At 72.7% G+C, this 57,079-nt stretch carries 50 protein-coding genes (1 of these 50 running past the window's edge); 19 read left to right on the plus strand and 31 right to left on the minus strand.

What is annotated here, in order from left to right; all coding sequences use genetic code 11:
• The 3 genes from ACSMX9_RS24645 to ACSMX9_RS24655 all read left to right on the plus strand — a co-directional run.
• Nucleotides 1-2,148: the 3' portion of a terpene synthase family protein gene (locus ACSMX9_RS24645; RefSeq protein ID WP_445397049.1), read on the plus strand. It extends 81 nt beyond the left edge of the window; the window shows 2,148 of its 2,229 coding nt (coding positions 82-2,229); its start codon lies beyond the left edge, outside the window; it ends in the stop codon at nt 2,146-2,148.
• A 149-nt stretch (nt 2,149-2,297) separates the two neighbouring features.
• Complete coding sequence (locus ACSMX9_RS24650) at nt 2,298-3,422, plus strand: M24 family metallopeptidase (RefSeq protein ID WP_445397051.1); 1,125 nt, start codon at nt 2,298-2,300, stop codon at nt 3,420-3,422.
• Nucleotides 3,423-3,454: 32 nt separating this feature from the next.
• Complete coding sequence (locus tag ACSMX9_RS24655) at nt 3,455-4,492, plus strand: aminoglycoside phosphotransferase family protein (protein ID WP_445397053.1); 1,038 nt, start codon at nt 3,455-3,457, stop codon at nt 4,490-4,492.
• A 54-nt stretch (nt 4,493-4,546) separates the two neighbouring features.
• On the opposite strand, the gene treZ is transcribed toward ACSMX9_RS24655, so the two are convergent.
• The gene (treZ, locus tag ACSMX9_RS24660) at nt 4,547-6,292 is read right to left on the minus strand and encodes a malto-oligosyltrehalose trehalohydrolase (RefSeq protein ID WP_445397055.1); all 1,746 of its coding nucleotides are present in this window, start codon (nt 6,290-6,292) and stop codon (nt 4,547-4,549) included.
• Between the two features lie 325 nt (nt 6,293-6,617).
• Between treZ and ACSMX9_RS24665 the strand changes: the two genes are divergently transcribed.
• Complete coding sequence (locus ACSMX9_RS24665; protein ID WP_445403089.1) at nt 6,618-7,148, plus strand: FHA domain-containing protein; 531 nt, start codon at nt 6,618-6,620, stop codon at nt 7,146-7,148.
• Nucleotides 7,149-7,161: 13 nt separating this feature from the next.
• Here ACSMX9_RS24665 and ACSMX9_RS24670 read toward each other — a convergent pair whose 3' ends face one another.
• The 3 genes from ACSMX9_RS24670 to glgX form a co-directional block, all read right to left on the minus strand.
• Nucleotides 7,162-8,406, minus strand: a complete 1,245-nt coding sequence (locus ACSMX9_RS24670) for a M14 family zinc carboxypeptidase (RefSeq protein ID WP_445397057.1) — start codon at nt 8,404-8,406, stop codon at nt 7,162-7,164.
• Nucleotides 8,407-8,553: 147 nt separating this feature from the next.
• Complete coding sequence (gene treY, locus ACSMX9_RS24675) at nt 8,554-10,968, minus strand: malto-oligosyltrehalose synthase (protein ID WP_445397059.1); 2,415 nt, start codon at nt 10,966-10,968, stop codon at nt 8,554-8,556.
• 63 nt (nt 10,969-11,031) lie between these two features.
• The gene (gene glgX / locus ACSMX9_RS24680) at nt 11,032-13,182 is read right to left on the minus strand and encodes a glycogen debranching protein GlgX (RefSeq protein WP_445397061.1); all 2,151 of its coding nucleotides are present in this window, start codon (nt 13,180-13,182) and stop codon (nt 11,032-11,034) included.
• A 193-nt stretch (nt 13,183-13,375) separates the two neighbouring features.
• Between glgX and ACSMX9_RS24685 the strand changes: the two genes are divergently transcribed.
• The 4 genes from ACSMX9_RS24685 to ACSMX9_RS24700 all read left to right on the plus strand — a co-directional run bounded on the left by ACSMX9_RS24685 (nt 13,376) and on the right by ACSMX9_RS24700 (nt 17,794).
• Nucleotides 13,376-14,227 carry a Tat pathway signal sequence domain protein gene (locus tag ACSMX9_RS24685; RefSeq protein ID WP_445397063.1) on the plus strand — a complete coding sequence of 284 codons (852 nt, stop codon included), beginning with the start codon at nt 13,376-13,378 and terminating at the stop codon, nt 14,225-14,227.
• Nucleotides 14,228-14,269: 42 nt separating this feature from the next.
• On the plus strand, nt 14,270-15,571 hold the full coding sequence (locus ACSMX9_RS24690; RefSeq protein ID WP_445397065.1) for a copper amine oxidase: 1,302 nt from the start codon (nt 14,270-14,272) through the stop codon (nt 15,569-15,571).
• 84 nt (nt 15,572-15,655) lie between these two features.
• Nucleotides 15,656-16,936 carry an SAV2148 family HEPN domain-containing protein gene (locus tag ACSMX9_RS24695; RefSeq protein WP_445397067.1) on the plus strand — a complete coding sequence of 427 codons (1,281 nt, stop codon included), beginning with the start codon at nt 15,656-15,658 and terminating at the stop codon, nt 16,934-16,936.
• Between the two features lie 114 nt (nt 16,937-17,050).
• Nucleotides 17,051-17,794 carry a 3'-5' exonuclease gene (locus ACSMX9_RS24700; RefSeq protein ID WP_445397069.1) on the plus strand — a complete coding sequence of 248 codons (744 nt, stop codon included), beginning with the start codon at nt 17,051-17,053 and terminating at the stop codon, nt 17,792-17,794.
• Nucleotides 17,795-17,813: 19 nt separating this feature from the next.
• Here ACSMX9_RS24700 and ACSMX9_RS24705 read toward each other — a convergent pair whose 3' ends face one another.
• The gene (locus ACSMX9_RS24705) at nt 17,814-18,680 is read right to left on the minus strand and encodes a phosphotransferase enzyme family protein (protein ID WP_445397071.1); all 867 of its coding nucleotides are present in this window, start codon (nt 18,678-18,680) and stop codon (nt 17,814-17,816) included.
• Nucleotides 18,681-18,874: 194 nt separating this feature from the next.
• On the opposite strand from ACSMX9_RS24705, the gene mgt reads away from it, so the two are divergent.
• Nucleotides 18,875-20,077, plus strand: a complete 1,203-nt coding sequence (gene mgt / locus ACSMX9_RS24710; RefSeq protein WP_445397073.1) for a macrolide-inactivating glycosyltransferase — start codon at nt 18,875-18,877, stop codon at nt 20,075-20,077.
• Between the two features lie 25 nt (nt 20,078-20,102).
• On the opposite strand, the gene ACSMX9_RS24715 is transcribed toward mgt, so the two are convergent.
• Complete coding sequence (locus tag ACSMX9_RS24715; RefSeq protein ID WP_445403090.1) at nt 20,103-21,071, minus strand: endonuclease/exonuclease/phosphatase family protein; 969 nt, start codon at nt 21,069-21,071, stop codon at nt 20,103-20,105.
• A 164-nt stretch (nt 21,072-21,235) separates the two neighbouring features.
• The gene (locus ACSMX9_RS24720) at nt 21,236-23,530 is read right to left on the minus strand and encodes an MMPL family transporter (RefSeq protein ID WP_445397075.1); all 2,295 of its coding nucleotides are present in this window, start codon (nt 23,528-23,530) and stop codon (nt 21,236-21,238) included.
• A 294-nt stretch (nt 23,531-23,824) separates the two neighbouring features.
• Between ACSMX9_RS24720 and ACSMX9_RS24725 the strand changes: the two genes are divergently transcribed.
• Together ACSMX9_RS24725 and ACSMX9_RS24730 are read left to right on the plus strand one after the other, a co-directional pair.
• Nucleotides 23,825-24,385 carry a DUF1697 domain-containing protein gene (locus ACSMX9_RS24725; protein WP_445397077.1) on the plus strand — a complete coding sequence of 187 codons (561 nt, stop codon included), beginning with the start codon at nt 23,825-23,827 and terminating at the stop codon, nt 24,383-24,385.
• On the plus strand, nt 24,378-24,791 hold the full coding sequence (locus ACSMX9_RS24730) for a nuclear transport factor 2 family protein (protein ID WP_445397079.1): 414 nt from the start codon (nt 24,378-24,380) through the stop codon (nt 24,789-24,791). Before ACSMX9_RS24725 ends, ACSMX9_RS24730 begins: the two co-directional genes overlap by 8 nt.
• Here ACSMX9_RS24730 and ACSMX9_RS24735 read toward each other — a convergent pair.
• The 11 genes from ACSMX9_RS24735 to ACSMX9_RS24785 form a co-directional block, all read right to left on the minus strand.
• Nucleotides 24,746-25,567: a methyltransferase domain-containing protein gene (locus tag ACSMX9_RS24735; protein ID WP_445397081.1), complete on the minus strand. Its 822-nt coding sequence runs from the start codon at nt 25,565-25,567 to the stop codon at nt 24,746-24,748. The genes ACSMX9_RS24730 and ACSMX9_RS24735 overlap by 46 nt on opposite strands.
• A 1-nt stretch (nt 25,568) precedes the next feature.
• On the minus strand, nt 25,569-26,336 hold the full coding sequence (locus ACSMX9_RS24740; RefSeq protein ID WP_445397083.1) for an SDR family oxidoreductase: 768 nt from the start codon (nt 26,334-26,336) through the stop codon (nt 25,569-25,571).
• The gene (locus ACSMX9_RS24745; protein ID WP_445397085.1) at nt 26,333-27,211 is read right to left on the minus strand and encodes a TauD/TfdA family dioxygenase; all 879 of its coding nucleotides are present in this window, start codon (nt 27,209-27,211) and stop codon (nt 26,333-26,335) included. Before ACSMX9_RS24745 ends, ACSMX9_RS24740 begins: the two co-directional genes overlap by 4 nt.
• Before the next feature lie 78 nt (nt 27,212-27,289).
• Nucleotides 27,290-28,564: an aspartate aminotransferase family protein gene (locus ACSMX9_RS24750; RefSeq protein WP_445397087.1), complete on the minus strand. Its 1,275-nt coding sequence runs from the start codon at nt 28,562-28,564 to the stop codon at nt 27,290-27,292.
• 75 nt (nt 28,565-28,639) lie between these two features.
• Nucleotides 28,640-32,869 carry an amino acid adenylation domain-containing protein gene (locus ACSMX9_RS24755; RefSeq protein ID WP_445397089.1) on the minus strand — a complete coding sequence of 1,410 codons (4,230 nt, stop codon included), beginning with the start codon at nt 32,867-32,869 and terminating at the stop codon, nt 28,640-28,642.
• Nucleotides 32,866-33,459, minus strand: a complete 594-nt coding sequence (locus ACSMX9_RS24760) for a DUF6309 family protein (protein WP_445397091.1) — start codon at nt 33,457-33,459, stop codon at nt 32,866-32,868. The genes ACSMX9_RS24755 and ACSMX9_RS24760 overlap by 4 nt, the downstream gene beginning before the upstream one ends.
• Before the next feature lie 12 nt (nt 33,460-33,471).
• Nucleotides 33,472-34,434 (minus strand): phytanoyl-CoA dioxygenase family protein, encoded by a 963-nt coding sequence (locus ACSMX9_RS24765; protein ID WP_445397093.1) that lies wholly within the window; start codon nt 34,432-34,434, stop codon nt 33,472-33,474.
• A 436-nt stretch (nt 34,435-34,870) separates the two neighbouring features.
• Nucleotides 34,871-35,071, minus strand: coding sequence for a hypothetical protein (locus tag ACSMX9_RS24770; protein ID WP_445397095.1), 201 nt, complete (start codon nt 35,069-35,071; stop codon nt 34,871-34,873).
• Nucleotides 35,072-35,586: 515 nt separating this feature from the next.
• Nucleotides 35,587-36,318, minus strand: a complete 732-nt coding sequence (locus ACSMX9_RS24775) for a hypothetical protein (protein WP_445397097.1) — start codon at nt 36,316-36,318, stop codon at nt 35,587-35,589.
• Nucleotides 36,315-36,758: a hypothetical protein gene (locus ACSMX9_RS24780; RefSeq protein WP_445397098.1), complete on the minus strand. Its 444-nt coding sequence runs from the start codon at nt 36,756-36,758 to the stop codon at nt 36,315-36,317. Before ACSMX9_RS24780 ends, ACSMX9_RS24775 begins: the two co-directional genes overlap by 4 nt.
• Nucleotides 36,759-36,835: 77 nt before the next feature.
• Nucleotides 36,836-37,072, minus strand: coding sequence for a hypothetical protein (locus ACSMX9_RS24785; protein ID WP_445397099.1), 237 nt, complete (start codon nt 37,070-37,072; stop codon nt 36,836-36,838).
• 165 nt (nt 37,073-37,237) lie between these two features.
• Here ACSMX9_RS24785 and ACSMX9_RS24790 point away from each other — a divergent pair, with 165 nt between their 5' ends.
• The 7 genes from ACSMX9_RS24790 (at nt 37,238) to ACSMX9_RS24820 (ending at nt 42,933) form a co-directional block, all read left to right on the plus strand.
• Entirely contained in the window at nt 37,238-38,191 is a 954-nt protein-coding gene (locus ACSMX9_RS24790) for a helix-turn-helix domain-containing protein (RefSeq protein ID WP_445397101.1), read from the plus strand.
• Between the two features lie 5 nt (nt 38,192-38,196).
• Complete coding sequence (locus tag ACSMX9_RS24795) at nt 38,197-38,394, plus strand: DUF397 domain-containing protein (protein ID WP_445403091.1); 198 nt, start codon at nt 38,197-38,199, stop codon at nt 38,392-38,394.
• 85 nt (nt 38,395-38,479) lie between these two features.
• Entirely contained in the window at nt 38,480-38,692 is a 213-nt protein-coding gene (locus ACSMX9_RS24800; RefSeq protein WP_445397103.1) for a DUF397 domain-containing protein, read from the plus strand.
• A gap of 283 nt (nt 38,693-38,975) precedes the next feature.
• Nucleotides 38,976-39,404: a hypothetical protein gene (locus tag ACSMX9_RS24805; protein WP_445397105.1), complete on the plus strand. Its 429-nt coding sequence runs from the start codon at nt 38,976-38,978 to the stop codon at nt 39,402-39,404.
• Nucleotides 39,405-39,453: 49 nt separating this feature from the next.
• On the plus strand, nt 39,454-41,805 hold the full coding sequence (locus ACSMX9_RS24810) for a hypothetical protein (RefSeq protein WP_445397107.1): 2,352 nt from the start codon (nt 39,454-39,456) through the stop codon (nt 41,803-41,805).
• A 37-nt stretch (nt 41,806-41,842) separates the two neighbouring features.
• The gene (locus ACSMX9_RS24815) at nt 41,843-42,505 is read left to right on the plus strand and encodes a hypothetical protein (RefSeq protein WP_445397109.1); all 663 of its coding nucleotides are present in this window, start codon (nt 41,843-41,845) and stop codon (nt 42,503-42,505) included.
• Between the two features lie 74 nt (nt 42,506-42,579).
• Complete coding sequence (locus tag ACSMX9_RS24820) at nt 42,580-42,933, plus strand: VOC family protein (RefSeq protein WP_445397111.1); 354 nt, start codon at nt 42,580-42,582, stop codon at nt 42,931-42,933.
• Between the two features lie 141 nt (nt 42,934-43,074).
• On the opposite strand, the gene kdpB is transcribed toward ACSMX9_RS24820, so the two are convergent.
• Complete coding sequence (kdpB, locus tag ACSMX9_RS24825; protein WP_445397113.1) at nt 43,075-45,225, minus strand: potassium-transporting ATPase subunit KdpB; 2,151 nt, start codon at nt 45,223-45,225, stop codon at nt 43,075-43,077.
• A 522-nt stretch (nt 45,226-45,747) separates the two neighbouring features.
• Between kdpB and ACSMX9_RS24830 the strand changes: the two genes are divergently transcribed.
• Nucleotides 45,748-46,389, plus strand: coding sequence for a nucleotidyltransferase domain-containing protein (locus tag ACSMX9_RS24830; protein ID WP_445397115.1), 642 nt, complete (start codon nt 45,748-45,750; stop codon nt 46,387-46,389).
• Nucleotides 46,390-46,410: 21 nt separating this feature from the next.
• Here ACSMX9_RS24830 and ACSMX9_RS24835 read toward each other — a convergent pair whose 3' ends face one another.
• The 12 genes from ACSMX9_RS24835 to ACSMX9_RS24890 form a co-directional block, all read right to left on the minus strand.
• On the minus strand, nt 46,411-47,139 hold the full coding sequence (locus tag ACSMX9_RS24835) for an SDR family oxidoreductase (RefSeq protein WP_445397117.1): 729 nt from the start codon (nt 47,137-47,139) through the stop codon (nt 46,411-46,413).
• 35 nt (nt 47,140-47,174) lie between these two features.
• Nucleotides 47,175-47,942 carry a sirohydrochlorin chelatase gene (locus tag ACSMX9_RS24840; protein ID WP_445397119.1) on the minus strand — a complete coding sequence of 256 codons (768 nt, stop codon included), beginning with the start codon at nt 47,940-47,942 and terminating at the stop codon, nt 47,175-47,177.
• 4 nt (nt 47,943-47,946) lie between these two features.
• Nucleotides 47,947-48,903 (minus strand): ABC transporter permease, encoded by a 957-nt coding sequence (locus tag ACSMX9_RS24845; protein ID WP_445397121.1) that lies wholly within the window; start codon nt 48,901-48,903, stop codon nt 47,947-47,949.
• Nucleotides 48,890-49,678, minus strand: coding sequence for an ABC transporter ATP-binding protein (locus tag ACSMX9_RS24850; protein ID WP_445397123.1), 789 nt, complete (start codon nt 49,676-49,678; stop codon nt 48,890-48,892). The genes ACSMX9_RS24845 and ACSMX9_RS24850 overlap by 14 nt, the downstream gene beginning before the upstream one ends.
• A gap of 30 nt (nt 49,679-49,708) precedes the next feature.
• Entirely contained in the window at nt 49,709-50,830 is a 1,122-nt protein-coding gene (locus ACSMX9_RS24855) for an aliphatic sulfonate ABC transporter substrate-binding protein (protein WP_445397125.1), read from the minus strand.
• Between the two features lie 274 nt (nt 50,831-51,104).
• Nucleotides 51,105-52,466: a sulfate adenylyltransferase subunit 1 gene (locus ACSMX9_RS24860; RefSeq protein WP_445397127.1), complete on the minus strand. Its 1,362-nt coding sequence runs from the start codon at nt 52,464-52,466 to the stop codon at nt 51,105-51,107.
• Between the two features lie 2 nt (nt 52,467-52,468).
• Nucleotides 52,469-53,437: a sulfate adenylyltransferase subunit CysD gene (cysD, locus tag ACSMX9_RS24865; RefSeq protein WP_445397129.1), complete on the minus strand. Its 969-nt coding sequence runs from the start codon at nt 53,435-53,437 to the stop codon at nt 52,469-52,471.
• Entirely contained in the window at nt 53,434-54,036 is a 603-nt protein-coding gene (gene cysC / locus ACSMX9_RS24870; protein ID WP_445397131.1) for an adenylyl-sulfate kinase, read from the minus strand. The genes cysD and cysC overlap by 4 nt, the downstream gene beginning before the upstream one ends.
• Nucleotides 54,018-54,773, minus strand: coding sequence for a phosphoadenylyl-sulfate reductase (locus ACSMX9_RS24875; RefSeq protein ID WP_445397133.1), 756 nt, complete (start codon nt 54,771-54,773; stop codon nt 54,018-54,020). Before ACSMX9_RS24875 ends, cysC begins: the two co-directional genes overlap by 19 nt.
• Nucleotides 54,770-54,949, minus strand: a complete 180-nt coding sequence (locus tag ACSMX9_RS24880) for a hypothetical protein (RefSeq protein ID WP_366113237.1) — start codon at nt 54,947-54,949, stop codon at nt 54,770-54,772. Before ACSMX9_RS24880 ends, ACSMX9_RS24875 begins: the two co-directional genes overlap by 4 nt.
• A complete protein-coding gene (locus ACSMX9_RS24885) occupies nt 54,946-56,655 on the minus strand; it encodes a nitrite/sulfite reductase (protein ID WP_445397135.1) in 1,710 nt (569 codons plus the stop codon). Before ACSMX9_RS24885 ends, ACSMX9_RS24880 begins: the two co-directional genes overlap by 4 nt.
• A gap of 218 nt (nt 56,656-56,873) precedes the next feature.
• A complete protein-coding gene (locus tag ACSMX9_RS24890; RefSeq protein ID WP_351239649.1) occupies nt 56,874-56,957 on the minus strand; it encodes a putative leader peptide in 84 nt (27 codons plus the stop codon).
• Nucleotides 56,958-57,079: the final 122 nt, after the last annotated feature.

Below are 57,079 nucleotides of genomic sequence, written 5' to 3' on the forward strand. Positions count from 1 at the left end.
CACACCCGTGAGTGGGCGCGCGCTAGGGGAATGCTGGAGGGGTCCGGCATCTGGGACGCGGCCGACCTCGAAGCCCACGACTACGCCCTGCTGTGCGCCTACACCCACCCCGACTGCGACGGGCCGGCCCTGTCGCTGATCACCGACTGGTACGTGTGGGTGTTCTTCTTCGACGACCACTTCCTGGAGACCTTCAAGCGCAGTCAGGACCGGTCGGGCGGCCGGGCCTACCTGGACCGCCTCCCGCTGTTCATGCCGATGGACCCCACCGCCCCGGTGCCCGAACCGACCAATCCGGTGGAGGCGGGGCTCGCCGACCTGTGGGCCCGGACCGTGCCGTCGATGTCCCGGGAGTGGAGGGAACGGTTCGCCGCGAGCACCGAGCACCTGCTCAACGAGTCCATGTGGGAACTGTCGAACATCAACGAGGGGCGCATCGCCAACCCCGTCGAGTACATCGAGATGCGGCGCAAGGTGGGCGGCGCCCCGTGGTCGGCCGGGCTGGTCGAGTACGCCACCGCCGAGGTCCCGGCCGAGGTCGCCCGCTCCCGGCCGCTGAGGGTGCTGATGGAGACCTTCTCCGACGCCGTCCACCTGCGCAACGACCTCTTCTCGTACCAGCGGGAGGTGGAGGAGGAGGGCGAACTCAGCAACGGCGTCCTGGTGCTGGAGACCTTCTTCGGCTGCACCACCCAGGAGGCCGCCGAGACGGTCAACGACCTCCTCACCTCGCGCCTGCACCAGTTCGAGCACACCGCGCTCACCGAGACGCCCGCCCTGTGCGTGGAGAAGGCGCTCGACCCGGTGCAGTGGGCCGCGGTCGGCGCCTACGTCAAGGGCCTCCAGGACTGGCAGTCGGGCGGCCACGAGTGGCACCTGCGCTCCAGCCGCTACATGAACGAGGGCGCGGCCCGGGAGCCGTCCCCGCTGGGCGGACCGACCGGCCTGGGCACCTCGGCCGCCCGCATCGGGGAACTGCTCGTGGCGGCGGGCGCCCGCCGCCTGCGCGCCCATGCGCACGTCCCCCACCAACGGGTGGGCCCCTCGATCCTGCCGGACTTCGCCCTGCCCTTCGAGACCAGACTCAACCCGCACCTGGAGGCGGCCCGCGAACGGCTCCTCGACTGGTGCCGGGACGTGGGCGTGGTCCGGGAGGGGATCTGGGACGAGGCGGCCCTGCACCGGTACGACCTGCCCCTGTGCGCCGCCGGGATCGACCCCGACGGCACCCCGGAGGCCGTCGACCTCAGCGCCGCCTGGCTGGCCTGGGGAACCTACGGCGACGACTGGTACCCGCTGGTGCACGGCCGCACCCGCGACCTGCTCGGGGCCCGGGTGCTCACCGGGCGGCTCAAGGCGCTGATGCCCCTCGACCCCCCGCCCGCCGACCCCGCGGTGGTTCCGGCGAACGCCCTGGAACGCGGGCTGTCCGACCTGTGGTCCCGGACCACCAGACGCATGGAGCCCGCGGCGCGGACGGCGTTCCGGGCCTCCGTCGACACGATGCTGGACTCCTGGCTCTGGGAACTGGCGAACCAGGCCCAGCACCGCGTCCCCGACCCCGTCGACTACCTGGAGATGCGACGGGCCACCTTCGGCTCCGAGCTCACCCTCGGCCTGGCGCGCATCACCCACGGGGCGAAGATCCCGCCGGAGGTCCACGACAGCGGACCGATGCGCTCCCTGCACCACGCCGCGATGGACTACGCCATGCTCCTCAACGACGTCTTCTCCTACCAGAAGGAGATCGAGTACGAGGGCGAGGTGCACAACCTGATCCTCGTGGTCCAGAACTTCTTCGGCTGCGACTACCCCACCGGCGTCGCGATCGTCCACGACCTGATGAACGGCCGGCTGCGCCAGTTCCAGCACGTCGTCGCGCACGAACTGCCCCTCCTCCAGGACGACCTCGACCTGAGCGCCGAGGTGCGCGAGGCGCTCGCCGGCTACGTCACGCACCTGGAGAACTGGCTCGCCGGCATCCTCACCTGGCACCGCGGCTGCCGGCGGTACGCCTCCGCGCACCTCACGCACCCGGTGCGGGCACCGGCACCGGCCGCCCCGCGCACCCCGGTCGGCTCGGGCCGCGGACCGCTGCCCACCGGACCGGGCCTGCCCTTCGCCCCCCGGGCCGTCGCCCTGCGGTGACCCGCGGGGCCGGCCGCCCGGGCGCCGGGCGGCCGAACCGGTGGGGTCGCGCCGCCCCGGGCGCCCGGGCAGGATGCTGGCAGGGCGCGTGCCCCGCGGTCGCACGGGGCGACCCGGCGCCCGCCGGGGGCGAGGAGACGGAGACCGCGATGACCAGCACCTTCGCACCGTTCACGGCGGACGACTACGCCGCCCGCATGACCCGTGCCGCCCGCGCGGCCGGCGAGGCGGGACTCGACGGGATCGTCGTCGCCCCCGGGCCGGACCTGGTCTGGCTCACCGGCTACCGGCCCACGGCCGTGACCGAACGCCTCACCGCCCTCGTGCTGGCCCCCGACCGCGACCCCGTGCTCGTGGCTCCCGCCCTGGAGGCGCCGGACGCCCGCAGGGCCGCCGGGGCCGGCGCGCTCGCCCTCCGCGACTGGGCCGACGGCCAGGACCCCTACGCCGCGGTCGCGCCGCTGCTCGCCCCCGCGGGCCGCTTCGGCATCAGCGACAACGCCTGGGCCATGCACCTGCTGGGGCTCCAGCGGGCCCTGCCCCGCAGCTCCTACGCGGCCCTGACGACCGCCCTGCCGATGCTGCGCGCCGTCAAGGACGCGGCCGAACTCGACCGGCTCGCTGCTGCCGGCGCCGCCGCCGACGCGGCGTACGAGGAGATCAAGGCGGTGCCCTTCGCCGGCCGACGGGAGACCGAGGTCGCCGGGGACCTCGCCGACCTGCTGCGCCGGTTCGGCCACGAGCAGGTCGACTTCACCGTGGTGGGCTCCGGCCCCAACGGCGCCGACCCGCACCACGAGGCGGACGACCGGGTCATCGAGGAGGGCGACACCGTCGTCCTGGACTTCGGGGGCCTGATGCACGGCTACGGCTCCGACACCTCCCGGACGGTCCACGTCGGCGAGCCGAGCCCGGCCGAACGGACCGTGCACGACGTCGTCCGGGCGGCGCAGGAGGCCGGGGTCGCGGCGGTCCGCCCCGGCACGGCCTGCCAGGAGGTCGACCGGGCGGCGCGTGCGGTCATCGACGACGCCGGGTACGGCGAGTTCTTCATCCACCGCACCGGTCACGGCATCGGGGTCACCACCCACGAACCGCCCTACATGATCGAGGGGGAGGAACGTCCCCTGGTGCCCGGCATGTGCTTCTCGGTGGAGCCGGGCATCTACCTTCCGGGCCGTTTCGGCGTCAGGATCGAGGACATCGTGACCGTCACCGAGGACGGCGGTCGCCGACTCAACAACAGCGCGCGCGAGATGGCGATCGTGCACTGATCCGCGCGACGGACCGGCCCTGGAATCGAGAGATGCAGAAACCTCCCACCGATGACCGGAGACGCGTCGACTCAGCCCCGCCCACCGGCCCCGCCGAAGGGCCGGCGTCGGACGACGCCCCGTCCTGCGATCCCCCCGTCCGCCCCACCGACCGGGAAGCACGCCGGGTGGCCCGCCTCGCGCTGGGCGGTCCGCCCGACCCGCCGGGCCCGAACGGCGGCGCTCCCCCCGACGCCGGCCCCCCGGTGCGCCCGGTGGGCGAGGGCGGCGAGTTCTCCACCTGGTGGGTGGGCGGCCGGCACGTCCTGCGGCTGGCCCCCGACCGCGCGGCGAGCGTACGGCTCGGCCGTGAACTGCGGCTGCGCGACCTGGTCCGCAGAAGGGTCGGCGTGCCGGTGCCCACCAGCGTCGCCGCCGGCACCTGGCGCGGGTCCCTCGTCTACACCCTCGACCACCGACTGCTCGGCGAGTCGGGCGAGGAGGCGGCCGTGTCCGCCGCGGGGGAGCCGGACCTGGCGGCGCTGCTGAGCGGCCTGCGGGAGGTGCCGGTGCGGGACGCGCTCGCACTGGGACTGCCCCGGACCCCGGCCCGCTCCCTGGAGGCCCTGCGGGCGGACGCCCGCCGGGCGTCCGACCTCCTGGTGTCCGACCGGGAGTTCGACGCGGCGGGACCGACCCGGCTGACACCCCGTGCGATGGCCCAACTCGCCCCGCGCGCCGGTGAGCTGGTGATCCACGCCGACCTCAAGGGCGAGCACCTGAGGGTCACCGCCGACGGCCGGGTCTGCGGCGTCCTGGACTGGACGGACGCGGCGGTCGGCGACCCGGCGGAGGACATCGGCGGACTCGCGATCGCCGTGGGGGCCCCGGCGGCGGTGCGGGCGGCGACCCTCGCCGGCTACGGGGCCCGGGAGTGCCTGCGCGGGCTGTGGCTGGCCCGCTGCGACACCGTCGTACGCCTCGCCGACCGGCTGCACGGCGCCGACGACAGCCCCCTGCCCCTGCTGAGGAGGCAGCTCGCCCGCGCGTGGGAGCCCATCCTGCTGGAACTGCTCAGCGACGACGACTGAGCGACTCGACGCGGGTGGGGGACGGCCCGGCGCCGGGCCGTCCCCCACCCGCTCCTACTCCTGGAGCAGCACCGCACAGGACTCCCCGTCCACCGTCAGCAGGCCCTCCGGCCCGGGCGGCGAGACCGGCTCCCAGGCCGCGAGCACCCGGGCCGGGCGACGGCCGAAGGGAACGACGACGGCGTCCGGGCCCGCGTTGACGACCACCCGCACGTCGCCGCGCCGGAACGCGATCCAGCGGGCCGTCTCGTCGCACATCACCCGGACCGCCGTCAGATCCGTGTCGGTGAGGTCGGGTTGGGCGCGCCGCAGCGCGATCAGCTCCCGGTACCAGGCGCGCAGCCGTGCGCCGGGCTCGCGGTCGGACTCCCGCCAGTCGAGGCAGGAACGCTCCCGGGTCGCCGGGTCCTGCGGGTCGGGCACCTCGTCGGCGGACCCGCCCTGGGCCGCGAACTCCCGGCGCCGGCCGGTGCGCACCGCCTCGGCGAGCGTGGGGTCCGGGTGGTCGGTGAAGTACTGCCAGGGGGTGGTGGCCCCCCACTCCTCACCCATGAACAGCATCGGGGTGAAGGGCCCGGTGAGCACCAGCGTCGCCGCGCACGCCAGCAACCCCGGCGACAGCGTCGCCGAGAGCCGGTCCCCGGCCGCCCGGTTGCCCACCTGGTCGTGGTTCTGCGCGTACCCCACCAGCCGGTGCGCGGAGACCCGGGCCCGGTCCAGCGGGCGGCCGTGCCGGCGGCCCCGCAGTGAGGAACGGGTGCCGTCGTGGAAGTAGCCGCCGGTCAGGGTCTTGGCGAGGGCTCCGAACGGGGCCGCCGCGAAGTCGGCGTAGTAGCCCGCGGACTCCCCGGTCAGCGCCGTGTGCAGCGCGTGGTGGAAGTCGTCGTTCCACTGGGCGTCGATCCCGAGGCCGTGCTCGGTCCGGGGCGTGATGATCCGGGGGTCGTTGAGGTCCGACTCGGCGATCAGGAACAGCGGTCGGCCCACCTCTTCGGCCAGGGCGTCGACCGCGGTGGACAACTCCTCCAGGAAGGAGTGGGCACGGGTGTCGCGCAGGGCGTGCACGGCGTCCAGCCGCAGCCCGTCCAGCCGGTAGTCCCGCAGCCAGGCCAGCGCACTGCCGACGAAGTAGGCCCGCACCTCGTCGGAGCCGGGCGCGTCCAGGTTCACCGCGGCGCCCCACGGCGTGTGGTGGGCGTCGGTGAAGTACGGGCCGAACGAGGGCAGGTGGTTGCCCGCCGGGCCCAGGTGGTTGTGCACCACGTCCAGGACGACGCCCAGGCCGAAGGCGTGGGCCCGGTCGACGAACCGCTTCAGCCCCGCCGGCCCCCCGTACGGTTCGTGGACCGCCCACGGGGCCACCCCGTCGTAGCCCCAGCCGTGCCGGCCGGGGAACGGGCAGACCGGCATCACCTCCACATGGGTGACGCCGAGGTCCGCCAAGCGCTCCAGCCGGTCCCCCGCCGCGTCGAAGGTGCCCTCCCGGGTGAACGTGCCGATGTGCAGCTCGTACAGGACGGCACCGGGCAGCCCCCGGCCCCGCCACGGCGCGTACCACGGGTGCGCGCCCTGGTCGACGACCGCGCTGGGCCCGTCGGGACCGTCCGGCTGACGGCGGGACCGCGGGTCGGGCAGCACCGGTCCGCCGTCCAGCCGGAAGCCGTACCGGGTGCCGTCGACGGCTTCGGCCTCGCCGCTCCACCAGCCCGTGCGGTGCGGATCGCGGACCAGGGCGCGCTCGGCGCCACCGCAGTGGAGGACGACCTCTTCGGCCTCGGGTGCCCACACCTCGAACAGCACGGACGGTGCTCCTCCTCGTCGAGCCCTGAACGCACAGGGGTCCTCGGTTCCCGGGCCGGTCGGTGACGGCCCGTCGCCCATGGTGGGGCAAGGAGCCGCCCGGGGGCCGGCGCACCGCCGGTCGGCCCCGGCATCGCCCCCGGGCGCACCCCGCTCCCGTGCTGGTCGGCGTCGGCCCGTCGCCGTGTGGACACCCCGGGGCGCACTGGTCGACAATCGGCCCGTGACGCCGTCCTCCGATTCCTCCGGGCCCTCCCTGCCGGCCGTTCCCCCGCCCCCCGCCGCGCCCCCCGGGCCGGCCGCGGCCGGGGAGTTCGGCGAGGCCGTGTTGCGCCCTGAGCGGGTCTCCGACGTCGAGCGGGACCGGGCGCTGACCGCCCTGCGCGAGGGGGTCGCCCAGGGACGGCTCTCCCAGGACACCTATCTGCGGCGGATGGAACTCGCGCTGGTCGCCCGGCACGCCGGGGAGCTCGCCGCCCTCACCGACGACCTGCGTTCCGAGCGGCGCTGGTCCCGTGCCGTGTTCGGCGGGGTGTCGGCGGTGTCCGGGTTCACCGAGCGCCTGCGCCGGGCGTGGCGGGGCGAGCGGCTGCCCAAACTGCTCCTCCCCGGGCACCGGGACGGTCAGCCGCTGCGAATAGGCCGGGACCCCGGCAACGGGCTGCGCCTCAACCACGAGACGGTGTCCCGGGTGCACGCGGAACTGGTCCACCAGAGCGGGCTGTGGGTGCTGCGCGACCTGGGCTCGACCAACGGGACCACGGTGAACGGCCGACGGGTCGTCGGGTCCGCCGTGGTCCGGGACGGGGACCAGGTCGGCTTCGGCCACCTGGTGTACCAACTCACCTCGGGCTGAACCCGTCCGGACCTCAGCGCCCCGGGCGGGCCCGACCGGCCGCGGCGAGCACCGTGCGCGCCTGGTGCTCCACCTGGTGCTCCACCGGCACCCAGCGCGCCCGGAACCGCTCCGCGAAGGCGTCGCACCACCGGGCCACCACCCGTTCCAGTCGGGGCACGGCCGGGTCGCCCCGGTCCTCCAGCACCCGCAGCAGCATGGCGGCGGCCCGCAGCGGCAGGCGCCGGCCGAAGGCCTCGACGCTGCGGAGGTACGCCGTGGTGGCGTCCGGTTGCGGCCGGGACCAGTCGTCGGCGAGTTGCGGGGCGAGGGCCAGTGCCCAGCGGGCGGCCCGCAGCAGGGCGTCGTCCACCGGCGGCAGCCGGTCCGCCGTCTCCTCGAAGAAGGCGGCCACCACCCGGGCGTCCGCGCGCAGCCGCTCGGCCAGGGCGCGCAACTCCCGTCCGGGGGCCGGGTGGGGGGTGCAGTCCCCCACGACGTCACTGGCCCACATGGGCACTTCGACGACGGCCGTCAGCCCCCCGTAGCGGTGGACGTGGTGCCAGGTGCTGACCCGGGCCTCGTCCGGCATGCTGGGGAACGCCACGGTGGGGCCCGCCGCGGGCATCACGTGGACGCCGGGCCCGGCCGCCGGCCAGCCCGTCGCGTCCACCGGGTCGGCCTCCAGCGGGACGTGCAGTTCGGCGGCGGACTTGGCGAAGGGCTCCGCGAGACCGGGGACGTCCCGGGTGAGCTGCACCCAACTGCCGCCCAGTTCGGTGCTGTGCAGCGACACCTGGAGGTAGGGGCGGACCCGGTCGATGGCCGACTCCAGCGCCCGGGTCTCCGGGGGCGTGCGTCCGGGCGGCACCAGCGAGGGCGCCCACTCGGGCTGTTCGGGTCCGGCCGGCCGGAAGAACCCGCGGTGGTACTCCACCAGGGTGCGCGGGGCGGGGGCGTCGTGCAGCGCCGCGCCGTCGGGGTCGGCGCACAGCACGAAGTGCCAGGAGGTGTCGGCGCGTAACTCCCGGTCTTCGACGGTGCGTTGAACCAGGTGTCGGACGGTCGCCCCGCCGGCGGGTTCGTTGGCGTGGGCGCCGGCCACCACGAGGACCGCCCGCCGGGCGTGCCCCACGGACAGCAGGTGGATCGGGCGGCCCCCGCGGGAGGTGCCGATCCGTCGCAGGGCAGCCGTCGACGGCCACCGTTCCGTTGCCCACCGCGCCGTCGACACCAGGTCGGCGACCGTGGGATAGCGCTGTTCCGTCAGCTGACCCACCCCCCTGCGTCCGCTTGCCGACGCATGCGCAGTACTCCATGCCCGTACTCGTCTGTCAAGGAGGAGACGCAGGTCACCGGCTGATTCACGCACCCGGGGATACGCGGTTGTGCGCAGGGGGCTCGGCCGCTGGGCGGCGGGGCGGCCTCAGGGGGACGCCCGGTGCAGCAGGGTGACCGGCAGTGCGGACAGCAACGTGGCCACCGCGACCGTGCCGGTGTGCTCCCGGCCGGGCACCAGCAGGTCACGCCAGGTGCCGTCCGGGAGCGTCACCCGGGTGTCGCCCCAGCCGCCGGCGGTCGCGAGCCGGCCGGAGAGCCGGGTGACGCCCGCCAGCACCTGCTGGCCGCCCCCGCGGCGCAGGTAGCCGACCCAGTGCCCGGCCGCGCTCCCCGCTGCGTGCAGCGGGGCGTACGAGGCGTCCGCACCGAAGGCTTCCGGGTGCCGGCGCCGCAGGTGGAGGGCGACCGTGGTCAACGCCCGTTTCTCGGCGGACGGTTCCGGGCCGGCCACCGGAGCGTCGGGGGCCGGTGGTGCGGGGTGGGAGAAGCGGACCGGCCGACGGTTGTCGGGATCGACCAGCGCCAGGTACTCCGTCTCGGTGCCCTGATAGAGGTCGGGCACCCCGGGCATCGTCAGGTGCAGCAGCGTCGCGCCGAGCGTGTTGGCCCGCGCCAGCGGTGCCAGCCCGGCAACGAACTCCTTGACCCTCGGGGGGTGTTCGCTGCCGGGTCCGGCCGCTGCGAAGTCGACGACGGCCTGTTCGTACTCCGGGTCCGGCTCCGTCCACGAGGTGCGCAGCCCCGCCTCCCGCACGTGCTTCAGCAGGGCGCCGGAGAGCCGCTCGCCGGCGGCGGGCCCGAGCCCGACCGCCGACTGCCAGGCCACCCAGGCCACCTGCGGATCGGGGGCCGCGGGGCCGGGCTCCCGCGCGAGGGCGTCGACCAGGTCCGCCCACGGCCCGGGGCGTTCGGTGAGGGCGGCGAGCCGGGCCCGGACGTCCGCGCTGCGCTTGGTGTCGTGGGTGGACAGCACCGTCGAGGTGAGCGGCCAGTCGCGTTGGACGCGGGCGCAGTGCGCGTGGAAGGCCCCGGGGTCCAGCGCGGGCGCGTCCGGGGCGCCGCCCACCTCGGTGGCCGACAGCAGCGGGGCGAACCGGTAGAAGGCGGTGTCCTCGACCGACTTGGCGTGCACCGCCGCCGCGGTCTGCGCGAACCGGGCCCGGAACTCCTCGTGCCCGGGCCCGGTGCCGTGGGCCCCGCAGAGCAGGTCCCGCACGGTCCGCACGGCCGTCGCCTCCTCGGGCACCGCGAACGCCTCCCCGGCCCGCGCCACCACCTCCTCGGGCAGCAGCCGGGGCACGTCCTCGGCCGCGTAGGGGCGGTACACCCGCAGGTGCACCAGGAGTTCGCGGAGCGCGGTGGCGAGGGCCCAGGGCGCGTGGTCCCGCAGGGCGGGGTCGGCGGAGCACAGCCGGTGGCACAGCCGGGTGAGCCGGGCCACCTCGGCCGCGAGGTCCCGGGTGACCACCCGGCGGGCGGCACGGCGGACGGTGGCCGCCCAGTCGCCGCCCCGGTCGGCGGCCGGCGCCGCGAACGCCCGGTAGCGGTCCAGGAGTTCCTCGGCCCCCCGCGGATCGGTGAACAGGCCGTCCACCACCCGCAGGGCGTCGTACCCGGTGGTTCCCGCGACCGGCCAGGACGCGGGGAGGCGCTCCCCGGGGGTGAGGATCTTCTCGACCACCGTCCAGCGCCCGCCGGTCGCCCGGTGCAGCCGCCGCAGGTAGGCGCCGGGGTCGGCGAGTCCGTCGGGGTGGTCGACCCGCAGTCCCTCCAGCACGCCCTCGCGCACCAGAGCGAGGAGTTTGGCGTGGGTGGCGCGGAACACCTCCGGGTCCTCGACCCGCAGGGCGATCAGTTCGGAGACGGTGAAGAAGCGACGGTAGTTCAGCTCGGTGCGGGCCAGCCGCCACCAGCCGAGCCGGTACCACTGGGCGTCGAGCAGGCGGTCCGGCGGCAAGCCCTCGGTGCCCGGGCGGAGCGGGAGCAGGTGCTCCCCGTAGTGCAGCCCCTCCCCGTCGACCCGCAGGGCGTCCAGTTCGGCCCCGACCGGGCGGGCGAGCACCGGCAGGAGGACCCGGCCGCCGTGTTCCGCCCAGTCGATGTCGAACCAGCCGGCGTAGGGGGAGGCCGGGCCGTCGCGCAGGGTGTCCCACAGGGCCCGGTTCCACCGGGGGAGTGCCGCCATGTGGTTGGGCACGACGTCCGCGACCAGCCCGAGCCCGTGTCGGCGGGCGGTGTGCGCCAGCGACCGCAGTCCGTCCTCGCCGCCCAACTCCTCGCGCACCCGGGAGTGGTCGACGGTGTCGTAGCCGTGGGTGGAGCCGGGGACGGCCTCCAGGAGGGGGGAGAGGTGCAGGTGGGAGACGCCGAGCGCGGCGAGGTGGGGCACCGCGGCCGCCGCGGCGGCGAACGGGAAGGAGGGTTGGAGCTGGAGACGGTAGGTGGCGGTGGGCGGGGCCGGGGGCCGGGGCTCGCCGACGGGGGCGGGACGGGACGTCATGGGGCGTGGGTACCCGCGCGGCCGCGGTTCCCGATCGGGGGACGGGCGGACGGGTGCCGCCGGTCAGGTGAGCCGTTGCAGCACCGTCAGGCTGCGGTCCACCAGGGTGATCCGGTCCCCGGCGGCCGTCCGGGCGCCGCCCTGCGGGGGCACGCCGTGCGGGAGCGCGGTGTCGACCACCACCCGCCAGTGCGGACCGTGGCCGGTGGGGACGGTGAACACCAGGGGCTCGGGGGAGGCGTTGACCATCAGGAGGAAGGAGTCGTCGACGATGCGTTCCCCGCGGGGGCCCGGTTCGGAGATGGCGTCGCCGTTCAGGAACACGCTCAGGGCGCGGGCCAGTGCCGCGCTCCAGTCCCGCTGCCGCATCAGTTCACCCTCCGGGGTGAACCAGACCAGGTCGGACAGGGCGTCCGGGGCGTCCTGCGCCGGGCGTCCCCGGAAGAACCGCCGCCGCCGGAACACCGGGTGGTCGCGGCGGAGCCACACCAGCGACCGGGTGAAGGCGAGCCGGCGGGCGGCGAGCTCGTCCTCGGGGTCGTCGGGCTCCTCGGGGCCGTCCGGGCGCTGCGGCCACCGCACCCAGGACAGTTCGCCGTCCTGGCAGTAGGCGTTGTTGTTGCCCCGCTGGGTGCGGCCGAACTCGTCGCCGTGGCTGAGCATCGGCACCCCCTGGGACAGCAGCAGGGTGGCGACGAAGTTGCGCATCTGCCGTTCCCGCAGCTCCCGTACCCGCGGATCGTCGGTCTCGCCCTCCGCCCCGCAGTTCCACGACCGGTTGTGCTCCTCGCCGTCGCGGTTGTCCTCGCCGTTGGCCTCGTTGTGCTTCTCGTTGTAGGAGACCAGGTCGTGCAGGGTGAAACCGTCGTGGCAGGTCACGAAGTTGATGGAGGCCAGGGGTCGGCGGCCGTCGTCCTGGTAGAGGTCGGAGGAGCCGGTCAGCCGGGAGGCGAACTCCGCGAGCCGGCGGGGCTCCCCCCGCCACAGGTCGCGCACGGTGTCCCGGTACATGCCGTTCCACTCCGTCCACAACGGGGGGAACTTGCCGACCTGGTAGCCGCCCTCCCCCAGGTCCCAGGGTTCGGCGATCAGCTTCGCCTGGGAGACCACCGGGTCCTGCTGCACCAGGTCGAAGAACGAGGAGAGCCGGTCCACCTCGTGGAACTGCCGGGCCAGGGTCGCCGCGAGGTCGAAGCGGAAGCCGTCCACGTGCATCTCGGTCACCCAGTAGCGCAGCGAGTCCATGACGAGTTGCAGCACGTGCGGGGAGCGCATCAGCAGCGAGTTCCCGGTGCCGGTGGTGTCGGTGTAGTGGCGCCGGTTCTCGGCGAGCCGGTAGTAGGAGGCGTTGTCCAGGCCGCGGAAGGACAGCGTGGGACCCAGGTGGTTGCCCTCCGCCGTGTGGTTGTAGACCACGTCGAGGATCACCTCGATCCCGGCCCGGTGCAGCGCCCGCACCGCCGACTTGAACTCCGGCACCTGTTGGCCCCGGTCCCCCCAGGAGGCGTAGGCGTTGTGCGGGGCGAAGAAGCCGATGGTGTTGTAGCCCCAGTAGTTGCGGAGTCCGAGGTCCACCAGCCGGTGGTCGTGGACGAACTGGTGCACCGGCATCAACTCCAGGGCGGTCACCCCGAGTTCGGTCAGGTGTTCGAGGATGGCGGGGTGGGCCAGCGCCGCGTAGGTGCCGCGCAGTTCGTCCGGCAGCGCCGGATGGGTCATGGTCAGGCCCTTGACGTGGGCCTCGTAGATGACGGTCCGGTGGTAGTCGGTGCGCGGCGGGCGGTCGTCCCCCCAGTCGAAGTACGGGTTGACCACCACCGAGGCCATGGTGCGGGACCCGGAGTCCAGGTCGTTGCGCCGTTCGGGGGCCCCGAAGCGGTAGCCGTAGACCTCCTCGCCCCAGGCGACGGACCCGCTCATGGCGCGCGCGTACGGGTCGAGCAGCAGTTTCGCCGGATTGCAGCGCATCCCCCGTTCGGGTGCGTACGGGCCGTGCACCCGGAACCCGTAGCGCTGACCCGGCATCACCCCCGGCAGGTAGGCGTGCCGCACGAAGGCGTCCGTCTCCCGCAGCTCCACCCTCGACTCGGAGCCGTCGTCGTGCAGCAGGCACAGCTCGATCCGGTGCGCCGCTTCGGAGAAGACCGCGAAATTGGTTCCGGCGCCGTCGTACGCGGCACCCAGGGGATACGCCTGTCCGGGCCAGACCTGCATGGGGAGTTCTTCCCTTCCGGGCCCCTTCGTCCGGGGGGCCGTCGGGTGCAGAGTCTTCCGGAAACAGAGGCAACCTCCTAGGACGTCGGTCCGTCCTACCGGGTGACCGCATCCAGACCGATGACGGTATTCGTGCAGGGGGGAGTTGGGGGAAGCAGTGCGTCAACTGGTGAGACGCCACATAGGGAAGGTCGTGGCGGGCGGAGCGATCGCCGTGGCCGGGACGGCCGCGATGGTGGCCGTGACCCTTCCCGGGATGGCCGGCGCGGACGAGGGGAAGGCCGACCGGCCCGCCCAGGGACAGAGCCAGAACGGAACGCCGGGCGCGAGCGACGGGGACACCACCGCGAACGGCGCCCGGAGCAGTGGGGACGACGGGGGCGGCGCGCAGGGTTCGGGGAGCGCGGAGGCACCGCCGCCCGCCGACGTCCTGCCGGCACCCGTCGAGGGGGAGAAGGGGATCGGCAGCGACCCGCTGACCGACGACGAGTTGGACCGGGCGCAGCAGCTCGCCACCGGGGACGACCTCCAGCGGTCCGCCCGCGACGTGGCGGGGAAGAAGGGGCCGGAGCACCTCTACACCAGCCTCCAGGAGCCCGACCCGAACGCGTCGGCCGCCCAGCAGGGCAAGCGCATGGCCGAGGTCGTGTTCTACGACTACGGCAAGGAGGCCGCCGTCACCAAGACGGTGGACCTCACCTCGGGGAAGGTGGTCGACACCGTCACCCGGGTCGGCGCCCAGCCACCTGCCAGCGCCGGGGAACTGGCCGAGGCCGCCCGGCTGCTGATCGCCCATCCGCTCGGCAAGGACCTCAAGCAGGACTTCCGGCACGCCACGGGCAAGGAGCTGACCGATCCCGGTCAGGCCGAGCTCAGCGGGTTCGTCTTCAGCAAGCAGACCACCCTGAAGATCCCCGGGGTCCTGAAGGACTGCGGGAAGAACCGTTGCGTCAGCGTGGTCTTCAAGGTCAAGGACGGGCCCTGGTTCGACACCCGCAAGAGCGTGGTCGACCTGAGCGCCCGCACCGTCGGCCGCCTGGGCTGAGCCCCTTCACCGTCTTCCCTCCCGACGAGGAGTTCCTTTCCCATGCACGACCAGAGAATCTCGCGTGCCCAGAAGGGGGCCGGACTGGCCCTCGCCGTGACCGCGCTCCTGGGCACCACCGCCGTGGGCACCGCCCAGGCGGCCCCCGCGGCGCCGCCCGCGGCACCCGCCCCGGCCGCCGACTGCAGTGCGGCCTACCGCATCGAGCAGAAGCTCGACGGCGGCACCACCTGGCGCATGTGCTGGCGCCACGACCCCCTCGCGGGCGTCGTCCTGGACAAGATCTCGTACCAGCCCAAGGGCGAACCGCGGCCCATCCGGGTGCTCAACAGCGCCCGGCTGGCCCAGATCCACGTGCCCTACGACGACGGAGAGGCCGAGTACCAGGACGTCACCGCGACGGACTTCGGCCAGAACCAGCAGGCGCTCCGGCCCGCCGAGTGCCCCGGCGGCACCATCCGCACCATCAAGGTGGCCGGCCGCGGCGACGTCAAGGGCCTGTGCACCACCACGCGCGCGCGGGGCCACGCCTACCGCCTCGCCAACGACACGGGCACCAAGGTCTGGCAGGCCCAGGGCAAGGACCTGTTGGTCTACTCGATCAACAAGGCGTCCTGGTACGAGTACATCACCGAGTGGCGCTTCGCCTCCGACGGCACCATCAGCTCCAACGTCGGTGCCACCGGGATGCTCTCCCCGTTCGACTACGACGGCGGTGACAGCCGCGGCTGGCCGATCGGCAAGAACAACACGGCCTACGCCGAGAACCACAGCCACAACGTGTTCTGGCGGCTCGACTCCGCACTGGACGGCAACACCAAGAACCGGGTCGAGCAGTACGACTCCACCGTCACCGCCGGCACCAGCCGCAACGCCCCGACCACCAAGACCAAGCGCACCAAGGTCACCAAGGAACTCGCCGGTGACGCCAAGTCCATGCGCTGGTGGCGGCTGGTCAGCACCACCGGCAAGAACAAGGACGGTCACCCGCGCAGCTACGAGATCGTGCCGGGCCGCACCGACAAGTTCTCCGGCCGCCCGTACACCAAGCACGACGTGTACTTCACCGAGTACAAGAAGTGCGAGAAGTACGCGAGCGACAACCCGAGCTGCCCCAGCACCGCGCCCAACAGCGTGGACAAGTGGGTGAACGGGCAGGCCCTGAAGAACCCGGTCACCTGGGTGAACATCGGCTTCCACCACATAGCCCGGGACGAGGACCAGGAGCCCATGCCGGTCCACTGGCAGGGCTTCTCGCTCTCCCCGCGCGACGTGACGGCCATGAACCCGCTCACCCCGGACGACCTGAAGAACCGCAACGGCAACGTCGGCATGCTGCCGTAGCCGTCAACCCCCTTCCACGGGTTTGAACGACCCTGCCCATCGGGCTGCACCGCCGGCCGCTCCCGGAGTACCCTTCCTTGATCGTTGACCAGGGGGGTCACAGGGGTGCGGAAGGCGGTGCGGCGGGTGTCGGGAGGGCTGGAGCTGCCTCCTGGTGACGGCGGTCAACAGGAGGGCTCCCCGGAGGGCCCGGCCACGGCGGTGTCCCTGGCCCGTCCCCTGGAGACGGGCACGCAGATCGGCCCCGAACTGAACTGGGGCGCCGAACAGTGGAGCGAGGTCCGCACCCGCGCCCAGCGCGCGGGGCGGGCGTACATCTGGTTGAACCTCGTCGAACAGCGGCTACGCGCGGTCGTAGCCGCTGTTCTGCGTCCCGTCTACGAACCCGTCCACGGCGAGGACTGGGTGGTGGCCGCGGCCGGCCCCGCCGGACAGGAGTGGGTGCAGCGGGCGGTGGCGGTGCGCGAGGTGAGCCGCCGCAAGGGCTATCTGCTCGACCCGGCCGACGACAACGTGCTGAGCTTCCTGACCCTGCCGCAGCTGCGCGAACTGATGGTGCAGCACTGGCCCTGTTTCGAGCCGTACTTCGACGAGCGCCGCGACGTGGAGCTGGCCCTCGACGAGCTGGAGGTCACCCGCAACGTCGTCTCCCGCAACCGGGCCCTGTCCGGGGCCGTCCTCGCCCAGGCCGAGCGGGCCTCGGGCCGGCTGCTGGAGATGCTCGGCGCCGCCTCCGAGACCTCGCCCGGCGGACGCCTGCCCGTCGACGCCGTCGAGGACCTGGTCGGCGACCGCTACGCGGACGTGGTGGCGGTCCACCCGGACCGGGTGCGGCTGCTGCGCCAGTTCCCGGCCGAGGACATCTTCGGCGGGGCCCGTCGCCTCGACGTGATGGGCATCGGACTGAACCTGCTGGTGCAGAACTTCTCCGGTCGCCGACTGGTGCGGCTCGCCGAGGCGGGGTGCCGGGCGCGGCTGCTCTTCCTGAACCCGGCCTCCAGCGCCATCAAGCGGCGCGAACGCGAGCTGGGCCTCAAGCGCGGCGAGCTGAGCCGCTCGGTGGAGATGAACATCCTGCACATGCGCCGGGTGCGGTCCCGGCTGCGGGACCCCGGGGCCTTCGAGATCCAGGTGTTCGACGAGACGCCCCGCTTCACCGCCTACCTCGTGGACGGCGACGGGGCCGACGGGGTGGGCATCGTCCAGACCTACCTGCGCCGCACCCGGGGCATGGAGGCGCCGGTGCTCGTCCTCCGCGGCGGCGGCCGGACGGTGAAACCGGGCGATACGGGCGAGAACGGCATCTTCGCGACGTACCGCGAGGAGTTCGACCTGGCGTGGAGCGACTCCCGACCGGTGTCCTGACGGCCCCGGACCCCGCGCCGGAGTTCCGGCTCCCGGCGCCCGCCCGGCCGGTTGTCAGTGGCAGGTGTCAGGGTAGGGAGCACTGGGGGAACGCACCACGAAGGAGGGGCCCGTATGAGCTGGTACCGGGAGCGGCTGGTCGGCTTCGACCTGGAGACGACCGGCACCGACGTCGAGACCGACCGCATCGTCACCGCGGCGCTGGTCGTCCTGGAGTCGGACGGGCGGGTGGCGCAGGAGCGGACCTGGCTGCTCGATCCCGGCGTGGCCATCCCCGAGGAGGCCACGGCCATCCACGGCATCTCCACCGAGCGGGCCCGCGCCCACGGGGCCCCCGCCGCCGCGGCGGTGGCCGAGATCGTCGAGGCCCTGGTCGGCTTGGTGCGCACGGGCGCCCCCTTGGCCGTCATGAACGCGCGCTACGACCTCTCCCTGCTGGACCGGGAGTGCCGGCGGCACCGGATCGCGCCACTGTCGGAGCGTTCCGCCGTCCGGGGTTTCCCGGTCGTCGACCCGCTGGTCCTGGACAAGCACGTGGACCGCTACCGCAAGGGCCGGCGGACGCTCCAGGCGCTCTGCGCCCACTACGGGGTGCCGCTCGACAGCGCCCACGACGCCCGGTCGGACGCCGTGGCGGCGACGCGGGTGGCCCGCCGGATAGGGGAGGGCCACCCCGCGGTGGGCGCGGTGTCGCCGGTGGAGCTGACGGAACTCCAGGTGCGGGCGGCGGCGGAGCAGTCCGCCTCCCTCCAGGAGTTCCTCCGGCGCACCTCCGACCCCCGGGCCCGGGTCGAGGGTGCCTGGCCGGTGATACCGGTTCAGCGCGGCGCCGGGGGACGCCCGTCCCGGGTGGGCTGACCCGCACCGCGGTGCGTGGTCAGAACGGGTACCAGCGCACCGTCTCGTCGCCCTCCCGGAGCGAGGCCACCCGGCGGCGGAACTCGGCGAGCGCCCGCGGGTTGTCCGGGGCGTGCTGGGCCACCCATGCGCAACTGGCGGTCTCCCGGGCGCCCCGCAGGACGGTGCAGCCCGCCCAGGCCCGCACGTCCCAGCCGTAGGCGTCGGTGAAGGCGGCGTAGGCGTCGTCGGAGAGTCCGTAGCGGTCGTGGGCCAGCGCCATGACCACCAGGTCGTGTTCGCGCAGGTCGAGGGAGAAGGTCTCCAGGTCGACCAGGACGGGGCCGTCCGCGGTCACCCGGACGTTGCGCAGCAGCGCGTCGCCGTGGATCGGTCCGGGGGGCAGGTGCGGGACGAGTGCGGCCGCGGCGGCGGCGAAGCCCTCGCGGCGCTCCCGCAGGAAGGCGGCGTCCGCCGGCTCGATCGCCGTGCCGGCCAGCCGCAACCATCGCTCGACCCCGCCCAGCAGGTCACGGGGGGTCAGCGGGAGGTCGGGAGAGGGCAGGGCGTGCACCGCGCGCAGCAGCACGGCCAGGTCGGGGCCACCGGTGGGGCGGACCGCTTCCGGCAGTCGGTGCCACACCGTCACCGGGTGGTCGTCCACGAGCAGGGCGCCCGGGCGTGCGGGGCGGACCGCGGGCACGTCCGCCGCGGCCAGCCACTCCGCGACGGCCACCTCCCGCCGGGCGCGTGCCAGCAGTTCGGCGCTCCGGCCGACCTTCACCACCAGGTCCCCGGAGGCGAAGACGGCGTTCTCGCCGAACGCCAGCAGCGTCGCGCCCCCGTCCGCGCCCGGTGGCAGTACCCCTGCGGCGGCCAGGACGCCCCGCGCCCGTGCTTCGTCCATCGTCCGTTCTTCCCTCGGTCCCGGGCCGGTTCGTCAGCCGTCCGCGGCGGCCCTCGCCGCGCGTCAGTGTCGCATTCCGCCCGGTGGCATCGGCGGTTGGGGCGCGACACCGCGGACGGGGGCGAGGGGTGGAAATCCGCCATCACCGGGAATCCTCATTGCACGAGACGGTTCGTCTCGCGTACGGTGCGGGCATGAACACCCCCCGCCCCGCCCACATCGCCATGTTCTCCATCGCCGCCCACGGCCATGTGAACCCGAGCCTCGACGTGATCAGGGAACTGGTGGCCCGAGGCCACCGCGTCACCTACGCCATTCCGCCCGCCTTCGCCGACAAGGTCGCCGAGACCGGTGCGGAACCCGTGGAGTGGAGCTCGATCCTGCCCAGCGACGAAGCCCCCGACGCCTGGGGCACCGAACTCATCGAGTACCTCGAACTCTTCCTCGACGACGCCCGGCAGGCGCTGCCCCAGCTGACGGCGGCCTACCAGGGCGACGAACCGGACCTGGTCCTCTACGACATCACTGCCTACCCGGCCCGGGTCCTCGCCCACCGCTGGAAGGTCCCCGTCATCCAGCTCTCCCCCAGCATCGTGGCCTGGGAGGGGTACGAGGAGGAGGTCGGCGCCACCCTCTTCGATCCGCTGCGCAAGACCGAACGGGGCCAGGCGTACTTCGCCGGCTTCCGGGCCTGGCTGGCGGAGAACGACATCGACCTGTCCCCGGAGGACTTCTCCGGCCGGCCCGACCGCTGTCTGGTCCTCATCCCGAAGGCGCTCCAGCCGCAGGCCGACCGGGTCGACCCGGCCCGCTACACCTTCGTCGGCGCCTGCCAGGGCGAGCGCACCTCCCAGGGCGCCTGGCAACGGCCGGCCGGAGCGGAGAAGGTGCTGCTGGTCTCGCTCGGCTCCACCTTCACCAAGCAGCCCGAGTTCTACCGGGAGTGCATCCGGGCCTTCGGGGACCTGCCCGGCTGGCACACGGTCCTCCAGATCGGCGCGTACGTGGACCCGGCGGAGCTGGGCGAGGTGCCGGCCACCGTCGAGGTCCACCCGTGGGTGCCGCAACTCGCGATCCTGCGGCAGGCCGACGCCTTCGTCACCCACGCGGGCGCCGGCGGCAGCCAGGAGGGCCTGGCCACCGGGACCCCGATGGTCGCCGTGCCGCAGGCCGTCGACCAGTTCGGCAACGCCGACGTGCTCCAGGCCCTGGGCGTGGCCCGCCACCTGCCCATGGCCGAGGCCACCGCCGAGACCCTGCGCTCCGCCGTGCTCGACCTGGTCGGCGACCCCGAGGTGGCGCGACGCCTCGCCGAGGTCCGGCGCGAGATGGCCGACGAGGGCGGCACCACCCGCGCGGCCGACCTGATCGAGGCGCAGTTGCCGAACCGGTCCTGAGTCCCGGGCCGGGGCCGCCCGTCGGTCATCCGAACCCGATCCGGGCGGCGACCGGCAGGTGGTCGCTGCCGGTCGCCGGCAGGGTCCGGACGCGGCCCACGCTCACCGAACGGGCCATCACCTGGTCGATCCGGGCCACCGGAAACGCGGTCGGGAAACTGAGGGCGAACCCCCGCCCCGGGACGTCCAGCCGGGAGGTCAGCGGGGCCAGCCCCCGGTCGTCGACGGTGCCGTTGAGGTCGCCGAGCAGGAGCACCCGCTCGTACTCCTCGGCGGCGACGGCCTCGCCGAGGAGGACCGCGCTCTCGTCGCGCGAGGCCGAGGCGAGACCGCCCGCCCCGACCCGGACCGAGGGCAGGTGCGCCACGTACACGGCGGCCTCCCCGTACGGGGTGCGGGCCACGGTCCGCAGCCCCCGGCTCCAGGGCCCGGTGATCCCGCGGGGCTTGATGTCCACGCCCCGGGTCCTCGTCAACGGGTGCTTCGACCAGAGGCCCACGGTGCCCCGGACGGCGTGGTGGGGGTAGTCCGGGGCCAGGGTCCGCGCGTACACCCCCAGCGCCGGCGGCACCAACTCCTCCAGGGCGATGAGATCGGGCCCGGCCGCGGCCAAGGCCCGGGCCGTGCCCGCCGGGTCGGGGTTCTCGTCGCTGACGTTGTGCTGCACCACCAGCAGGTCACGGGGGCCGGACCCGGGTCCGGGCAGCAACAGCGCGCCGAACTGGTGCGTCCAGGCCACCACCGGCAGCAGCGAGGCCGCGCAGGCGAGCCGCGAACGACGCAGCAGCGCCGCCCCGAGCAGCACCAGGACCACCAGCCCGAGCCAGGGCAGGAAGGACTCCAGCAGACTGCCGAGGCGCCCCACCGAGTTGGGCACCGCCGGGTGCAGGACCAGGAGGGCGGCCGTCACCACCGCGAGGGCCGCGGTCAGGCGTCCCCGCCGTCTCCGTCCGGGTGCCGCGCCGTGGGCCGGCGCCGCCGGGCGGGGCCGCATCCGCCGCCACCGGTCCACCACCGTGCTCACCCGCACCCCGCCTTCCGTCCGTTTCGTTCCTCCTCCCCAGGACGAACTCGACGGCACGGTCGGTTGCGGTACGGGGCACGGGACGGAACATCCGGTTCCGTCCCGTGCCCCGTACCGTCCGAACGGCCGCCGGCCTACACCCGCACCCGGGTGGTCCCCTCCTCCGCGGTCCCCACCGCGGGGCCGGACGCCGGGAGCCCGGCGGCCACCGGCTCGGGGGCCTCGTCATGGGAGAGGTCGGGCAGCCACCGCAGCCACCTGGGGAAGTACCAGTTGGCCTCGCCCAGCAGTGCCATCACGGCGGGCAGCAGCACGCCGCGGATGACGGTGGCGTCGATCAGGACGGCCGCCGCGAGGCCCACGCCCATCTGCTTCATCGACTGCATCGACAGCGTGGCGAAGATGGCGAACACCGCCACCATGATGACCGCCGCACTGGTCACCACACCGGCCGTGGTGACCACCCCGTGGGAGATGGCGTTCCGGGTGGCGTATCCCCGCGCCCGGGCCTCCCGGATCCGGGACACCACGAACACGTGGTAGTCCATCGAGAGTCCGAACAGGATCACGAACAGGAACAGCGGCAGCCAACTGACGACCGCGCCCGCGTGCTCGGCGCCGAGCAGGGAGGCGCCCCAGCCGTGCTGGAAGACGACCACCAGGATGCCGTAGGCCGCGCCCACGGACAGCAGGTTGAGGACGATCGAGGTGACCGCGACGGTCAGCGAGCGGAAGCACAGCAGCATCAGCAGGAAGGCGAACACCACCACGAAGGCGAACACCGGGGCGACGGAGCCCGTCATCTGCTCGTTGAAGTCCTTCGACGCCGCCACCTGGCCGGTGACCGGGGCCTCGACGCCCGGCACCGAACCCAGCGTCCGGGGCCGCACCTCGTCCCGGATCAGGGCGAGGCTCTTCTCGGCCCGCTCCTGGTCGGAGCCGCCGACCAGCGGCACCGACACCACGGCGACGTCCGCCGCGGCGTGCACCTCGACGTCGACCGGCCCGCGGGAGGCCCCCGAATCCACCGCCTGCTTCCGGAAGTCGGCCAGCGCGGCCTTCACCTCGGGTGCGTCGACGTCCTCCGCCCGGACGACCACCTCGGCCGGCTCGGAGCCGCCCGGGAACGCGGTGTCCAGCCGCTCGTAGGTGGCGATGATCGGGACGGAGTCGCCGAGCTCCTTGTTCAGGGACAGGTCCTCGGTGCGCATCCCGAACGCGGGGGCCGCGACGGCGACCAGCGCCCCGCCCGCGACGAGCAGGGACAGCGCAGGCTTGGCCAGCACCCCCTTCAGCACGGCCTTCCAGAACCGGGACTCGTTGCCGGCGCCCGGACGCCCCCCGCGCCGACGGCGCCTGTCGGGGTGGAGGAACGGCACCCGCCCGGTCTCCACCCGCTTCCCCAGCAGGGACAGCAGTGCGGGCAGCACCGTCACCGAACCGACCATGGCGACCGCGACGGCCATCAGCGAGGCCAGACCCATCGCCTGGAACTCGGCGAGGCCGGTGAACAACATGCCCGCCATCGCCACGCACACCGTCACGCCGGAGACGATGACCGCCCGGCCGCTGGTCGCCGCGGCGATCTGCAGGGCGGTGGCCGCGTCCCGGCCCGCCGCCCGCTCCTCCCGTTCGCGCCGCAGGTAGAACAGGCAGTAGTCGACCCCGACCGCGAGGCCCACCAGCAGCATCACCGAATTGGCGGTGTCGCTCATCGGCTGGACGTGGCTGACCACGCCCATCAGCCCCATGGTCGCCATGATGGCGGTGATCGCGAGGACCACCGGCAGCAGCGCGGCCACCAGGGCGCCGAACGCGATCAGCAGGATGCCGAGGGCCACCGGCACGGCGGAGAACTCGGCCTGCTTGAAGTCGTCGCCGAAGGCGTCGTCGATCGTCTTGCCCAGGCTGGCACCGCCGACCTGCTCGATCCGCAGCCCGTCGTGGTCGCGCTGGACCTCCGCCACGGCGTCGAGGACCGGTTGGACCCGCTCCTTCGCCGTCTCGCTCTCCCCGCGCATCGCGAACTGGACGAGCGCGCTGCGGCCGTCCTCCGAGATGGTCCGGGTGTCGTAGGGCGAGGTCACCGCGGTGACCTCGCCGGTGGCCTGGACCGCCTCGATGACCGCGGTCACCGCCGCCTCGAAGTCGGCGTCGGTGGCCTTGCCGCCTGCCTCCTTCGCCTGGACGAGGACCGACTCGCCGGCCGGCTCCTCGATGCCGGCGTCCTCGATGATCCGGGCGGCCTGCCGGGTCTCGCCCCGCAGTTGCTCGCCCGAGGCCACCTCCTCGCGGCCCATGGCCGAGCCCGCGGCCATGGACCCGATCACGAACAGCACCCAGATCGCGACGGCGGCCCAGCGGTGCCGGGCGCTCCACCCGCCGGCCCGCGCGGCGAAGCCCCGCGCCCGTGTGTCTCTCTGCCCCATGGTGGGAAGTCGCCCCCTCGTGTGCGGCGGGGCCGTGCGCCACCGCCTGACCACGAAGTTATGGCCGGGAAGGGGCTGTTCACCTCGTACCACCTGCTGAAAGAGACGGGCGCGCGGTCGGTACGGCGGATGACGGCGAACCCCGACACGCTCAGGGGGAAGACGGGGCGTCCTCTCAGGGGCGCACCGGGCCGGCCCGTACCGGCTCCCGACCCGCACGGCCCAACCGACCTTGCCCCGTATGGCCCCGGGACGACCCCGAGACCGACCCCCGGGTCCCCTATGGTGACCCGCATGACGACCTATGCGGCCCTGCTCAGGGGAGTGAACGTCGGAGGCCACCGGAAGGTTCCCATGGCCGAGTTGCGCACCGTCATCTCGGACCTCGGCTACGGGGACGTGCGGACCTACCTCCAGAGCGGCAACGCCGTCTTCTCGGTGCCCACGGCGGCGGGGGAGCCACCCGACACCGGGGCCGTCGCCGCCGTGCTCGGCCGCGGACTGGCCGAACGCTTCGGCTTCGCCGTGGACCTCCTGGTCCGCGACCACGCCTACCTGCGGTCCGTCGTCGCCGACTGCCCCTTCCCGGTGGACGGCGTGGACGGCCGCCACCTCCACGTCACCTACCTCTCGGAACGGGTCGGGGACGACCGTCTCGCCGGGCTGGACCGGGCCGCCTTCCTCCCGGAGGAGTTCCGCCTCGGGGACCGCGCGCTGTACCTGTACGCACCCGAGGGGTTGGGCCGCTCCGCCCTCGCCGCCGCACTGGCCCGGCCCGCACGCTGGAAGGGCGTCGTCACCACCAGCCGCAACTGGAACACCGTCACCCGCCTCGTGGAGATGACCCGTGACTGACGCACCCCCCGGTCCCGCCGGGTCCGCCGCACCCGACCCCGAAGGGGCCGTCGAGGCGGCGATCCAGGGCGAGTTGCGGCTCCTCGACCCCGACGTCCGCCCCTCACCGGACCTGGTGGGCGCGCTGCTGCACCCGGAGTTCACCGAGATCGGCGCCTCCGGACGGCTCTGGGACCGCGCGTCGATCATCGCGGCCCTCGCCGACCGCCCCGCCAGCAGGGTGCGCCCCATCACCACCTCCCGGATGCGCGGCGCGCGGCTCGCCCCGGACTGGGTGCACCTCGCCTTCGACACCGACAACAACGGACGCCTGGCCCACCGCAGTTCGTTGTGGCGGCGCACCGGGACCGGCTGGCAGCTCTACTTCCACCAGGGCACGCCGTTCATCGACGACGAGGAGATGTGACCCCCTTCCCCGTCCGGCCCGGTGTCACCCTCCCGATGGCGCCAGCGCACCGGGTCGACCACCCCGGCCCTCGGGTCCCCGCCCCGTTCCGGGGCCCCCGCGGGCGCCCGGTGGTCGGTGCAGCAGAGCACCAGCACCTCGTCCCCGCCGGGCTGGAACGCGTACCGGACCCGGTCCAAGCGGCTCGGCACCCCACGCTCCGCGAGGACGCCCCGCAGCCGCTCCAACGGGGCGTACCGCAGATCGGTGGTGTGCTGCACCACCGGGAACAGCCGCACCTCCCGGCGGGCCACCCGCGCCAGCTCCAGCAGCGCCGCCAGGTGGAAGTCCTCGTCCAGCCGGGCGCCGTAGGAGAACAGCAGGTGGGAGCTGAGCACCAGGTCGAACGACCGGTCGGGGAAGGGGAGCCGGGGCAGCGAACCGGCGACGTAGCGCTCCGGGCGGGCGGCGAGGTCGGCGGCGAAGGACCGCGCCGCCCCGATCCGCATCCGGGTGTAGCGCCCCGGGTCCCCGTACCAACTCCACAGGTAGCGGGCGGCGTCGCGCACCAGGTCCGCGTGCTTGTGCCGGACCTCCCGCAGCGCCCGCACCCCGAGCAGGCCCCGCTCGCCCGCGTACTCGGGATCGACGGCCACGGCGTCCACCCCGCGCCGACCGGCCTCCGCCACGAAACCGGCCGCCCCGCCCGGACAGTCCAGGACCCGTCCGGTGAGGTCCCGGTCGGTCAGCGCGAACATCGCCCGGTACTCCGCGAAGGAACGGGCACTGACCAGCATCTCAGCCCCGCCCCACGAACGGCATGGTGGTCGGCAGCACCGTCAACGACTGGACGTTGGTGTCCAAGGGCATCGAGGCCATCAACAGCAGGGCCTCGGTGAACCGCTCCACCGGGATGGTTGCCTCCACCGCCCGCGTGCCGTCCGCCTGGAGCGCCGCCGGCTGCGGGCCGCCGTCCAGCGGCGCCACGTTGCCGACGTCGATCTGCCCGCAGGCGATGCCGTGCGCCCGACCGTCCAGGGACAGCACCTTCGTCAGCCCCAGCAGGGCGTGCTTGGCCGCCGTGTAGGCGGCCGTGTTCGGCCGGGGCACCTGCGCGGACGGGGCGCCGTTGTTGATGATGCGCCCGCCCCGCGGGGACTGGGTGCCCATCAGCCGGAACGCCTCCCGGGCGCAGAGGAAGGCCCCGGTGACGATGGTGTCGACCACCCGGTGCCAGTCCTCGACCGGGGTGTCCACGATCGGTCGGCGCGGGGCCGCCGCACCCGCGTTGTTGAACAGCAGGTCCAAGCGGCCGAAACGGTCGCGCACGGCGTCGAACAGCGCGGTGACCTCCCCGGGGTTCCTGATGTCGGTCGGCACCGCGAGGGCCCGCGCCGGGTCCGCCCCCGCCAGGGCGACGGTCTCCTTCAGCGCCTCCTCCCGCCGGCCGGCCAGCACCAGGCTCCAGCCCGCGTCGAACAGGGCCAGTGCGCTCGCCCGGCCGAGACCGCTGCCGCCGCCGGTGACCAGGGCGATGCGCCCCGGCTCGACGGGCCGCGGGCTCATCGGCCCGCCCCGGCGTTCGGCTCCGCGTCGTCCAGCCACACCCGGAGCATGCGCCGGGAGCGAGGTCCCGGCTCGTCGACGTACGGCGAACGCCCGTGCAGCACCCGGCTGTTGCGGATGACCAGCAGGTCCCCCGCGTCCATCATCAGCCCGAACGCGATCTCCGGCCGGTACAGCACCTCGTCCAGGACGTCCAGGGCCTCCCACTGCCGGGCGGTGAGCGGCGGACCGCCCCGCTCGGGCGAGGAACGCACGGTACGGGTCTGGTAGTAGCAGCCGACCGTGCCGTCCGTCTGGGTGAACAGGATCGGCGAGACGACGACCTGGGGCCCCGCCCGCCCGGTGCGGTCGAAGGTCCACTCCTCGCGCAGGACGGCCAGGGCGTCGGGCCGCTCCTTCGCCAACAACTCGTGGACGTGCCGCGCACTGGCCAGCTTGGTCAACCCGCCGCCCCGGACGGCGGGTTGGATGCAGAGCAGGACGAGCAGATCGCAGGTGTCGCAGTGGAAGCCCAACTCGGTGGCGCCGTCACCGTCCCGGTCCCGGAGCACCTGGGTCAGATCGCCCTGCCCGTTCTGGGGCACGATCCGGCCGAAGTCCCGCAGCACGAACGAGAAGGCGGCCACCAACTCCTCGTACGGCACGGTCGGGTCCATCAGACCGCCGACATGGGCGATCCCCACCGAACGGGTGCTCCGCGCCACGAACCCGCGCAACCGGTCCCGCACCGCGGAGCCTCCGTCCCAACGCCCCCGCCGGGCGTCCTCCCACAGCAGCCCCCGCTCGTCCGGACCGAACGGCAGGGACCACAGCTCCCGCCGGGCCTCCAGGTCCGCGCTGCTCCAACCGACCTCTTCCACCACGTCACCGGTCATCCCGCACTCTCCCGTCGTCGACAGCACCGACATCCCGACCTCACCGCACCGGTTCCCGTTGCGCACCGCACGCGGCGCCTACGGGTGTTCGTCCGTCCGGGTGGCGGCCCGGTCCACCGCCTTCGACCACAGCGCCAGCGCCTCGTCCACCTGCTCGGCGGTCACCACCAGCGCCGGGGCCATCCGCACCACGTTGAGCCCGGTCCCGCAGGTCAGCACCAGCAGACCGAGTTCGGCCGCCGCCTGCTGGGCGCGGCGCGCCGTCTCCGGGTCCGGGGTGCCGTCCGCACGACGGAACTCCGTACCCGCCATCAGCCCCAGGCCCCGCACGTCGACGCACCGCGGCACCCCGGCGGCCACCGTCCGCAACCCGTCCAGCAGCCGCTCCCCCTGCCGGGCGGCGTTCTCCACCAGGCGCTCGTCACGGATCACGTCCAGCGTGGCCAGCGCCGCGGCGCACGCCACCGGGTTGCCGCCGTAGGTGCCGCCCTGCGAACCGGGCCGGGCCCGTTCCATCAGCCCGGTCGGCGCCGCGATCGCGGACAGCGGGAACCCGCTGGCCAACCCCTTGGCGGTGATCAGGACGTCCGGGACGACCCCCGCGTGGTGCTGGTGGGCCCAGAACCTGCCGGTCCGCCCGAAGCCGCTCTGGATCTCGTCGACGACCAGGAGGATCCCGTACCGGTCGGCGCGCTCCCGGAGCCCGGCCAGGAAACCCGCCGGCGCCGGGACGTAGCCGCCCTCGCCGAGCACCGGCTCGACGAACATCGCCGCCGTCTCCTCGGGCGCGCTGACCGTGGCCAGCACCCGGTCCAGACCGCGCAGGGCGTGCTCCACCGCCTCCGCCCCGCTCGTCCCCAGGTCGAACGCGTACGGGAACGGGGCCACCCCAACCCCCGGCATCAACGGGCCGATCCCGGACCGGAAGCGGCTGCCGGCGGTGGTGAGGGCCGCCGCGCCCATGGTGCGGCCGTGGAAGGAGCCCTCGAACACGATCGCGTTCTGCCGGCCGGTGGCGTGCCGGGCGAGCCGCAGGGCGGCCTCCACCGCCTCGGTGCCGGCGGTGGCGTAGAACAACGAGTCCAGCCCGGGCGGGAGCACCTCGCCGAGCCGTTCGGTGAGCTCCAGCAGGGGGTCGTGCAGCACGGTGGTGTACTGGCCGTGGATCAGCCGGCCGGCCTGTTCCCGGACCGCGGCCACCACCCGCGGATGGCAGTGACCGGTGCTGGTCACGCCCACCCCGGAGGTGAAGTCCAGGTAGCGGCGGCCTTCGGCGTCGAAGAGGTGGAGCCCCTCGCCGCGGGTGGCGACGACGGGGGTGGCCTGCTTGAGCACGGGGGACAGTTGCGACACGGAGCCTGCCTTCTGTACGACGGACGGACGGCGTTGTGCGGTCGTGCTGCGGACGGGTGGTGGGCCGGGGCCGGGTCAGTGCGGTCGGCCGGGGACGTCGACCGGCGGGAGGAAGCCGGTGCCGGCGGCCCAGTCGAGCGCCGCGCCGAACCACTGCGCCGTCGGCGCGGCGAACCGCACGCCCAGCCGGTCGAGGACGGCCGTGGTGTAGGAGCGGTCGACGGCGATGCGGCGCTCCCCCTGGAGGGACCACGCCGCGGCGACCCCCGCCGCCTCCGGGTGGCTGCGTCCGACCCGGTCGAGGGCGGCGGCGAACGCGTCGTCGTCGGTGAGCCGGACCCGGTGACCGTGCGCCGCGAGCCATCCGACCACCTCGTCGTGCGGCGTGTCGTAGGGGGTTTCGACGTGGTACGCGCCGGGCGCCGCGCACGGGTCCAGGGCGATCGCCGCGATGCCCGCCGCCACCGTGTCCACGTGGGAGAACGCGAACGCGGTGGACGGCCGCCGCGGTGCGGCACCGGCCAACAGGTAGCCGCGCAGCAGCTGGTAGATCCGGTTGTCGCCCGGGTTCGCCTGGAAGGCGCCGCTGCGGCTGTGCGCGGCGATGTGCCCGCTGCGGTGCACCCAGTACGGGCGGCCGGTCGCGGCCCAGGCCCGCACCGTCTCCTCCGCCGCGAACTTGGTGCGCTCGTAGGGGGTCCCGAAGTCCTGGCCCAGGTGGAGGTCCGCCTCGCCGAACCGGCGGGCGGGCCCGTCGCCCGGCAGGGTGCCGGCCACGGCCAGGGTGGAGACGTGGTGGAAGCGGGCCTCCGGGGCGTGGGCGTCCACCCAGGTCAACAGGCGCCGCACCGCGTGGTGGTTGGTCCGGGCCAGCGCGGTGGGCGGGGCCACCAGCCGGACGTCCGCGGCGGCATGGACCACGATCCGTGCGGTGCGGGCCCGGATCAGCCCCGCCGGGGACAGCCCGAGCCCCTCCCGGTCGACGTCACCGGCCACCGCCTCGACCCGCGGGTGGGCCGCGGCCAGCCGACGGGCCGCCGCCGCCTCGTGCTCGGCGCGGACCAGACAGACGACGTGGGCACCGCGTTCGAGGAGCGCGGTGCACAGGTGCCCGCCGAGGTAGCCGGTGGCACCGGTGAGCAGCACCCGGGCGGGTTCGTCGACCACCAGCCGCCCGGGCGCGGCGGACCGGGGCCGCTGCCGGCCGGTGTGGAGCAACTGCCCGGAGGTCGACAGGGGGACCGGGACCGGGGCGGCGGCCCGGGCGCCCGCCGCCTCGGCGACGGCCCGGGCGAAGCGTCCGACGACCCGCCGCGCCGTCTCCCGGGGCACCATCGGCACCCCGTGCACCAGGTCGGTCACCAGCCGGTCCTCGACGATGCGCGCGGTGAGCCGGAGCGCGTACAGCGGGTCGCCGCCGGGGCACCGGGCGAGCCCGGCCGGTTCGTCGGCCACCGTCCAGTCCAGGGCGGGTTCGTGCGGCAGGCGGAAGGTGCCCAGGAAGTTGAACCCGGTCCGCGGGCGGGCGCCCGCCCGGTCCATCGGCCGGACGGGGGCCCGGCGCAACCGTTCGCCGACCTCCCGCACCCGGACGTCCCCGGGCGGTCCGCCCGGCCCCGCGGCGGACGCGTCGAGCACCACCTCCTTGACGGCGGTGAACCAGCCGACGGTGTCCACCTGGGCGTCGGCTCCGCCCGCCGCGTCCCGGCCGTGGGTCTCGACCTCCACCGCGAGCCGGGGGCGGTCGTCCTCGGCGAGCAGCGCGTCGGCGAAGGCGGCCAGCAGCAGGGCCTCCAGCCCGGGGCCCGCGCCGCACCGGGCGACCAGCCGGGCGGTGCCCGGCTGGTCGAGCGTCCAGACCAGGGTGCCCGGCTGGCTCGCGGCCGCGGGCTCCGGCTCCGCCGCCTCCGGTGCCGGCGGCGCGCTCGCCGCCCACCGGTAGAAGTCCGGGGTGGGCGGCAGGTCCACCGGGCGCCCCCCGGCGGCGGCCCGGTAGCCGTGGGCGAGGTCGTCCAGCAGCACCCGCCACGACAGCCCGTCGACGACCAGGTGGTGGGCGACCAGGGCCAGCCGGTCGTCGGTGCCCCCGGCGCCGCGGAACAGGTGGACGCGCAGCAGCCGGCCCGCCTCCGGGTCCATGCTGCGGTGGAGTGCGGTGCAGAGCCCGGTGACCGTGTCGGCCACCGCCCCCGGGTCGGCGGGCAACCGGGAGAAGGACAGCGCGTCCGTCTCGGCCACCGGCCGCGGCGGGCCGTAGCCGTCCGCGGTGAGCGGCCGGCGCAGGGCCGGATGGCGCGTCAGCACGGCCGCCACGGCCGCCCCGAGCGCCCCCGGGTCGACGTCCTTCCGGCAGCGCAGCACCACCGACTGGTTCCAGTGCCGCAGGTCGTCCAGGCGCTGCCCGAACAACCACCGCTGCGCGGGGGCCAGGTGCGGGCCCCGGTCGTCGGCCCGGGGCGCGGGGACGGTCGGGCGGGCGGTGGAGGCGGCGGCGGCCAGCCGGGCGGCGGTCGGGTGCCGGTAGAAGTCCTCGTAGCCGACGTGGTGGCCCGACCTGCGCAGGAAGGCGATGGTCCGCATGGCGAGGAGGGAGTCCCCGCCGAGGGCCAGCACCTCGGTGTGCACCCCGACCCGGGTCAGTCCCAGCGCACTGGCCCAGAACGCGGCGAGCGTCCCGGCCAGGGCCGTCCGACGCGGATGGTCGGCGGGGGCGAGGGGCCCCGCCGAGCCGTCCTGCGCCCGGGCCTCGATGGCCTCGGCGACCAGGGCGTCCAGCCGCCGCCGGTCCAGCTTGCCGTTGGCGCCGACCGGTAACTCCGGGAACGGCAGGATGGGTTGGGGGACGGCGTGCGCGGGGAGCCGGTCGCGCAGATGTGCCCCGAGCCGTCGGACGGTCTCCCCGGTCCGGTCCACCACCCTTACCGCGGCGACCAGTTGCTTGCCCAGGGGGGTGTCCCGGACCAGTACGGCACCGCCGCTGACCCCGGGGAAGGCGTCGACGGCCCGTTCCACCTCGGCGAGGTCCACCCGGAAGCCGCGCACCTTCACCTGACGGTCGACGCGGCCGACGAAGACGAGGGCGCCGTCCGCCCGGCGGCGGCACAGGTCACCGGTGCGGTAGGCCGGGCCGCCCGCCCCGGCCGCGGGGCGGGGGAAGCTGCGGGCGGTCTCGGCGGGCCGGTCGAAGTAGCCCGCGCTGACGCCCCGGCCCCCGATGAAGAGTTCCCCGACCGTGCCGTCCGCGACCGGCCGCCCCTGCTCGTCCAGGACGCGGAGCACCACCTCGCCGATGCCGGTGCCGATCGGCACGGTGGGCTCGTCGGGGGGCAACCGGCCGGCCCGGTCGGCGACGAAGCAGGCGGCGCCGACCGTCGTCTCGGTCGGACCGTAGTGGTTGACGACCCGGGCGGCGACCCCCGACTCCAGCACCGCGGCGGCCAGCGGCCTGGGCAGCGGCTCTCCGCCCAGGAGCACCGTGTGCAGCGGTCGCGAGGCGGCCGGCCGGCCGTCCAGCAGTGCCGTCAGATGGGACGGCGTCGTCTTCAGCGCGGTGACGCCCGCGGTGCGCAGAGCGGCCCAGAACGCCTGCGGATCGCGGGCCTCCCGGTCCGACACCACGTGCACCGAGCCGCCGACCGCCAACGCCCACAGCCACGCGGTGTGCCCGAGGTCGGCGGCCAGGGTGGTGACGTGCGCGATCCGCGGCACGTCCGCGGTGGCGTCCGTGCGCCCCAGCCGGCCGGCCAAGGCCCGTGCGTAGTGCACCGCGTTGGCGTGCGTGACGGCCACCGCCTTGGGTTCGCCGCTCGAACCCGAGGTGAAGGAGAGGTAGGCCAGGTCGGTGTCGACCGGGCGGACGGCGCCGGGCCGGCGGACCTCGACGGCGGCCCCGGCGTCCCCGTCGAGGTCCACCCACTCGGTGGGCCCCGGGCCGCTGAGTGCGGACTCGGTGCTGAGCACCCGGCACACCCGGACGGCGTCCAGCCGGCGGGCCAGGTCGGCCGCCGACCACTCCGGGTCGACCAGCACCGCCGCGGCCCCCGAGCGCAGCACCCCGTGCAGCAGGGCCACCATGCGGGCGTCCCGGGGACCGAGCAGGGCCACCCGGTCGCCCGGGCCGACGTCCAGTGCGTCCAGCCGGCCCGCCACCCGGTCCGCGACGGCGTCCAGGGTGCGGTAGTCGAGGGTGCGGACCGGGTCGCTCAGGGCGGTGCGGTGCGGGTGGGCCCGGGCGGTGCGGGCCAGCAGGTCGGAGAGCGAGTCGGTGGATCTGGCCAGCGGGGCGTGCTGCGTCGCCGAGGTCACGCCTGGTCGTCCCCCGTTCGACTGCCGGCCGGTCGGGCCCGGTGCGGCGCGTCCCCGGTGCCCACCGGCAGTTGGGGGTCGCCCGCGAGGAAGCAGTCCAGCTCGGGCCGGTCGGGCAGCCGCCCGGTCAACTCCCAGGCCAGCATGCGGTGGAGGCCGTCGATGTGGATGAGTCCCTCCCGTACCTTCAGGTCCGAGTAGTCCGAGTGCGCGATGGCCCGGGTGCTGAGGTAGATCGGGGTCAACGGCGCCCGCTCCATCAGCACCAGCTTGTGGGCGCATACCGGGTTGTCGGCGGTCCAGCCGGACCCGCCGTCCCGGATGCGTTCCGCCGCCTGAGCGACCGTCAGCCCGCTGCGCGGCACCAACTCGCGGGCACCGCCCTCGCTGAGGTGCCAGGGCAGCACGACGCGCAGCACGTCCGCCCGGGACAGCCGGACGTGCCACCAGTGGTGCAGGTCCTGGTCGGCGAGGGCGAGGGCCTGCACGCCGTCCGCGTTGGTGTTGGCCTCGTGGGCCCGTTCCAGTGGATGGTCCCGCGCATAGGCGCGCCGGACGTCGTTGAAGTCCACGGGGGTGACGATTTCCACGGCGATGCTCCTTCAGACCGCTCGGGTGTACTCGGTGAAGTGTCGCTCCGCGAACAGCTCCGGCCATTGATCTCCGGCCAGGTCCAGTTCACGGGCCCGGGCGAGCATCTGGCGCCAGAAGGGCTTGACGGGCCGCCATCGGGCGCCCACCTGGCAGTAGGAGGCGTCGACGAAGTAGCGGGGGCTGTCGCCGCCGAGCGGCGCGGGCCGGCGGGTGTGGAACAGCGCCGAGTTGAGCAGCACGGTCGTGCCCGGCGGCAGCCGGTCCAGCACCACCTCCCCGGGGAGCACCTCGGTGCCGTGGTGGGCGAGCGCGGTCTTGTCGACGGACCGCCGGTGCGAGCCCGGGAGCACCGCGAGGCTCCCCACCTTCTCGTCCAAGCCGCCCAGGTAGTGCAGGGCGTGCACCATCAACAGCCCCGGGTCCGCACGGTCGTTGGGTTCGTAGTCGTGGTGCCAGGACTTGCCGGGGAGGTCCGGCGCCTGACGGTCGCTGTGCAGGTGGTGGAAGACGAACGAGGGGCCGAGGAGTTGGGCGAGGGCCCGCAGGAGCGGGGGGTGGGTGAGGAGGGCGCCGTGCGCCCCCAGCTCCAGCTCCATCATGGGTGGTGGGGCGGCGCTGCCTGGATCGGTGCAGGCGGCGATGGAACGGGCGCGCAGTCCCTCGTCCACCCAGCGGTCGACCTCCGGCACGAGGCCGGCGCGCAGCTGAGGCGGGAGGAGTCCGGGCAGGACCAGGTACCCGGATTCCGTGAACTGATGGCGTTGTGCGGCGTCGAGGGCCCCAGGCCCCCCGGAGGACGACGGCACCGAGCCGACCCACCCCTTTCGGACGACGGCACGCACGGAGGGCCGCGGCACGGCGGGCCAGGGGAGACGCGCGGGCGCGGAGTCGTCCTGACGTCGGCGGTGTCGCACCATCCGTGATCGCCGTGACGGAAGCGCGATCACCACGAAGAGGGAGTTGACGATCACGCAAGGTAGTCTGCGCTGGTGAGTATTGCGTGCCGTTTGCACGCGGAACAAGACCCGCCGCGCTCCGAGGGCGTCTTCGCGCCACCCCTGGTGCACCGCCGAACGCCGCCGGGTCGCCGTCACCCGTCCCGTGCACCACTCCCGCCCCCCGGGGCGCGGCTGGAGGGCGATGGACCCACCGTGCGGGCCCCGCGGCGGACGGCCGATTCCGGCCCGGTCCGCCTGCGGTGACGCACCGTCCGTACCGCTGGACACCGGGCGCCGGACCGGACCTCGGCGGGCACCTCCGGCCGTGGGCCCGCGGACCGCTCCCGCCACCACGTGCCTCCGCACGACACCGTCCGGCCGGTCTGACGACCGGCTCCGGCAGACGGGCGGAGACGGCCGGTGACGGCGCCCGCCCCGCCCGAAGCACGGTCGGGCGGGGCGGGCGGGCTCAGGGGCCGCTGCCGTGGTTCGCGGTGCACGAACCGGGCGTCGCCACGTGCTGGGGGCACACGCGGTGCGCGACGAACCCGGCGCCGCCGCCCTGGCAGTCGTATCCGATCACCACGGGGGCGGTGGTCCAACGCCCGCACAGGCAGCAGTGGGCACCGGATTCGGCGGGCGGTCCGCTGATGAGCGCGTCACGCGTCATGCCGGCCCCCGCTCGCACCGCTGCGGACCGGGCGGGGACCGGGAGTGGGGAGGGGAACGGGCGCGCGGGGCGTCGAGGTGGCGTCCCGGAGGGACGCGCAGGTCAACGGCAGGTGGGCGGACACTCGTACGGGTGTCCGGGCGATACGATCACGCATACGTCGGTCAGCTCCCTTAAAGCTGGTTCGGCGAGCCCCGACGGACCGTTGGCGCGGTCTGTTGGGGCGGTTCCGCATTCGACGGTGGCCGGCTCCGCCCGGTACGTCCAGATGCATACCCGGGCGCGTGCGGGCACGGGCCCGGGCGCGTGTGCTCTGGCGCACGGCACCGGACGCGTCCATCGGGCCCGGGCCCACCGACCGGCCGCCCCCGCGGTGGCCGAGGGGTCAGTGGGACGCGCCCCGGGCACGGCGTCCCACGGCACGCACCCGTGCGCCGTACCGGAACCGTCGCTCCCCCCGCCGGGCCGCCGAACGACGGGCGAGGGACCGGACCAGGGGACGAATCCCGCAGAGGTCACGGAGGGGGCGCGGGCAGGAGCCGCACCCCGAAGAGGGGGAGCCCGGCGATCACTTCCCTGGCCGCGGTGACGGTGCGACGGGGCCGGCGACCGGCGGCCAGCCGGCGGACGGTTTCGAGCTGCCAGCCCTCGGGGAGCGAGTCGAACAGTTCGGCGGTGTCGATCCCGTCGCCGGACGCCTGGCGGCCTTCCGTACGGGGCGCGTCTTCGTGCAGGGCGCTCCGCTGGACGGCGCTGAGGACGTCCCACAGGGAGGGCGGCTCGTCCGCGGAGTCCCGAGCCGTCCCCGGGGTGGACTCCAGGGCCCGGAACACCTCGGGCCGCCAGGCCGCGGGAAGGGACCGGTACCACAGCAGCGCCGGCACGACCTCGGTGTGCTCGTGCACCCGGTGCCGTGCCTCGGGCCAGCGCTCGGGGTGCCCGGGCGTGCAGCGGGAAGCGAAGTAGGCGCACTCGCGGGCGAGTTCGGCGAACAGCGGTCGCCAGTCACCGATGTCCGGATCGACACCGAGGTTGATCCGGTGACCGGTGTGCAGGCACCAGTAGAGGGCGGCGCGGTCGGCGGGCTCCAGTTCGTGCCACACCTCCCGCGCCTTCAACTCCTCCCAGACCAGGGGCGTCGCCCTCCCGGCCAGGACCTGCACGTCCTCCCACCGGGAGGTGTCGGCGGACCAACGGGCCAAGCCGTTGAGGGCGTCGCGGAGTTCTTCGAGCCGATCGGAGGTCATGCGTCCTGCCAGGGGTCGAGGGTGGTGAAGGACGGGGGGAAGCCGGGCTCCGGTGCACGGACGGGCCAGGCGGTGAGCGCGTACCAGCCGGTGTGGTCCACGCTCACCAGGAGGAAGGGGTCACCGGCGAGGAGCCGGTGTCGCGCGGCACGCCGGGGCCGATCGTCCTCGGCCCAGGCCCGCAGGTCGGTGGGCACGTCCCCGATGCGCTGCCCGCTGCGGTCGGGCCGCAGCACGGCCGCGGACACCGAGGGGAGGACGAACGGGTCGGGGTCCAACCCGTTGGCGATCCGTACCGCCTGCCGGCGGAGCCAACGCAACACCCGCCCCGGATACGGGCTGGCGAACGAGCCCAGGACGACCTGTTCGCGCCGGCTCGTACCGGCGATCCGACTCTCCGAAAGGGCCAAGGCCCGGTAGAACCGGGGGGAATCGGGCACGGAGGGCACGTGCGGGGGCGCAGGGGCGGTCGCCCCGACCGGGGCGTGAGGGCGCACGCGACGCGCGCGGGACCACCTCATGTGGTCACCCCCGGCAGGGTGCGCGGGTCGACGCCCTCGGGCGGGTCCCACTGCACCGTGTCGAACAGCACCCGGTCGTAGCGCCGGTGACTCCGTGCGTTCACCTCGACCAGGGCGGAACGCGGCCGGTCCGCGGTCCTTGCGGGGCGGACCTCCGCCCTCCTGGCCGTCCACTCGACCCCACCGCCCCGGGGGCGGAGGCTGAGCAGGTCCGCCCCTGTACTCGTGTCCATGGCCACGCCTCTGACGTGCCTCCGGATGTCGTAGGCCAGATCACCCACACGGATGCGGTCGCTGCCCTGGTCCTCCTCCCGCCTGCGGGTCAACTCCGTTGTGGGGACTGTCGATCGTGTCGTGCGGGTATCCACTGGGTGCTTGGTGGGGGCTACCATCTCGCCGTGCATCGCCTGCTCGTTCCGGTTGGTTCGTGGTTCCGCCATGAGAACGGGCGAGGCGTACGCTCCGACAGCCCCAAAAGTCGGACAGGGCTCCTTGTCCGAGGTTCCTCGGAGGTTTGTTTGATTGTCGAAGCGGAGTCCGAGAAGTTGGACCCGACGGTGTCTCCTCTTGCTCACTTCGGTAATGAGGTCCGGATCGAGCGTGAAGCGCTGAACATGTCGCGTCGAGAACTCGGAAAGGAAGCGCACTGCGGCCATTCACTGGTAGCCAAGATTGAATCCGGCGACCGTGTCCCGCAGTTGGAGTTCGCCGAGACCTGTGATCGAGTTTTCCCTCACGCGCGGGGGCGGTTCGTTCGGATGTGGCCGTTGGCGTTGAGGTATGCATTTCCACCCTGGTTCCGGCGGTACGTCGAACTGGAGTGGAAAGCCAGTGTCGTGCGCATGTACCAGCCTCAACTGCTGCCTGGACTGGTTCAGACCGGGGGATACGCCCGCGCGGTACTACGCGGGGGCAGACCCAACAACCTGGAGGATCTGGTTACGGCTCGACTGGAGCGCCAACGCATCTTGAGGCGGGAGAACCCTGCTCGGTTGTGGCTCGTTGTCAACGAGAACGTGCTGCGCACCACGGTCGGCAACCGGGAAGTCATGCGGGAGCAACTTACCCACCTGCAGAGTATCGCGGAGACCCCCCTTCATCGAGTGCAGATCATTGAGAACAAGGAGCGGGAGCACGGCTACCCCAGTCCGTTCAGCCCCTTCGGTATCTTGTCGTTCGCAGAAGGGGCCGACGTGGTCCATGCGGACGGGTTCCCCCGCGGCTACCTGCTTGCCGAGCCGGACGATGTGAGCGAGGCGCGGGATACCTTTGATCTGCTAACGGCCATGGCTCTGCCTCCCGATGAGTCGACAGCACTGATCGACTCTGTTCTGAAGGACGAATACTCATGATTCACATGCCCATAACCGATCGGGACTGGGTCAAGTCCAGCTACAGCGGCGCAAACGGTGGCGAGTGCGTCGAGTGGGCGCCGCGGTATGCGGGTGCAAGCGGTGTGGTGCCGGTGCGTGACAGCAAGTGTGTTGGAGGTCCGGTGTTGATGGTGACGTCGCAGGCGTGGGTGGGGCTGGTGACGTTGGTTCGGGCGGGATAGAGCCGAACGGGCCGGAACCGTGTGTCCGAACAAGGGTGCCAACGCCCCTGGTAGCTGCATCTCTAGTCATGCGAAAGGGAACCCCATGAGCTCCGAATCTCCTTCTCTCCGCTGGGTCAAGTCCAGCTACAGCGGCAACGGTGGATCCTGTGTCGAGTGGGCGCCGGACGCGGCCGTGACGGGTACGGTCCCGGTCCGTGACTCCAAGGACCTGGCCGGCCCGGTGCTGACCCTTCCGACCACGGCGTTCTCGTCCTTCGTGGCGGGTGTCAAGGGCGGCGAGTTCGGCGCGGTCTGACCGCCGACGCCGACCCGGCGAGCACGACGGCCCCGTCACCCCGAGCCGGTGGTGACGGGGCCGCTCCCCGTCCGGGCCACCAGGATGCGGTGCCGTCCGGGTGCGCTGAACCCCCGGGCACCCGCCCCGTTCCTCCGAGAGGTTCGTCATGGGCGCGGTGGGTGTGGGGGCTCGGCGCGCGCCCGACGAGGCCCGGCAGGGGCACGGGAAGGTGAGAGTACGGTAGGGAGTTCCGTGGCCGCGCTCACCGGACGGGCCGGCCTGCGAGCACGACGGGGGATCGATGTCGTTCGACGAGGAGTGGGCCGAGCTCCGTGCTGCGGCGGCGCAGCGCACCGCCATGCGTCTCAACAGCGCCGCGGCCCAGGGCGGCGGGGGAGGAGGAACGTCCGACCTGGTGGTCAACCGGGACGACCTCGGCCGCATCGGCAACGACGCCTACGACCTGCGCACCCGGCTCACCAAGGACGGCGACCACGCCCGCACCACCACCTTCGACGCGGCGATCGCCCTGACCAACGGCGAGTTCGCGAGTGGTTCTGCGCTGCTCAAGGTGCACGACCGCTGGAACACCCATGTCAAGACGCTGCTCGACGCGTGCTCGCAGATCTCGAACCACCTGGACTACACGAAGGCCCTCCACTCCAAGGACGACGTGAAGATCGGCGGCGAGATGGCCTCGATCTCCAAGCTCACCGAGTACCTGAAGTAGTGGACGACGCGCACGGACCGCAGTACCGAACGACCGGGGGAATCTCGACGTGCTGAAGTACGAGGACATCATCAACGCGCCCGTGGGGAAGTTGAAGGCCGCCGCCGACGACTGGGCCGAGATGGAACGCAAGCTGGACCGGCTTGCGCAGGCCGCCGCGGACGGCATGCGGGCCCGGGCGAACCAGGCCAGGTGGGAGGGCGTCAACGCGGGCGTCACCAAGGAGTTCATCACCAAGACGGCCAAGGAGTTCGCGGACGCCGCCGCCGAGGCCAAGGGCGTGAAGCTGATCCTGGAGGAAGCCCACGCGGCCATCAAGAAGGCCAAGGACGACCTGGTGAGCATCCGCGACGACGAGGGTCCGGCCGCCCGCATCCACGTGGACGCCAAGGGCAAGGTCACCGCCCGCAACCCGGTGGAGGACATCCCCCCGGCCCAGCGCATGCGCGATCCCGACTACCCGCTCATCCTCGAACAGCAGCGGAAGGCCGTCGACTCCTGGCAGAAGAGGATCGACACCATCGTCGACAACTGCAACGACGTGGACGTCTCCTTCAAGAAGGCCCTTGAGGCCAACGTCACCGACCGCAAGGACTTCAGCGCCCCGAAGTACACGAACCTGGACCAGGAGGAGGCCGCGCGGGCTGCTGGCCTGGCGGCCAAGGGCCGCGACCTGACCCACACCGAACTCCAGTCCCTCAACGAGTTGTTGAGGGAGAACGGCAAGTCCGTGGAGTTCTCGAAGAACTTCTACGAGAAGCTCGGCCCGGAGAAGTCCCTCGCCTTCTTCGGCCAGCTCTCCACCGACACCTACGACCGCGGCAAGGTCGACAAGGAACGACTCAAGGACGTCCAGGAACTCCAGCGGAACCTGGGGCTCAATCTGGCCACCGCCTCCCATGACAAGGCGTTCACCGCCGAGTGGGGCCCGGAGCTGCGCAAACTGGGCACCGAGCGGATCCAGTTGGAGAAGTACGACTACAACAAGCCCTTCGGGTACCAGCTCCTCGGCGGCATCATGCGCTACGGGAACTACGACCCCAAGTTCCTGAACCCGATCGCCGAGCACGTGGCCCAGCTCCACCAGAAGGATTCCAGGCTGTTCGCCGAGAACAAGTCGATCAACGGCCCCTTCAAGAACCCGTTCAACCCCTCCGGCGTCAACGGCGCGGGCTACGACCCCATGACGGCCATGCTGGAGGCCCTTGGCAACAGCCCGGAGGCGGCCAAGCGCTTCTTCACCGACCCGCCGACCGCCTACAAGGAGGACGGTACCGTCGACAGCAAGGGAACGGCCGACCTCGGAAAGGCCAACAACGTCCCGATCGACAACTACCTCGATTACTTCGGCACCGAGAAGTGGGACGGCTTCGCCGACATCACCACGCACGACATGGGGGACATGAAGGAGTCCCTCAACCACATGCCCGACGCCCTGGGCAAGGCCCTGGAAGCCGCGACCCTCGGCTATCCGGCCGGCCAGCCGGACGGAAGCGTGGTGCGGGACGCGGAGAACGCCGACCTCATGCGCAAGGTCATGGAGAAGTACGGCTCCGACACGGGCCTGCTCAAGAACCAAGAAGCCCTGTCCGACAGCCTCGGGAACATGGGCGCCGGATACATCGACGACATCAACTGGGCCTTGGACCTGAACGACAAGGACAGCGTCTTCGCATCGGGCAGGGATACGGAAGGCCGCCTGGACTTCTCGGACAATACTCCCTATCCGGATGGACGAGACATTGCCAGGGACTTCCTCAGCGCCCTCGGACAACACCCCGATGCCTATGCGACGCTCGCGACGGCGGAGCAGGTCTACACACGCAGCGTGATGGAAAGCCAGGTGAGCCCGGAAGGCAAGATCGACACCGGTGGCACGAGGTCGGCACTCTTCGTGGGTTCCGAAGTGCAGGGCATGCTTGACAAGTCGCGTGCTGATCAAGTCGAGGCGGAGGGCCTCAAGGCTCACGAGGAGTACGAGAAGGCGGTCCAGAAACGCGCTGGACTCATTCAGTTCGGTGCGGCCATCGGTGTGACGGCGGGCGTCGCCTTCCTTCCCGCGACCGCGGCCGTGGGTACAGCCGCCGTTCTCATTCCGCTTGCGACGGAGACTGGTGGAATAGCGGTGGAGCAGGCCGTCGGTCAGGTCGTCGGGGAAATTTCCGGCAGCTCGATCGAAGAGCACAAGAAGAAGACCGAAGAACTCATCGGAGACGAGACTGAAGGAATATACAAGATTGGTGAAAGGAGGACTGAAGCGCCGATGATTTCTTTCCTGGACCTGCATGAAGATGAAATCAAGGAAGGGTTCCCGCAAGACCTCAAGGAATCGATGCAGAGCGGGTACAGCAGGGGGCAAGGGAAGGAGGATCAGCAGGGTAAGGGTCCGGAAACCGGCTGAAGTGGGTTGTCTTGTGTCGATAGTGCGGGAGGGTGGAATGAAAATTTCTGATACAAAAACGAGTAAGCTCTGTGCGGTGGTGGTAGGGCTTGCGCTGTTCGCCTTGACGGGCTGTAGTGCCGATGGTGACAGCAAGGATCAGGAAGAAGATTCTGTGGCAGCTGGACGTCTTTGTGGCGGAGTTCTCTCCAAGGAGGCAGGGAAGGCTCTTGAGTTGATCACCGATGTTTCTCGCTTCCGGCCGTCTGCTGATGAATCCACGGTCCGTGCTGCTGCCCGGGAGTTGGTCCGTGCCGGGGAGAGCTCCGTGACTGGATACGGAGACGTCTGTCGTATTTCTTCTCCCCTGGATGATTTTCAGGTGCGTTCCACTTGGCGATTGTCAAATGTTCTAGGAAAGCCCATGAGTCCCACTTCGAGATTTACGAAGCTGCCGATGGGTGTGGGGTCGGGTGCTGATTCCAATGCCGCTTTCTTGACCTTTGCTTGCTACAAGAAGGACGATCTCACGGTGACTCCTGATTACGTGACCATTGACGCTCTGATCGCGAGGAAGGAGGTGAATGCGAGGGATGATCTTCGCGCTCTGAAGGATGCTTATGCGACCTTGGTGCACTCGCTGGCCTTGGCCATGGCGAAGGAACTGGGCTGCAAGGACAACGGGGGTCTGAAGCCCAAGCCCTCGCTGACCCCGGCGTAGGGCCGGGGATTGGGCCCGGCCGGCCGAAGGCGTCATGCCTGGTCCCGACTGGGCACCAGGCTTATGCTCGGCGGATGGCCTTGGAATGGGAACAGGTGATCGTGCACGCGGTGGACCCGGCTGCCCTGGGGCAGTGGTGGGCCGAGGCGCTCGGTTGGGTCGTCGTCCACACCTCCGACGACGAGTTCGAGATCCGCCCCGCGCCGGATCGCCTGCCCGGCCTGGACTTCGTCCGGGTCGACGAGGCCAAGCGGGCCAAGAGCCGGTTGCACCTCGACTTCCGGCCCGACGACCAGGACGCCGAGGTGGCCCGTCTGGTGGCCCACGGCGCACGACGCGTCGACATCGGCCAGGGCGAGCAGTCGTGGGTGGTCCTGGCGGACCCCGAGGGGAACGAGTTCTGCGTCCTCGGTCAGCGGCGTCCGTAGACGGCAACGGTGGGGCCCGTTCGCCCCGTTCGCACGGGGGCCACCGTCATGTCCGGGTCCGGGACCCGACGCGGGTGAGGGCCGTGCCCGTCGAGGAACGGCGCCGACCAGCGCACCCGGAGACGGACAGGAGGGGAAGCCTCAGCCGAAGCCCGGGACGGTGGTGACCACCAGGTCGATCAGCTTGATGCCGACGAAGGGCAGGACGAGTCCGCCGAGGCCGTACACGGCCAGGTTGCGGCGGAGCAGGTCGTGTGCGGAGGCGGGCCGGTAGCGGACGCCCCGCAGGGCGAGCGGGATCAGCGCCACGATGATCAGGGCGTTGAAGATGATGGCCGAGGTGATCGCGGTCATGGGGCTGTGCAGGCCCATGACGTTCAGCTTTTCGAGTCCGGGGTGGACGCCGGTGAACATGGCGGGAATGATCGCGAAGTACTTCGCGACGTCGTTGGTGACCGAGAACGTAGTTAGTGCGCCCCGGGTGATCAGGAGTTGCTTGCCGATCTCGACGATCTCGATGAGCTTGGTCGGGTCGGAGTCCAGGTCGACCATGTTGCCCGCCTCCTTCGCCGCCGAGGTGCCGGTGTTCATGGCGACGCCGACGTCGGCCTGGGCGAGGGCGGGGGCGTCGTTGGTGCCGTCGCCGGTCATCGCGACCAGCTTGCCGCCGGCCTGCTCCTCCTTGATCAGGGCGAGTTTGTCCTCCGGGGTGGCCTCGGCCAGGTAGTCGTCGACCCCCGCCTCCTGGGCGATGGCCCGCGCGGTCAGCGGGTTGTCGCCGGTGACCATCACCGTGCGGATGCCCATGCGGCGCAGCTCCGCGAAGCGTTCCCGGATGCCGTCCTTCACCACGTCCTTGAGGTAGACGATCCCGAGCAGGTGCGGGGCGCGTCCGTCGTGGGCTGCGACCAGCAGCGGGGTGCCGCCCGCGGTCGAGATCCGGTCGCTCCAGACGCGGGCCTCGTCCGGGACCGTGCCGCCGTATCGTTGCACCCAGGCGATGACCTGCGCCGCGGCGCCCTTGCGGACGTGGTAGGAGCCGTCCGCCGCGGGCAGGTCGATCCCGCTCATCCGGGTCAGGGCGCTGAACCGCACGTACCGGGCGCGGGCCAACTCCTCGTGGGACGGGGCCCGTAGCCCGTACCGTTCCCGGGCGAGCGCCACCACCGAGCGGCCCTCGGGCGTCTCGTCGGCGAGGGAGGCCAGTTGCGCGGCGGTGACCAGCCGTGCCTCCTCGACGCCCGGCAGCGGGACGAAGTCGACGGCCTTGCGGTTGCCGAAGGTGATGGTTCCCGTCTTGTCCAGGAGCAGGGTGCCGATGTCTCCCGCGGCCTCGACCGCGCGGCCCGACATGGCCAGGACGTTGCGTCGCACGAGCCGGTCCATGCCCGCGATGCCGATCGCCGAGAGCAGCGCACCGATCGTCGTCGGGATCAGGGTGACGAGCAGGGCCACCAGGACCGTGGTGGACGGGACGGCACCGGCGTGCGAGGCCATGGGCTGGATGGTGACGACCACCAGCACGAAGACGACGGTGAGCGCGGCGAGCAGGATGTGCAGCGCGGTCTCGTTGGGGGTGCGTTGCCGCGTGGCGCCCTCGACCAGGGCGATCATCCGGTCCATGAAGGAGTGGCCGGGGCGTGAGGTGACCCGTACGACGATGCGGTCCGAGAGCACCGTCGTCCCGCCCGTCACCCCGGTGCGGTCGCCGCCGGCCTCCCGGATGACCGGGGCGGACTCGCCGGTGACGGCGGACTCGTCGACCGTGGCGACCCCGTCGACGACTTCCCCGTCCGCGGGCACCGGCTCGCCGGCCTCGACGAGCACGAAGTCGAAGGGCTTGAGGTCGGCGGTGGAGACCCGCTCCATCTCGGCGTTGCGCAGGTTCGTCCCGTACTGCCAGTGGCGGATGCGCAGCGCCGTCATGTCCGTCCGGGCCCTGCGCAGCGACTCGGCCTGGGCCTTGCCCCGGCCTTCCGCCACCGCTTCGGCGAGGTTGGCGAAGATCACCGTCAGCCAGAGCCAGACGCTGATCACCCAGGTGAACACGGAGGGGTCGAACACGGCCGAGAGGGTGGTGAGGGCGGAGCCGATGCCCACGACGAACAACACCGGGTTGCGTGCCAGGGACCGCGGGTGCAGCTTGCGCACCGCTTCCGGGAGGCACCTGACGAGTTGCACCGGGTCGAGCAGTCTGCCGCGGGGGGAACGGTGGTCCGGCGGGGTCGCAGGACGCTGCGGCGTCGTGACGGCAACGTTCGTGGGGGGCGACTGGGGTGCGCGGGTGTGCATCGCGGATGACCTTCTGCTGAGCCCGGCCCGGCCCGGCCCGCTCGGCGGGGCCGGGAGGGCTTGGCGGGCCGTCCCCGTGCGCTTCCCGGTGCGGGGGAGGCGGAGGGACGGTGGGCTGGGGGACGGAGGGTGGCGTCGTGCGGGGAGCGGGCGTGCGGGAGTCGCGCGGAAGCCTGGCGGAGGTGCCGTTCCGCCCGCCCGCGGCCGGGGCGCGCGAGCCCGCGGTGGTCCCCGCGGTCCGGTGGGCGACCGAGGAAAAGCTAGGCCACCCGGGCCCCGAATAGGCGTGGGATGACCCGAATTGACGCTGTCCTGACGGGCGGGGCCGACGCACCGTCAAGGCTTCGCCAAAGTGAGCTGACAGGACGTCAGGATCGGGTCAAGACGGTCGGATTCCACAGGGCCGCCCGGGGCGGGGAGCTGACGCGCCGTCGGGAACGCCGGGCGGCGGACCGACCGACCACCCCGGCCGGCTCGCCGCCACCGGGTCCGCGGCTTCGAGCCCGCTGATAGGTTCCTGCGATGAGCCGGCAACTGCCCGACGGCGGCATCGAGCTGTCACCCGACGAGATCGAAGCCCTCCCCGCCAGGTGGTCGTCCTGCTGGACCCCGGGCGAGGTCGCGCGCCGGCTGGCCGGGATCAGCACGCCCTGGTACGTGGCCGCGGGCTGGGCGCTGGACCTGTTCCGGGGCCGGCAGACGCGCGCTCACGGGGACATCGAGATCGCGGTTCCGGCCGCGCACTTCGCCGAGGTCCGCCACCGCTTCCCCGGACACGTCTTCGACGCGGTGGGCAGCGGCCGGATCTGGGAGGACGCCACGCCGGAGGAGTTGGCCGCCGTGCACCAGACGTGGCTCCGCGATCCGGCCACCGGAAACTACCTGCTCGACGTGTTCCGCGAACCGCACGAAGGCGACACCTGGATCTGTCGACGCGACGAGGGCATCCGGTTCCCCTACGGCGACATCGTCCATCGGACCCGTGAAGGCATCCCCTACCTGGCGCCCGAACTGGTCCTGCTGTTCAAGGCCAAGCACACCCGCCCGAAGGATCAGACGGACTTCGAGACGACCGTCCCGCACCTGGCCCCGGCCCGGCGCGAGACCCTGGCCGGGATGCTCAGCCGCCTGCACCCGGGACACCCCTGGATCGCGGCCCTGTAGCCGGCGTTCGACCGGAACCGGTCAGACCTGTTCGAAGTGGAACGCCTTGATGAAGCAGTCGCGGGGCTGGGCGAGGGCGAAGAGGACGCACTCCACGAGCGACTGCGCGGTGAGGGCGTCCTCGGCCCCACGCGGCGCGTTCTCCCACTCCTCGGAGAGCGGGTCGGGGTTGTCGAAGTCGGGCGGGTAGAGGGAGATCACCCGGACTCCCCGGGGCCTCAGGCGCCGGGAGAGGATCTCGGTGAACCCCGCCTGGGCGCTCTTGGCCGCGTAGAAGGCGTCGTGTGCGTCCGAGCGGTGGTGACCGGCCGTTCCGCAGGCGGAGACCATGGTCACCACGTCCGGCTTGTTCGAGTTGAGGAGGAGGGGGAGGAAGTTCTTCACGGTCAGGACGGTGCCGGTGGCGCCGGATGCGAGGGTGTCGACGATCTCGGCGTCGGAGGCGGAGGGAAGGTCCGGCCCTTCGAGGTAGCGGGAGCCGTTGTTGACCAGCACGTCGATGCGGTCGGTGTGCCGGGCGACGCCGGCCGCGAAGGCGCGGATCGAGGCCGGGTCCGTCAGGTCGCAGGCGAAGGCGTGGACCCGCTGGTGGCCCCGGCCGCGAATCTCGTCGCGGACCCGTTCGGCGGCGGTGAGGGCGCGCGCGGAGAGGAAGACCTCGGCGCCGAGGTCCGCGAGACGGACGGCCACGGTGCGTCCGAAGTCGCGGCCGGCTGCGGTGATGACCACGCGGTGGTCGTCGAATCTCATGTCGGTGTCCCGAAGCCGTGTCTGCCGGTGGGGGCTCAGGCGCCCAACCGCACCACGGACGCGGGCGTCCGCGGCGCCAGCCGGGCGGCCAGCGCCGCGTCGTAGCGGCGCAGCAGCAACCGCGCCACCTCCGGTGAGTCCCCCAGCACCCCGGCGACCAGATCGGCGCCCGCCTCGGCCGCGCCGCGCGCGATCCGGTCGGGAAGGAAACCGGGGGCCAGGACGTAGGGGGCCACCGCGATGCGGTGGACCCCCTCCGCCCGTAGGGCCCGCACCGCGTCCTCGGTGCGGGGAAGGGACGCGGAGGCGAACGCGGGCCGCACGGCGCACCAACCGGTGTGCCGCCACTCCCGCGCGATTTCTGCGATCACCGCGATCGCCTCCGGGTCTGTGGAGCCCGCCGACGCGAGGACGACCCCGGTCGTGGACTTGTCGCCGGGCCTGAGCCCGGCCTCGTACAGCCGTCTCTCCAGCACGGCCGTCAGCAGCGGTGACGGCCCCAGCACCTCGGCCCGGCGCACCCGCAGTCCGGGCGGCGCCTCCCGCAGGACCGCGGGGATGTCGGCCTTGGCGTGGAACGCCCGGGTCAGCAGCAGCGGTTGGGCGACGACCTCGCGCACGCCTTCGGCGGCCAGCGCGCCCAGCACGGAGCTGACCGTGGGCACGTTGAAGTCGAGGAAGCCGGTTTCCACCCGCAGTCCGGGCCGCTGCGCCCGTACGCGCTCCACCAGGGCGTGCACGGTCGCCGCGTGCCGCGGATCGCGGCTGCCGTGGGCGACGACGAGGAGGACGGGATCGGTCATGGGATCAGCTCTTCACCAACAGGCCGCGGCTGCGCAGCACCCACCGCTCCAGCGGACTGAAGATCAGCAGGTCGATCGCGATGCCGACGATCAGGATCAGCAGGATGGCCAGGAACACCATGGACATGCTGCTCGCGTTGCGGCCGTTCTCCAGGAGCTGTCCGAGCCCCACGCCCAACTCCGGAGAGGAGGCGATGATCTCCGCGGCCATCAGCGAACGCCAGGAGAACGCCCAGCCCTGCTTGAGGCCCGCGAGATAGCCGGGCAGCGCTGCCGGCATCACGATGTGCCAGGTGTGCCGGAGCCCCGTCGCGCCCAGGGTGCGCCCCGCGCGCAGGAACAGCGGGGGCACCTGGTCCACGCCGGAGACCAGCCCGTTCGCGATCGAGGGGACCGCACCGAGCAGGATGACGGCGAACATCATCTGGTCGTTGAGTCCGAGCCAGATCACCGCGGGCGGCACCCACGCCACCGACGGCAGCGACTGGAGGCCGGACAGGATCGGCCCGATCGCCGCCCGGACGAACCGGACCCGGGCGACCAGCAGGCCCAGCGGGGTGCCGATGGCGAGGGCGAACAGGAACCCGAGCAGACCCCGGGACACACTGGTCCAGATGAAGTCGAGCAGGGTGCCCTGTTCCCAGGAGGTGACCACCTCGTCCCACACCTCGGACGGCGCCGGCAGCTTGTAGCTGTCGGTGACCTCGGCCCACACCAGGACCTGCCACACCACCAGCACCAGTGCCACCGCCACCAGCGGCGGCAGCACCTTGCGCACCAGGGCCTGGCGCAGCGGGGTGCGGTTGGTCTGGACGGAGTCCAGGGCGTCCAGCCCCGCCTCCAGACCGGCGAGGTCGTGCGGGTCCGGCCGGTCCTTCCCGGCCTTGGCGACGGTCGTCGTGCCCTGTCCCGGGCCGGTGCCCGTGCCGTCCTGGTCGGCCGTGGTGTCAGTGCTGGCCATGGCGGCGGATCTCCCCACGCAGTTGTTCGGTGATCTCGACGGACAGTTCCGCGACGGCGCTGTCCTCGATGCGGCGCGGCTGCGGGATGTCCACGCGCCACTCGTGCGCCACCCGGCCCGGCCGGGAGGAGAGCAGCACGACCCGCTCGGCGAGCCGCACCGCCTCGCGGACGTTGTGCGTGACGAAGAGGACGGAGACCCTGGTCTCGCTCCAGATCCGGGTCAGCTCGTCATGCAGCACGTCCCGGGTGATGGCGTCGAGCGCGGCGAACGGCTCGTCCATCAGCAGCAGTTGGCTGTCCTGGGCCAGGGCGCGGGCCATGGCGACCCGCTGCCGCATGCCGCCGGACAGTTCGTGCACCCGCTTGCCGTGCGAGCCCTTCAGCCGGACCAGTTCCAGCAGTTCCTCGGCCCGTTCGCGGCGCTCCGACTTCGGCACGCCCCGCAGCTTCAGGGCGAGTTCGATGTTCTTGCCCGCGGTGAGCCAGGGGAACAGGGCGTGCTCCTGGAACATCAGGGCGGGGCGCCCGTCGGTGGTGATGGTGCCCGCGGAGGGCCGGTCCAGCCCTGCCACCAGGTTGAGCAGGGTCGACTTGCCGCAGCCGGAGGCCCCCAGAAGGGTGACGAACTCTCCCGGTGCGACATCAAGGCTGATGTCGTCCAGGACGAGCTGTGGCCCGGCGGGGCCGTCGAAGGACTTCGAGACGTGTGCGATGCGTGCCGCGGTCGTGGCCGCGTCAGTGCCGTCGGCGGCCTTGGCGAGCGTCGTGGCCATGGTCGTCACCTTCCTGGGGTCGTCGATCCGCTACTTGACGCCGAGTCCGGCGTCCTCGACCGCGGGCTCGCCCTCGGCCGCCAGGACCTTGTTCAGGGTCGACAGGTCGTAGATCCCCTTCAGGTCCGGCTTCTCCAGCAGCCCTGCCTTGACCGCGTACTCCGCCCCGGTCTTCAGCGTCGACGCCAGCGGGTCGTTGGTGAACTCGATCGACGGCCAGGCACTGTCGAGGACGTCCTCGGGCAGCGGCTTGCCGGACAGCGCCTTGAGCTTCTCGTTGGCGGTCTTCTTGGCCTCGTCGGGGTTGGCCTTGATCCACGCGTTGGTCTTCACCGTGCCGCGCAGCACCGCCTCCACCACGTCCGGGTGGGCGTCGAGGAACTTCTGCGACACGATCACATGGGTGATCACGAACTTCTTGTCCGGCCACAGGTCCGCCTCGTTGAGCAGCACCTTGCCGCCGAGGGCAACCAGCCGGGACGCGGTCGGCTCCGGGACCCAGGCCCCGTCTATGGAGCCCGACCGGTAGGCGTCCGGGGTGATCTTGTTGTCGGTGCGGACGACGTTGACGTCGCCCTTGCCGCTCTGCGGGTCGACCTTCCAGCCCCGTTCGGCGGCCCAGTTGAGCAGCGCCACGTCCTGGGTGTTGCCGAACTGCGGGGTCGCGATCTTCTTGCCCTCGACGTCGTCCAGAGTCTTGATCTTCTTCGGGTCGACCACGAGCTTCACCCCGCCGGAGGCCGAACCACCGACGATCCGCAGGTTGGAACCCTTGGACTTCACATAGCCGTTGATCGCCGGGTTGGGGCCGATCCAGCTGATGTCGACGGAGCCCGAGTTGAGGGCCTCGATCGCCGAGGGGCCGGCGTTGAACTGGGAGTACGAGGCCGTGGTGCCGCCCAGTTCCTTCTGGAACAGGCCGCGCTGGTCGCCGATGAGCGCGGTGGCGTGCGTCAGGTTCGGGAAGTAGCCGATCCGGACTCTGTCGGCGGAGAGCTTCTTGGCGCCGGCCGTCGGGGCCGTGTCGCCGTCCTTCTTGTCCTCGGCTTTGGAACCGTAGCCGCAGGCGGTGGCGGCGACCGCGAGGAGCGGCAGGGCGAGGGCGGCGGCCAGGCCGCGTCGTACGGTGGTGGAGCGGAGGCGTGCAGGCACGGGAGGTGTTCCCCTCGTCGGCCCGGCGGTCACGTACTCATGTCGTGGCCGGGAGATCGGCAGGTCTTCGTCTTGCTCGGCACAGCGGGTGGGGGGTGAGGGCGCGCAAGCGGTGCGCGTACGTCTTCACGCACATCGCCCGACACCGCCCTGCCCGCTGCCGAGCGCGCCGCTGCCGACCCGCCCTCCTTCCTTCGCGAACGTCGAGAAGACGTCCACTCCGGTCGTCCGTCTGTCGTCCATCAGCCGGTCCGCTCCCCCCGTGCGTGCATGGCTAGAAGTCCCACCCGTCGTCCTCGCCGGCGGCGTCGGTCCCGGCGGCCGGGGTGGTGGTCGAGGTGAACGACTCGCCGGCCATCCCCGCGGCCAGGGTCGTTCCGTCGGCCGGGTCGATCAGCAGGAACGACCCGGTGCGCCGGGAGTCGGCGTACGCGTCCACCGCGAGCGGTTCCGCGGTGCGCACCTTCACCCGGCCGATGTCGTTGGCGACCAGCCGGCCCGGCTCGCGGTGCTGGGAGAGGTCGTCCAGGGTGAGCCGGGACGGGATCTCCTTGACGATCGCCTTGACCGTGCGGGTGGTGTGCTTCAACAGCACCCGCTGGCCCACGACCAGCGGCGTGTCGGCCACGTGGCAGACCGTCGCCTCGATGTCCTGCGAGGTGGCGGGCGCGTCGACGGTCGGCACGATCAGGTCGCCGCGGGAGACGTCGACGTCGTCGGCGAGCAACACCGTCACCGACTGCGGGGTCCACGCCGCGTCCACCGGTTCGCCCAGCAGGTCGATCCCGGCGATCGTCGAGGTGCGCCCGGACGGCAGCACGGTGACCGACTCGCCCACCCGGAAGGTGCCGGCGGCTATCTGGCCCGCGTAGCCCCGGTAGTCGGGCAACTCGGCGGTCTGCGGCCGGATCACGTACTGCACCGGCAGCCGGGCGTGGCACTCCGCGAGGTCATGGCTGACCGGCACGGTCTCCAGGTGCTCCAGGACGGTCGGGCCGCCGTACCAGTCCATGTGGGCGGAGGGCTCCACCACGTTGTCCCCGGCGAGCGCGGAGATCGGGATGGCGGTCACCTCGGGCACGCCCAGCTCGGTGGCGTAGGCGGTGAACTCCTCGGCGATGTCCGCGAACACCTCCTCGGCGTACGCCACCAGGTCCATCTTGTTGACCGCGAGCACCACGTGCGGCACCCGCAGCAGGGCGGCGATCGCGGCGTGCCGACGGGTCTGCTCGACGACGCCGTTGCGGGCGTCCACCAGGATCACGGTCAGCTCGGCGGTGGAGGCCCCGGTCACCATGTTCCGGGTGTACTGCACGTGGCCCGGCGTGTCGGCCAGGATGAACCGGCGGCGCGGGGTGGCGAAGTAGCGGTACGCCACGTCGATGGTGATGCCCTGCTCCCGCTCGGCGCGCAGCCCGTCGGTGAGCAGCGCCAGGTCGGGGGTGTCCTGGCCGCGGTTGCGGGAGGCGTGCTCCACGGCCTCCAGCTGGTCGGCGAGGACCGACTTGGAGTCGTGCAGCAGCCGTCCCACCAGGGTGGACTTGCCGTCGTCCACCGAACCGGCGGTGGCGAAGCGCAGCAGGGTGGTGGCGGAGAGGCCGGCGAACTCGGCGGCCGTCGCGGTGCTGTTGGTCATGGCTAGAAGTACCCCTCGCGCTTGCGGTCTTCCATCGCGGCCTCGGACAGCTTGTCGTCGGCGCGGGTGGCCCCCCGCTCGGTCAGCCGGGACGCGGCGATCTCCGCGATCACGGCCTCCAGCGTGGTGGCGTCCGAGTCGACGGCACCGGTGCAGGACATGTCGCCCACCGTGCGGTAGCGCACCAGGCGCGTCTCGACGGGCTCGCCGGCCTTCGGGCCGCCCCAGTCGCCCGCGGTGAGCCACATGCCGGAGCGCGGGAACACCTCGCGCTCGTGCGCGAAGTAGATCTCCGGCAGCTCGATGGACTCCCGGGCGATGTACTGCCAGACGTCCAGTTCGGTCCAGTTGGAGAGCGGGAACACCCGCACGTGCTCGCCGGGGGCGTGCCGTCCGTTGTAGAGCTGCCACAGCTCGGGCCGCTGGCGGCGCGGGTCCCACTGGGAGAACTCGTCGCGCAGCGAGAACACCCGTTCCTTGGCGCGGGCCTTCTCCTCGTCGCGTCGCCCGCCGCCGAACACCGCGTCGAACCGGTGCTGTTGGATCGCCTCGGTGAGCGGCACGGTCTGGAGCGGGTTGCGGGTGCCGTCGGGCCGCTCGCGCAGCACGCCCCGGTCGATGTAGTCCTGCACCGAGGCGACGTGCAGCCGCAGGCCGTGCCGGGCCACCGCGCGGTCGCGGTAGTCGAGGACCTCGGGGAAGTTGTGTCCGGTGTCCACGTGCAGCAGCGTGAACGGGACGGGCGCGGGGGCGAACGCCTTCAGGGCCAGGTGCAGCATGACGATGGAGTCCTTGCCGCCGGAGAACAGGATCACCGGCCGCTCGAACTCGCCGGCCACCTCGCGGAAGATGTGGACGGCCTCGGACTCCAACGCGTCCAGGTGGGTCAGCGCGTAGGGGCTCCTGGCGCCCGGTGCGGAGTGCGGACGGAGCCCGTCGCCGTCGCGGGTGGTGGCGGTGGTCGCCGTCATGCCAGACCCCTCTCGGTGAGCAGCGCGTGCAGCGCCGCGGCGGACTCCTGGACGGTCTGGTCCTGCGACTCGATCCGCAGGTCCGGTGCGGTGGGCTCCTCGTAGGGGTCGTCGACGCCGGTCAGCCCGGATATCTCGCCGGCCGCCTGCTTGGCGTACAGGCCCTTCACGTCGCGCACCGCGCACACGTCCACCGGGGTGGCCACGTGCACCTCGACGTAGGCGGTGTCCGTCTTGGTGTGGCGCTCGCGCACCGCGATGCGGCTGTCGGCGTAGGGCGCGATCACCGGAACGAGGACGAGGACGCCGTTGCGGGCGAGGAGCTCGGCGACGAAGCCGATGCGCTGCACGTTGGTGTGGCGGTCGGCCCGGTCGAAGCCGAGGCCGGCGGAGAGGAACTCCCGGATCTCGTCGCCGTCGAGCACCTCGACCCGGTGGCCGTCGGCGCGCAGCCGTCCGGCCAGTTCGTACGCGATCGTCGTCTTGCCCGCGCTGGGCAGGCCCGTGAGCCAGACCGTGGCTCCGCTCACGTGAGTCTCCTCGGCATTCTCGGTTTCCTGGTGGGGGTGTCGGGGCGCGGTCATCCGTGCAGCCCGCATTCGGTCTTGCCCCGGCCGGCCCAACGGCCGGCGCGGGCGTCCTCGCCTTCGAGGACCCGGCGGGTGCAGGGGGCGCACCCCACGGAGGCGTAGCCGTCCATGAGCAACGGATTGGTGAGCACGCCGTGTTCGGCGACGTAGCGGTCCACGTCGTCCTGGGTCCAGCGGGCGATGGGGGAGACCTTGACCTTGAGGCGCTTGGCGTCCCAGCCGACGACCGGGGTGTTCGCCCGGGTGGGGGACTCGTCGCGGCGCAGTCCGGTCGCCCAGGCCTCGTAGCGGGTCAACCCCTGCTGGAGGGGGGCGAGCTTGCGCAGGGCGCAGCACCGGTCCGGGTCCCGGTCGTGCAGCCGCGGCCCGTACTGGGCGTCCTGCTCCGCCACGGTCTGACGGGGCGTCAGAGTGATGACGTTGACGTCCATCACGGCCTCGACGGCGTCCCGGGTCCCGATGGTCTCCGGGAAGTGGTAGCCGGTGTCGAGGAAGACCACGTCCACGCCGGGCAGGGCCCGGGAGGCGAGGTGGGCGACGACCGCGTCCTCCATCGAGGAGGTCACGCAGAAGCGGTCGCCGAAGGTGCCGGCCGCCCAGCCCACGATCTCCAGGGCGGACGCGTCCTCCAGTTCGCGTCCGGCCCGCTCGGCGAGGTCGCGGAGTTCGGCTGCACGGGCTTCGTCCGGGGCGCCCGGATGGTGGTCGTCCGAGGCGTGCGGTGCGGTGGTGTCGGTGGCGGTCATGTCGCGTCCCCTCCGATGTCCTGTCGCTGGAGCCCCCGGGTGAGCAACCCGAGGAACTTCAACTGAAAGGCTCGGTTGCAGGCCGCGCATTCCCAGGCCCCGTGGCCCTGTTCGTTCGGACGGAGGTCCTCGTCCCCGCAGTAGGGGCAGTGGAAGGGGGCGGCGCGCTCGCTCATGACAGCGCCTCCTCCGAGGCGCGCGCGACCCAGGCGGCGAAGCGCTCGCCGTCCTCGCGCTCGGCCTCGAAGCGGCGCACCACCCGCTCGACGTAGTCCGGCAGTTCGGCGGAGGTGACCTTCAGCCCGCGCACCTTGCGGCCGAAGCCGGCCTCCAGGCCGAGCGCGCCGCCGAGGTGCACCTGGTAGCCCTCGACCTGGTTGCCGTCGTCGTCGAGGACGAGCTGGCCCTTGAGGCCGATGTCCGCGACCTGGATGCGGGCGCAGGCGTTGGGGCAGCCGTTGAGGTTGATGGTGATCGGCTCGTCGAACTCCGGGAGGCGGCGCTCCAGTTCGTCGATGAGGGAGGAGGCGCGCGCCTTGGTCTCGACGATCGCCAGCTTGCAGTACTCGATGCCGGTGCAGGCCATCGTGCCACGGCGGAAGGGTGAGGGGGTGACCCGCAGGTCCAGGGCCTCCAGGGCGGCCACCACCGAGTCCACCTTGTCCTCGGTGATGTCGAGGACGATCATCTTCTGCTCGGCGGTGGTGCGCAGCCGGCCGCTGCCGTGGTCCTCGGCGATCTGGGCGATCTTGGTGAGGATGGTGCCGTCCACCCGGCCGACCCGGGGCGCGAAGCCGACGTAGTAGCGGCCGTCCTGCTGGCGGTGGACGCCGACGTGGTCGCGCCACTGCTGCACGGGCTGTTCGGGGGCGGGGCCGTCGGGCAGCTTGCGCAGCAGGTACTCGTCCTCCAGCACCTGACGGAACTTCTCCGGACCCCAGTCGGCGACCAGGAACTTCAGCCGGGCGCGGTTGCGCAGCCGGCGGAAGCCGTAGTCGCGGAAGATGGAGATGACGCCCTCGTAGACGTCGGGCACGTCGTCCAGGGAGACCCAGGCGCCCAGGCGCACGCCGAGCTTGGGGTTGGTGGAGAGTCCGCCGCCGACCCACAGGTCGAAGCCGGGGCCGAGTTCGGGGTGGTGCACCCCGACGAAGGCGATGTCGTTGATCTCGTGGGCGACGTCCAGCAGGGGCGAGCCGGAGACGGCGGACTTGAACTTGCGGGGCAGGTTGGAGAAGTCCTTGTTGCCGACGATCCGGCGGTAGATCTCGTCGATGGCCGGGGTGCCGTCGATGATCTCGTCCTCGGCGATGCCCGCGACGGGGGAGCCCAGGATCACGCGGGGGGTGTCACCGCAGGCTTCGGTGGTGGACAGGCCCACGCCCTCCAGCCGGCGCCAGATCTCGGGCACGTCCTCGATGCGGATCCAGTGGTACTGGACGTTCTGCCGGTCGGTGATGTCGGCGGTGCCGCGCGCGAACTCCTGGGAGATCTCGCCGATCACCCGCAGTTGTTCGGTGCTGAGCCGCCCGCCGTCGATGCGGACGCGCAGCATGAAGTACTTGTCGTCCAGTTCCTCCGGCGCCAGCACCGCGGTCTTGCCGCCGTCGATGCCGGGCTTGCGCTGGGTGTACAGACCCCACCAACGCATGCGGCCACGAAGGTCGTTGGGGTCGATCGAGTCGAACCCCGTACGGGAGTAGATCGTCTCAATGCGCGTCCGCACGTTGAGACCGTCGTCGTCCTTCTTGAACTGCTCGTTGCCGTTGAGCGGGGTGCGGTGGCCCTTGGCCCACTGGCCTTCGCCCCGGTGACGACCCACCTTGCGGCGGGCCGCGGCTGCGGCGGGCTTCTGCGGCGGCGTCGAAGCCGAGGAGACCATGGGAATACGTCCTTCGGACAGGCAGGGAAGCGGCTCTTACCTGCGCATACGGGAACAGCACGGAGGGTGCGGGCGTCCGTGCGCGGCACTGCGCAGTCAGGGGGGAGCGACGACCGCACCCCGGCGGGGTCCGATGGGGACGAAGCCGTTCGGCGGGGCGGAGGACGCTGAGGGGCTGGGGGGCGGCAGGGTGAAACGTGCGGCGGTGCTGAGGGCGGTCAGCGCGCCGGACAGATGGCGCTGGACACGCGAACGAGGTCGACGTGGCGTCGACTCACCAAGGCAATTCCAGCTGAAGACATGACGGAAGCGTGGCACGGGGGCGTCGGACCGGTCTAGCGTAATCCGACATGTGGACACCCTTGTCTCGCATCGCGAGACAAGGGTGTTCTTGGTCACAGCGGGGTGACAGGGGGGCGAAACG

The organism is Streptomyces sp. LE64, assembly GCF_052606915.1.

Bases quoted from the DNA above. Each gene is read 5' to 3' on its own strand.
- ACSMX9_RS24650 (WP_445397051.1), top strand. From the start codon at position 2,298: ATGACCAGCACCTTCGCACCGTTCACGGCGGACGACTACGCCGCCCGC.
- ACSMX9_RS24655 (WP_445397053.1), top strand. From the start codon at position 3,455: ATGCAGAAACCTCCCACCGATGACCGGAGACGCGTCGACTCAGCCCCG.
- treY (WP_445397059.1), bottom strand. From the start codon at position 10,968: ATGACGTCCCGTCCCGCCCCCGTCGGCGAGCCCCGGCCCCCGGCCCCG.
- glgX (WP_445397061.1), bottom strand. From the start codon at position 13,182: ATGCAGGTCTGGCCCGGACAGGCGTATCCCCTGGGTGCCGCGTACGAC.
- ACSMX9_RS24690 (WP_445397065.1), top strand. From the start codon at position 14,270: ATGCACGACCAGAGAATCTCGCGTGCCCAGAAGGGGGCCGGACTGGCC.
- ACSMX9_RS24700 (WP_445397069.1), top strand. From the start codon at position 17,051: ATGAGCTGGTACCGGGAGCGGCTGGTCGGCTTCGACCTGGAGACGACC.
- ACSMX9_RS24705 (WP_445397071.1), bottom strand. From the start codon at position 18,680: ATGGACGAAGCACGGGCGCGGGGCGTCCTGGCCGCCGCAGGGGTACTG.
- mgt (WP_445397073.1), top strand. From the start codon at position 18,875: ATGAACACCCCCCGCCCCGCCCACATCGCCATGTTCTCCATCGCCGCC.
- ACSMX9_RS24715 (WP_445403090.1), bottom strand. From the start codon at position 21,071: ATGCGGCCCCGCCCGGCGGCGCCGGCCCACGGCGCGGCACCCGGACGG.
- ACSMX9_RS24720 (WP_445397075.1), bottom strand. From the start codon at position 23,530: ATGGGGCAGAGAGACACACGGGCGCGGGGCTTCGCCGCGCGGGCCGGC.
- ACSMX9_RS24725 (WP_445397077.1), top strand. From the start codon at position 23,825: ATGACGACCTATGCGGCCCTGCTCAGGGGAGTGAACGTCGGAGGCCAC.
- ACSMX9_RS24735 (WP_445397081.1), bottom strand. From the start codon at position 25,567: ATGCTGGTCAGTGCCCGTTCCTTCGCGGAGTACCGGGCGATGTTCGCG.
- ACSMX9_RS24740 (WP_445397083.1), bottom strand. From the start codon at position 26,336: ATGAGCCCGCGGCCCGTCGAGCCGGGGCGCATCGCCCTGGTCACCGGC.
- ACSMX9_RS24745 (WP_445397085.1), bottom strand. From the start codon at position 27,211: ATGACCGGTGACGTGGTGGAAGAGGTCGGTTGGAGCAGCGCGGACCTG.
- ACSMX9_RS24770 (WP_445397095.1), bottom strand. From the start codon at position 35,071: ATGACGCGTGACGCGCTCATCAGCGGACCGCCCGCCGAATCCGGTGCC.
- ACSMX9_RS24775 (WP_445397097.1), bottom strand. From the start codon at position 36,318: ATGACCTCCGATCGGCTCGAAGAACTCCGCGACGCCCTCAACGGCTTG.
- ACSMX9_RS24785 (WP_445397099.1), bottom strand. From the start codon at position 37,072: ATGGACACGAGTACAGGGGCGGACCTGCTCAGCCTCCGCCCCCGGGGC.
- ACSMX9_RS24795 (WP_445403091.1), top strand. From the start codon at position 38,197: ATGCCCATAACCGATCGGGACTGGGTCAAGTCCAGCTACAGCGGCGCA.
- ACSMX9_RS24800 (WP_445397103.1), top strand. From the start codon at position 38,480: ATGAGCTCCGAATCTCCTTCTCTCCGCTGGGTCAAGTCCAGCTACAGC.
- ACSMX9_RS24805 (WP_445397105.1), top strand. From the start codon at position 38,976: ATGTCGTTCGACGAGGAGTGGGCCGAGCTCCGTGCTGCGGCGGCGCAG.
- ACSMX9_RS24815 (WP_445397109.1), top strand. From the start codon at position 41,843: ATGAAAATTTCTGATACAAAAACGAGTAAGCTCTGTGCGGTGGTGGTA.
- ACSMX9_RS24820 (WP_445397111.1), top strand. From the start codon at position 42,580: ATGGCCTTGGAATGGGAACAGGTGATCGTGCACGCGGTGGACCCGGCT.
- kdpB (WP_445397113.1), bottom strand. From the start codon at position 45,225: ATGCACACCCGCGCACCCCAGTCGCCCCCCACGAACGTTGCCGTCACG.
- ACSMX9_RS24830 (WP_445397115.1), top strand. From the start codon at position 45,748: ATGAGCCGGCAACTGCCCGACGGCGGCATCGAGCTGTCACCCGACGAG.
- ACSMX9_RS24835 (WP_445397117.1), bottom strand. From the start codon at position 47,139: ATGAGATTCGACGACCACCGCGTGGTCATCACCGCAGCCGGCCGCGAC.
- ACSMX9_RS24840 (WP_445397119.1), bottom strand. From the start codon at position 47,942: ATGACCGATCCCGTCCTCCTCGTCGTCGCCCACGGCAGCCGCGATCCG.
- ACSMX9_RS24845 (WP_445397121.1), bottom strand. From the start codon at position 48,903: ATGGCCAGCACTGACACCACGGCCGACCAGGACGGCACGGGCACCGGC.
- ACSMX9_RS24850 (WP_445397123.1), bottom strand. From the start codon at position 49,678: ATGGCCACGACGCTCGCCAAGGCCGCCGACGGCACTGACGCGGCCACG.
- ACSMX9_RS24860 (WP_445397127.1), bottom strand. From the start codon at position 52,466: ATGACCAACAGCACCGCGACGGCCGCCGAGTTCGCCGGCCTCTCCGCC.
- cysD (WP_445397129.1), bottom strand. From the start codon at position 53,437: ATGACGGCGACCACCGCCACCACCCGCGACGGCGACGGGCTCCGTCCG.
- cysC (WP_445397131.1), bottom strand. From the start codon at position 54,036: ATGCGGGCTGCACGGATGACCGCGCCCCGACACCCCCACCAGGAAACC.
- ACSMX9_RS24875 (WP_445397133.1), bottom strand. From the start codon at position 54,773: ATGACCGCCACCGACACCACCGCACCGCACGCCTCGGACGACCACCAT.
- ACSMX9_RS24880 (WP_366113237.1), bottom strand. From the start codon at position 54,949: ATGAGCGAGCGCGCCGCCCCCTTCCACTGCCCCTACTGCGGGGACGAG.
- ACSMX9_RS24885 (WP_445397135.1), bottom strand. From the start codon at position 56,655: ATGGTCTCCTCGGCTTCGACGCCGCCGCAGAAGCCCGCCGCAGCCGCG.
- ACSMX9_RS24890 (WP_351239649.1), bottom strand. From the start codon at position 56,957: ATGTCTTCAGCTGGAATTGCCTTGGTGAGTCGACGCCACGTCGACCTC.